Raw genomic sequence first — 55833 nt, forward strand, 5'->3', positions numbered from 1 at the left:
CTCGGCCACTGCCGCAAACGCTTCGTGCTGGGTCGTTCCCAGGGTTTCGTATATCCCGACGGCCAATGGCAGCGCACCGAAGCCAATGTCCTGGGCGTACACGGCCGTCCAGTCATACACATGCACCAGCTCAAGCGCCGCACCACATACACTGGCCAGCTTCGCCGCGGCGTCGATAATCTGGTCGTTGAACACGTGGTCCTGATCCTCGCTGCGTAACACATCGATGATGGCCAGCACGTTGCGCGGCCTAGGGTTGAGGGCGTTGGTCACCAGGTGCACCGGCACCGGGCAATCGCGCAACAACTGCCAGTCCAGCGGGGTAAAAAAGACCCGCTTCAACGCCGACTCTTCCTGCGCATCCTTGATGATCAACGCCAAGGGCATCTCGTTGACGAAGTGCATGATCTCCTCGTAGGGATGCTGCACCCAGACCACCTCGCTGGTGACCTCGACCCCGTGTTTAATCATCAATCCGGCTTGCTCGACGAGCCATTGCCGATGGGTTTGCAAATACCCGTCCCGGGCCACGTTGACCTGTTCGGGGGCAAACAGACCGGCCACCGCCAGGACCTGCAAATAATCGAACGCCACAATGTGCAACGGCATCTGCATGGCGAGCGCCAGCGCAGCTGCCCGGTCGAATGCCGGGGTGCGGGTCATGACTGAAGGAGCAATCAACAGTAAACGCTGTGTCTGCGACATGGTGCACCTCGGTACGCGGTCATCTTCATGGAAGGGACAGACCTGCAGATTGTGGCTTCCGGCCCCCCAGCGGCTTGATCTTTATCAATGACCCGGCGCGAAGCACCTTAATGCAGCAACATGCCCGCCCACATAGCCAGCGTCAGCAACACCTGGCCGGGAATCACGTATGCGGCGAATCGCCGCCCGCCGCTGACCCAGGCCACCAGGCATTTGCTCAAGGAGTTGCTGCTGACCGCGATCAGCGCAGGGCCAGCAATGGCGTCGAACGGCAACTGGCCCGATTTGGCCAGGGCGGCAATGGACGCCGTCGAGGCGTGCGCATCGGCGAATCCGGTCAAGGTGGCCGTCAGCATTACCCCCACCTCGCCGAAATGGCTGAGCATCACCGACGACACAAAGGTGATCCCGGTCATCATCAGCGTGACCATCAGGGCCAGCTTGAGGTTGAACGCGCCACCGACCTTGAACGGCTGGTTAGCGCCGCTCGCAGACCTTGGAAACATCAGGCAAACCCCATACAACGCAACGGCGGCGGCCCCGCACAACAGCGGCCCCCACATAGGTCGCAACAGACCGGTGTCGACCGCCCCCAGAATCAGGCCGACCTGCGTGACAGTGGCCAAATTGGACAGAATCGCTGCCGCGCTCAGGACTTTGACGTTGTCCGGTTCCTTGCTGACCAGATGCCCCATGGCCGCAATGGTCACGGTGCTGGACGCAAACCCGGAGGCAATCGCACTGACCGCATAGCCGTAGTGCGTACCCAGCGCCCGGACGGCGATATGCCCCACCGCGCCCACCGCCATCAGCAACACGGTCAGGGTGCAAATGGTGCGCGGATTGATGGCGGCGTAAGGACCGATGAAACGGTCTGGCACCAGCGGCAACAGCACCAGCGCAGCAATCAACAGCACCAGGCCGTCGCGCATTTCCGCTTCGGTCAATTGGCTGCGGGCAAAGTGGTGCAACTTTTGACGGTAGGCCAGCAGCCCCGCGATCACCACGCCAATGGCAATCGCCAGCTCCGGCGCGGTGCCACATAACGCGCCCAGTACCAGCACCGCAAGCAATGCCACTTCACTGGTCACGCCAGGATCATTACTCGGACTGCGCCAGTACGCCACGGTGATCAGCAATGCCAGACAGATCGCCATGATTCCCAGCAGCAAGCCACCTCCGACCTGCATCGCCCCATAGCCCAACAGCGCCGTAATGGCGAAAGTGCGCAATCCGGCACAGGCCCGGCTATCCCCTCGTCCCTTGCGTCGTTCACGTTCAAGACCGATGAGCATGCCGATCCCCAGCGCAGCCGCCGCACCGGTCATGCCGAGGGTTTCATTCATTGGACTCTCGATCCGGGGTGAGCCCCGGCCCACCTACGCTCAGTTCACGCCAGATTGCGCCGTACTGATCAAGCATAGATTGATCATGATCAACCCCGCCGAGTATCGACCTTGCGACCTTGCGACCACACGTCCGACCTTCCCGCTTCACAGGCGCCGGCTTGACAAAGATCAAGCTGCAATTCCCGGTCAACGGCAGTATCGGCATCAGGTACACGCGCCAACCAACCTTCGCGGCCTGTTCCGGCCAGCGTCTGAGTGATGACCCTAGGGAGAATTGTCATGTCCGAGCAATCACGTTTCATGCTGGTCGTCTCGCCCCTGATGGAAAACAGCCCCGCGTTCGACCGGGCCGCCGCACTGGCCAAGGCTGAAGACGCAGCGCTGCACATCGTCGCCTTCGATTACCTGGAAGGCTTGGCGACCGCCGGCCTGGTCAACGATCAAGCGCTGGAGCAGATGCGCCTGGGGTACATCGAGCGCCACCGTCAATGGCTGGAAGAACAGGCCCGCCCCCTGCGCCATATTGGCGTGACCGTCACCACAGAAGTGGTCTGGGTCGAAAAACCGCTGCAGGAAATCCTGATCCATCTCAAGGAACAGCCCATGGCCCTGCTGATCAAGGCACTGGAACATGAATCGCTGCTGTCACGGATGATGTTTACGCCCCTGGATATCCATTTGCTGCGCGAATGCCCGGTGCCGCTGCACTTTGTCAGTCATATGCAGCACGCCTTGCCGCGCAGGATCGTCGCGGCGGTCGACCCTTTCCATCGTGACGGTCAGTACGAAGGCTTCAACGACCGGATCCTGCATGAAGCGGTGAAGCTGGCAACGGCGTGCAACGCCCGGCTCGACGTGGTTTACGCCTATGACTTGTCTTCGATCGGCGCCGATGAATTCGGCTTCGACAATGCCTCCGGATTCTTCTCCTCGACCACTGCCAAGACCCTGTTCGACGCCCAGGGCGAAGCCTTCAACGACCTGGCCGAGCGCAACGGTATCCCACCCGGGCAACGGCACATGGTCATGGGCAACCCGGCCAAGGTCCTGGCCAGTTATGCCGATGCCTACAACACCGACGTGATCGTCATGGGGCGGGTTGGCCATCGCGGCATAGGCCGGCTGATTGGCAGCACGGTAGAACACTTGCTGTACAAAATGCCATGCAGCGTCTGGGTGGTTTCGCCCGAAGTGCTCAGCGACTGAAACCCTGCGAACCAGGGCTGCCGTGTCCAACGGCAGCCCATTTGTGTCAATCGCCCCAGGCCACTTTGTATTCCATTGGTCGAAACATCCTTGCTCTGTAGATTCAATGTAGATAGTTTTGAGTCTATGGAATCAGAGTGAGGTATCACACATGGCAGTCCCATTCCGGGAACAGGCACTCACCAAAACCCAATGCGTGACAGGCCTGCGTGCAGCCGTCGGCATCCTCGAAAAATGGCGCGCCTCCAGCGAGCAGGCCTGTCGCATCCTGCGCATTTCCCGCAGCACTTATACCCGCGCCCGGCAGCGCGATCCCTCGTGGTCCGTGGCGCTGGATTCAGACCAGATGCAACGCATCAGTTTCGTGCTCAACATCCACGCCGCACTGCGCCTGGTCTTCGATAACCCGGATAACGTCTACGGCTTCGCGTCGATGGCCAACCACAACGAGTTTTTCAATGGCCGCAGTCCGCTGGAGATCATGGCTCAGGGCGACATGATTTCCTTGTATGAAACCTTCAAGCGCATCGACGTGCTGCGCGGTGCGCAATGGTAACGGTGAACGAACTGGCAGAATTGGCCGGCGAGCAGCTGCAGGCTTATCGATTGGTCAATTCGAAGTTTCCACCGATCGCGATGTTCGATGACGTGGCGGATGCGGACGAGTTTGAGGTGCTGTATCAGATTCAAGCGTTGACGAATCCAAGGCTGAAAAATGAAGTGGGTCATCTTGAGTTGATTGCCCGGGATCAGATCCCGTTCGGCATTCCTGGCTGTTCTTACGCGACAGCGCCTTTTACCCACATCAACCCGGCGGGTTCGCGGTTCAGCGATGGCAGTTTTGGGGTGTTGTACCTGGCGGACTCCATGGAAACGGCGTTGGCCGAGGTGCGGCATCACCAGAGCCTGTACTGGTCGAATGTGCCGAGCCTCAACTATGAGCGGTTTGTGTTCCGGGGGCTGTCCTGCTCTTTCGTGGATGCAGCGATGAGAGATGCTGCGTCCATTGCGCTGACCGATCCTGTTTATGACCCTGACGATTACACCGAGTCGCGGCGCTTGGGGAGGTCCGTCAAAGAGGCGCGCTGTCCGGGCATTCGTTACCACTCCGTGCGTTTACAGGGCAGTTATTGCTGGGCACTGATGACGCCGAGACCGGTTCTATCAATCATTCAAACAGCGCATTACGAGATGGTCTGGAATGGTCAGATGACCAGTGTCAGCAAGATTAGCGAAGCCTGAGGCGTCTAAACCGGGGCTTTCGCACTCATTACCGGCGTCGATAGTCACCATCGACTCAATGAAGTTCTCATAAAAAATCCGCGGCGTAAGATCGGCTCCATACCAAACAACTACACCCCGGAGCACACCATCATGAAACGCCAAATCCTTCTCAGCATCGCTTTCTCGGTTTTCGCAGTTAACGCTTTCGCCGCTTCTTCTGCTCACCCGGTTGTCGCTGAAGGCGGCTCGGATCGTCTGATTGAAAGTCGTGTTGCCGAAGGTGGCTCCGACCGTCTGATTGAAAACCGCGTTGCTGAAGGTGGTTCTGACCGCCTGATTGAAAGCCGCGTCGCTGAAGGTGGCTCCGACCGTCTGATCGAAAACCGGGTTGCTGAAGGTGGGTCGGATCGTCTGATTGAAAACCGCGTTGCTGAAGGTGGTTCGGATCGTCTGATCGAAAGCCGGGTTGCTGAAGGTGGCTCGGATCGTCTGATCGAAAACCGGGTTGCTGAAGGTGGTTCGGACCGCCTGATCGAAAGCCGCGCTGTATAAATGAATGGTTTCACCGAAGTCCTCGACGAAAAGCCCGGCCTCATCAGCCGGGCTTTTTTACGCTCTGGAGCCAGCACTTACCCTGGTGAGGTTTGGCTTCGCGCTGGTGTGTCTCAATACTGCGCTCGTAGCGTTGGGCGCCGGATTGCTCAGTGGATGGGCATTCCAATGAGCAGCGTGCGGATTAGCCTGATTACGCTCTGGACAGGCAGATTGCGCAGCAATCAACCGCTGCATTAATCCACAATGAACAACTTGGCACCCGTGGTGCTGAAAGATCGATGCCCTTCTGCGTTGTTGCCCACCTGATAGCTCATCCCTGCGGTGAGCGTGAACTGGCGACCGTCCTCCAACTCAGTGTGCAACTCACCTTCCAGGCACAACAGGACATGACCTCTCCAGCACCAGTGATCAGCCAGGTAGCCGGGGCTGTATTCGACCATCCGCACACGGGTCGAGCCAAACTGGCAGGTTCGCCAATGGGCGGTACCCGTCTCACCCGCATATTGGACAGGTTCGACAGTCGACCAGTCGGTCGTACCAAAGGGAATAGCCGTCAGATCCATGGTTACCTCATCGATGAAAGAGTGTCTGTAGACCGTACCCATCCAGTGGTACTTTCGATAGACACAGATACCTCGCATTCATGAGATACAGACGTCCGCTTTAGCATGATCGCCAGAGCGGTATCCCGGTTTTGTCATCCCCAAACGGAACGTCGGCGCCTTTTAAAGCGCCGATCTCTCCCGCTACACCGGTTTGTTCAGTGCAGCATCGATCATCAGACGCACGCCCCGCAGCACTTGGGCCGACACTTCAGGCCGCGCCTTCGACGTAGCACGCGCAACCGAGAGGGCGCCCACCATCGCGGCGACGATGCCCATGGCGGTGGCCAGCGCGTCGACGTCAGGATTGTTGGCGGCGACCCTGCGCTCAAATGCCCGCACCAGCACCATGTAGCCCTCGGTGAACTTCGCGCTGATCGCAACATCCTGACGGCCGATTTCGCTGGCAGACGCGGCCATTGCGCAGCTCTCGGCGTAGTTGTCCAGGCTGTCCACAGCCAGATAGTCGGACAGGAAACGCTCCAGGTCCGGCTCGCCATCGATGGTGCCGGTATAGAGCTTGGCATTGCCCTGCTCCAGGCTCCACGCCAGTGCCTCAGCGGCCAGCGCTTCCTTGGATGGGAAATGCGCGTACAGCGCGCCGTGGGTCAAGCCGGCCGACTTGCTGATTTCGGCAACGCCCACACCATCGATCCCTTTCTCGCGAAACAGACGGCTGGCGGTCTCCACCAGCGCGGCGCGATTGGCTTCTGATTTTTCTTTCGAGATTTTCATAATGAGGCTCCTCTGCGCTCATCCTTGCACACTATGATTGCGATCACAATTAACCAATTACCCTTGCCTGACTGAAATATATTACGGACAGAATATTTTTGTTGACTTTAATAAATGCGACCACCATTATTAATTCAATGATTGCGAGCGCAATCTTACAGGGCGATGACCCCTCATCCAACCGGAGTACATCTCATGAAAATAAAAAATTCCGTAGCCTTCGTGACCGGCGCCAACCGTGGTCTGGGCCTCGCGTTCGCAAAAGAGCTCGTGGCGCGCGGCGCGAGCAAGGTCTACGCCGGGGTGCGCAATCCAGAAGGTGTGAACATTCCAGGGGTGATTGCCATTCGCCTTGACGTCAGCGACCCGGCATCGGTAGCCGCTGCGGTGGCCCAAGCGAGCGACGTGACGCTACTGGTCAACAACGCAGGCATCGCCCGCCTGCTGCCTTCGATGCTTGATCCTGGCCTGGTGGAAGCCGCTCGCGAAATCTTCGAAACCAATTACTACGGCGTCATGCATGTCAGCCTGGCCTTCGCCCCTGTGCTTAAAGCCAATGGCGGCGGCGCGATCGTCAACGTGCTGTCGGATGCGACCTGGGTCGCGGCGCCTTTTCTGTCCGCTTACGCGGCATCGAAAGCGGCTGCATGGAGCTTCACCAACTCGCTGCGCATTGAACTCCAAGGCCAGGGCACCAGCGTGCAAGGCCTGCACGTGGGCTTTATCGACACCGACCTGACCCACGGTTTTGACGTACCGAAAGTCCAGCCATCCGACGTCGTGATCCAGTCGCTGGACGGCGTGGAAGCTGGCCTGAAAGAAGTGCTCGCAGACACAGGCACACGCGCCATAAAGGCCAGCCTGTCGACTGATCAAGCGGCTTACCTGAATCCCGAAACCGTCGCGTAAGGAGCCCACCATGCACCTCTTTCAGCGACTGACCCTCGGGGCTGTCTTTGCCTTCTCGACCAGCGGCGCCATCGCAGCGCCGGCGGCCACACATAACAGCGCACCCAATCAATTCGTCGAAGCTGACGGCGTGCGGTATGCCTATCGCCAGTTCGGCGCGCAGACGGGCGTGCCTGTCATCTTGCTCCAGCACTTTCGCGGCAACATGGATTACTGGGACCCGGCTTTGACCGATGGCCTGGCACAGCAACGGCCGGTCTACCTGTTCGACAATGCCGGCGTGGGCCTCAGCAGCGGCGAAACGCCCGACTCGTTCGAAGCCATGGCCGATCACGTCGCTGCCTTTGCTCGCGCACGCGGGTTGACGCAGGTCGACGTGCTTGGCTTCTCAATCGGCGGCATGGTGGCGCAGGAAGTTGCGTTGCGTCATCCGCAACTGGTGCGTCGGCTGATCCTGGCGGGAACGTCGCCGCGTGGCGGGGTCTCGGGACATGATCCCCGGGTTCCCGGGATTGCGTTGCGCGAATCGATTGCCACTCAGGAAGAGACCGCTTACCTGTTTTTCGATCCCTCGCCGGCAAGCCAGCAGGCCGCCGGGGAGTTCTGGGAAAGGCGTCACCAGCGCACGGAAGGCCTCGACAAGCTCAGTTCGATGAAGGTCATCGCGGCCCAAGGCGCGGCGCTGGGCAAGTGGAGCGTTCCCGGTGACGGCACTTTTTCGCAATTGAGCCAGATCACCCAACCGACCCTGGTGGTCAACGGCAGCAAGGACGTGATGGTGCCCACCGAGAACTCCTACACGCTGCAACAGCATATTCCGAACGCTAAGTTGCTGATCTATCCAAGTTCGGGGCACGGCGCATTGTTCCAGTACGCCAACGATTTCGTGCAGCAAGCCAATGCCTTCCTGGACCAGGCCGAATCCCATCGCTTTCGAAAACCCTTGAACGACACGCCGTCGCGCTAAGGAAATCCAATGTAGTCCCTTGTTTTATTGCCCCTAATCCCCCCTGGAGTTACGACCATGTCAGCACTATCGTCTGCGGCGTTCCGTCGCTGCTTGTTAGCTGTTTCAGCAACCGCTGGTGCCGTGGCACTGGTCGCCCTCGTCTCGCCCTCTTACGCCCGGGCCGCTACACCGCCTGTGGCCGCCGCCACCGTTGAGAAGGACAGCGCCATTCGTCCTTTCAAGGTCAACATTCCTGAAGACGCGGTGGCCGATCTGCGCAAACGTGTACTGGCGACCCGTTGGCCCGACCGCGAAACGGTCAATGACCAATCTCAGGGCGTGCAGCTTGAGAAACTGCAGGCACTCGTGGGCTATTGGGGGACGCAATACGACTGGCGAAAAGTTGAAGCCCAACTCAATGCCTTGCCGATGTTCGTGACCAACATCGACGGCCTCGACATCCAGTTCATCCACGTCAAATCGAAACATCCCAACGCCCTGCCGCTGCTGCTCACCCACGGCTGGCCCGGTTCGATTCTGGAACTGACCAAAGCCATCGGCCCGTTGACCGACCCGACGGCCTACGGCGGTCGCGCCGAAGATGCCTTTGACGTGATCATTCCTTCGATGCCCGGCTATGGCTTCTCGCAGAGACCTACCGATGGCGGCTGGGGTCCCGACCGTATCGGCGTGGCGTGGGACGTGTTGGTCAAGCGCCTGGGCTACAAGCGTTACGTGTCGCAAGGTGGCGACTGGGGATCGGTGATCGCCGACGCCATGGGGCGCCAGGCACCGCCCGGCTTGCTGGGGATCCACGTGAACATGCCGGCCACCGTGCCTGCCGATGTCGCCAAGGCAATCAACGACGGCACCTCGCCTCCCACCGGTCTGTCGGCCAAGGAGACCGCGGCCTATGAGTCGCTGAAAACCTTCTTCGGCAAAAATGCGGCTTACGGCGCCATGATGAGCACCCGGCCACAAACAGTTGGTTACGGCTTGTCGGATTCACCCGCAGGCCTGGCCGCATGGATGTTCGATAAATTCAACCAGTGGACCTACAGCGGCGGCGATGCGGAAAAATCCCTGACCAAGGACGAGATCCTCGACGGTATTTCGCTGTATTGGCTGACCAACAGCGCGATATCCTCCGCTCGCCTGTATTGGGAAAACAACACCAACAACTTCAACGCCGTTGAACAGAAGACCCGGGATATCAAGATCCCTGTCGCGGTGACCGTGTTCCCTGGCGAAATCTACAAGGCGCCGAAAACCTGGACCGAACGCGCCTATCCCAACCTGATCTATTTCAACGAAGTGGATAAGGGCGGCCATTTTGCGGCCTGGGAACAGCCTGAACTGTTCGCCAAAGAACTGCGCGCCGCCTTCCGCTCCTTGCGCTAGAAACTACGCTGCACCGGCCTGCCTATCGTCCTGATGGGCAGGCCGCACTATCGATTGGCATCTTAAAAGACATGGATCAGGCCTAATCGGTGTCATTCAGAAGAAGGCCGCGAGCTCGTAGCTTTGCGCTTGCGTCGAGCCTCTTCATCCTCCGCCAGAGCCTGACGAACCAGCGCCCGAGCCGCCCAGGCGGCGGCGTCGAGTGATTCTTCGACACTCGCGCCACTGATATCGCGCACGGCGATCAACGCCTCTGTACCGATGACGATCGACAGCGCCTGCTTCAGCCGTTTGCGCGCCCGGGGTGAGAGCACGTCCTTCATCGAGTCGACAATCGGCTCGATGTAGCGCTGTTCGCGGTACACGCCCATGTCAATTTGTTGGGATGGGTGTCGATGGCCCTGTTCGGGATCATCGGCACTGCACACCCGTCCATCATCGAGGGACGCATGGCCGCCACGCAGTTCTGGATGTACAACGTTGGCGTCCCGGTGATGCTCGGCGCACTGACGCTGCGGCTCAAGGGTTTCCCGTCAGTCGAGCCGTTGATTGGCGTCGCCTCAATTCTCATTGGCTGCAGCGTGCTGCTTTTTGTCTGGCTGGTGTTCTCGCGCATCGGTGTGAGGCAGCACCCGAATCGCGCCTGTCTTGACGCACAAAACACGTAGCCGCTCTGGGCAGCGTCGGTGCGCGGTGAATCCGCCCCGGATCGATGGCTGCCCTGAGCTATTGGCAACTGTTCAGGTCTGCACGTCGGGCATCAACTGACCCACAGCGAACTCATGACCCGCACCGGTGTTTGGAAACCGGGAAACTTTCGCACTCAGGATCCACCACTGTGTATCATCGGCGCAGGCCGATGCTGCCCGCCGCTCGCTTCCGAAAGGAAAGGTGAAAGCATTTCTTCTCCCCCCAAATCCTGTCGCAACTCTTGAGAGTCGAGGTTTGGCAACGCGAGCACCAGAATACCTCGGCTACAGGAGGAACGATGTTTTCAATCGAACAAGCCAAGCAGATGGCCAAGAGGCTACGTGCCTCGCTTGAAGCGCGCAATCAAGAGGCGTCTCACTCAACGGCGCTTGAATTGGTAGCGCATCAATTGGGTTTCAAGGACTGGAACACCGCGTCTGCGATGCTCCCCCATGAACCGACCCAACCCCTCATTGCATTCGAAAAAGCCGTCCCGATATTGCGGATGTTCGACGAAACCAAGGCGCGCGAGTTTTACCTTGATTTTCTAGGGTTCAGCGTCGAATTCGAACACCGATTCGAAGCAGATCTGCCGCTATACCTGGGAATCAGCCGAAACGGCCTGCAACTCCATCTTTCCGAACATCATGGCGATGCCAGCCCGGGATCGACAGTCTTTGTCCCGATGCAAAATATCGAACTGCTGCGCGACGAATTGCAGGGCAAACGCTACGGATACGGACGGCCAGATATCGTTCAGCAAGGTTGGGGGCAAGTGCTGGAAGTCTATGACCCATTCGGCAATCGAATTCGGTTCTGCCAAAGCTAATCTTGCCTGGCGGGCTGGGGTGACCCAGCCTGCTTCAAGGTCAGTCGATCTGGGTACTTGTCCTATGCTCTATCTAACCCATAACGCCAGACACTGACATGCCCGCCCCCGAATCCACCCTCCTCGACAGCTGGCACCACAACGCCCATTCCTGGATCGAAGCCATCCGCAGCGGCGCCATCGAAAGTCGCCTCACGGTCACCGACCAGGCGATCCTGCTGGCGGTGCTAGGTCGCCAACCGGAACGCGTGCTCGACCTGGGCTGCGGCGAAGGCTGGCTGTTGCGCGCATTGGCTCAACGGGGCATTGAGGCGATCGGTGTGGATGGCGATGGGACGCTGGTCGAGGCGGCGCGGGCGGCAGGCGCTTCATCGGTGCAGGTGGCGAGCTATGAAGCGTTGGTGGAAGCGAAGGTGGACATCGGCCGCGACTACGATCTGATCTGCGCCAACTTCGCGTTGCTGCACCAGGACATCATCCCGTTGCTCGCCGCCATGAACGCCCTGCTCGCCCCAGGCGGCGCGCTGGTGATTCAGACGCTGCATCCGTGGGCCGTGGCGGCGGGTGACTATCAGGACGGTTGGCGAGAAGAGACCTTTGCCGGATTCAAGGGCCAGTGGCGACCGATGCCGTGGTATTTCCGCACTCTGTCCAGTTGGCTGAATGCGCTGGACATGGCCGGTTTTCGTCTGGCCAGCCTGCAAGAACCGCAGCACCCGCAAAGTTCGGTGCCGCAGTCGTTGCTGTTGGTGGCCGAGCCGCGCCAGTGAGTGCGGGTCGGGGCGCTGTTCAGACAGTCGACTGAACAACCGCCGCCTGCCGCCCCTTGAACGCCAGCCCGAAGCAGAAAAATATCGCCAAGGCGAACCCGGCCGGGAACAACCAGATGCTCTTCCAGTCATGGCTGCCCGTCAGCGCAAAGTGGTCGGTAACCTGCCCCGCGACCCAGAATCCGATCAGCATGCCCAAGCCGTAGGTCGCCAGGGTAATCAGGCCTTGGGCCGAACTTCTGAAGCGTTCCGGTGCTTTGGCGTCGGTGTAGATCTGGCCGGACACAAAGAAGAAGTCGTAGCAGATGCCGTGCAGGGCAATACCGGTAAACAGCATGAACGCCAGGTCGCCGTTGTTACCGTAGGCGAACAACAAGTAGCGCAAAGCCCACGCCAGCATGCCCACCAAGAGCGCAAGCTTGATCCCGAAGCGGTGAATGAACAGCGGCAGAAGCAGCATGAACAGCACTTCGGAAACCTGCCCGATGGCCATTTTTGCCGTTGGGTTGGTCACGCCGATTTCCGCCAGGAACGGATTGGCATTCTGGTAATAAAACGCCAGCGGAATGCAGATCAGAATGGAGGCGATAAAGAACACCAGGTAGCTGCGGTCCTTCAGCAAGCTCAGGGCATCGAGCCCGAGCATTTGCTTGAGGCCGCTGCGGCCCTCTTCGGGTTTCAGTGGCGCGGTGCGCGGCAAGGTGAAGCTGTAGAGGCCGAGCACCAGAGAGGCAATCGCCGACATCAGAAAGGTGTTTCGCAGCCCGCCTGAGGAAATCATCGCCTGGGAATCCCAGGCAAACACAAAACTGATGACCACACCGGCCACGATCCAGCCGATGGTGCCCCACACGCGGATGCGGGAGAACTCGAGAGCCGGGTCACGCATCTGCCGGAACGCCACTGAATTCACCAGTGCCAGGGTCGGCATGTAGATCATCATGTAGGCCAGCACGTACGGGTAAAACGTGCTGAAGTCCGGCGCGCGATACAGCTGATACAGCAACACGGCGCCCACCAGGTGCAGCACCGCGAGAATGCGTTCGGCATTGAAGAATCGGTCGGCGATCAAGCCGATCACAAAGGGCGCGAGGATCGCGCCCCAGGACTGGGTCGAGAACGCCATGCCGATCTGGCCGCCGCTGGCGCCGAGGTTACTGGCGAGGAAGGTACCGAGGGTGACGAACCATCCGCCCCAGATAAAGAATTGCAGGAACATCATGGCGCTCAATCGCGCGGTCATCGTGGACATAACAGTCACCGTCTTATTGTTTTTTTTGTTGGAGAGAGGAGCAAACAACGTTGTGATCAGGCGTCGGGCAACCCCAGCAGTCGTCGATTGAAAGCTTCGTCCGACTGCACGCTGGCGAAATCATCGAAAGCCTTCTGCGTCTTGGTGATCATGTGCTGCTCGATGAACGCCGCCCCTTGCGCAGCGCCCTGGGCGGAATCCTTGAGGCAACACTCCCACTCGAGCACGGCCCAGCCGCTGAAGTCGTATTGAGTCAATTTGCTGAAGATCGACTTGAAATCGATCTGGCCATCGCCCAGCGAGCGGAAACGCCCCGGCCGCTCGACCCAGCCCTGATAACCGCCGTAGACGCCCGAACGGGCATCGGGCCGGAACTCGGCATCCTTGACGTGGAACATGCGGATGCGCGCGTGGTAGCGATCGATGAAACCCAGGTAGTCCATTTGCTGCAGCAGCAGATGGCTGGGGTCATACAAAATTGCGGCCCGTGGATGGTGATCAACCGCCTCCAGAAAACGCTCGAACGAGGCGCCGTCGTGCAGGTCCTCGCCGGGGTGGATTTCGTAGCACAGGTCGACACCGGCCTCCTCGAAGCAATCAAGAATCGGCAACCAGCGTTTCGCCAGTTCGGCAAAACCTTGTTCGACCAACCCGCTTGGGCGTTGCGGCCATGGGTAGACATAGGGCCACAGCAGCGCGCCGGAAAAAGTCGCATGGGCCTTCAACCCCAAGCGCTGACTGGCGCGGGCAGCGAGCTTCAACTGCTCGATCGCCCACTCGGTGCGCGCCTGGGGCTGGCCGCGTAAATGCGCCGGGGCAAAGTCGTCAAACAAGGTGTCGAACGCCGGATGCACCGCCACCAATTGGCCTTGCAGGTGCGTCGACAACTCGCTGATCTCGACGCCTGCTTTAGCGCAGACGGCTTTCAATTCGTCGCAGTAATCCTGGCTGTCGGCGGCGCGAGCCAAGTCGATGTACTGCGTGCCCAGGGTCGGCAATTGAATGGCTTTGTAGCCTTGGGACGCCGCCCACTGGGCGATATTGGCCAGTGTATCGAACGGCGCTTCGGCGGACATGAACTGCGCGAGGAAGATCCCCGGGCCGCGCAGGCCTGCTTGAGATGAAGGGTTCACGGTTGAGTGCTCCGGGTTCATTGAGGGCAGACCAGTTCGGTCCATTTCGTGTCGCCACGATGATTGGCAATCACCGCTTCGATGAAGGCCATGCCACGCAGCCCGACATCGATGCCCGGTACGCCGGGGGCTTCGTTGCCGTTGACGTTGCTGCGGATCGCGTTGGCGAAATCGCCGTAGAGGTTGGCCATGGCTTCCAGATAGCCCTCGGGATGCCCCGCCGGCAAACGCATGCGCCGGGTCGCGGCGTCGCACAACCAGGATTGGCCGACACCGGAGCGCAGCACGCGCATGGGTTGATCAAGGGAACGATGGATCAGGCTCGCCGGTTCTTCCTGACGCCATTCCAGGCCGCCCTTATCGCCGTAGATGCGGATCTTAAACGGGTTCTCTTCGCCCGCGCAGACCTGGCTGGCAATCAACACGCCACTCGCGCCGTCGGCCATCTTGAACAGCATCGCGGCGTCATCGTCCAGTTGCCGACTGGCGATATGGGTATTCAACATTGCGCACAGGTGCTGGATGGGTTGGTCCGCGACGAATTCGGCCAATGAAAAGGCATGGGTGCCGATATCGCCGATGCAGCCGCCCAGGCCGGACTGCTCAGGCAGATCGCGCCAGCCAGCCTGCTTGTTGCCCTGCCCCGCCACATCCTCGCTCAACCAGCCTTGGGGGTACTCGACAATCACTTTGCGCACGGTGCCGATCACGCCGTCGCGAACCATTTGCCGCGCCTGCCAGACCATCGGATAGCCCAGGTACGTGTGGGCCAGGCCATAGAGGCGATCACTGCGCTCAAGCACAGCCTTGAGCGGCAGCAACTCCGCCAGATTCAACGCCGCCGGTTTCTCGCTGAACACATGAAAGCCCGCGCTCAGCGCCTGGCTGGCAATCGGGGCGTGCAGGTGATTGGGGGTGACAATGATCAGCAGCTCCATGCGCTGGTCGGTGGGCAGCGCGCGCTCGGCCTCCAGCATCTGCTGCCAATCGCTGTAGCAGCGCGATGCGGACAAGCCCAGCGCGGCACCGGTGTCCTGATTGTTGCGGGCATCGCGGCTGAACGCGCCACACACCAGTTCAAAACGACCATCGAGCCCGGCAGCCTGGCGGTGGGCCTGCCCGATGAAGGCACCCTCCCCGCCACCGACAAAGCCCATTCTTATTTTTGCCACTGGAACAGTCATCGCAATTCTTCTCTGTTTGAGGCGGCTTCAGACGGCTTTAAAGGGATGAAACCTCAAGCCGATGTAACCGGTTACATCATGGCGGAAATTTAGGCTCTGTTTGACGAGGTGTCAAACCCCGAATGAATCGCCAGGAAAATTTCAGGGTGGCCTCGACCTGCGCTAAGCTCGCCGCTGCACAGTTCGTTAACGAGGTGGTCTTGTCCAATATCCGCGAAGTAGCCAGGCTGGCCGGTGTTTCCGTCGCCACGGTGTCCAGGACGCTGAAGTCGCCTGAGCGCGTGCTCCCCGACACGCGCGACAAGGTCAACGCCGCCGTGGAAAAAGCCGGTTATCGACCAAACCTCATGGCGGTGCAATTTCGTTCGCGCAGAACCGGCAACCTGGTGATTCTGGTGCCGACTGTCGCCAACACCTTTTTCGCCAAGGTGATCAGCGGCGCGCAACAGGCCGCCCAGCTCGCCGGTTATCGGCTGTTGCTGTGCGACACCCAGGGTCGGGAAGAGATCGAACGGGAATTTGCCGAATTGGTGTACGCCCATCAAGCCGATGGCGTGATCCAGCTGCGCGCCTACGATCCTTTCGAAGCGCCCTTCCCCAGCGCCGAATTGCCGCCAATCGTCAATGCCTGCGAGGTGATTCAGGGCGGTCGTCATCCCACCATCAGCCTCGACAACCGCGCAGCCGCCAAGGCCATGACCGAGCATTTGATCGAACTCGGCCACCGCCGCATCGGCCTGATCAAAGGCCCGAAAAGCAGCCCGCTGACCCGTGATCGCGTGGCCGGTTATCAAGACGCCTTGCATCAGGCCGGCATCGCGTCGGACCCCGCGCTGATCTGCCATGGCGATTTCAGTCTCAAGGCCGGCGATGACGGTGCCGCCGCGATGCTGGATTTGCCCGACCGCCCCACGGCGCTGTTTTGCGAAAACGATGAAATGGCCATCGGTGCGTTGAAACGCATCAAGCAACAGGGCCTGCGAGTGCCCGAGGACATTTCATTGGTGGGTTTCGACGACATCCCCTTCGCTGCGTACTGCGATCCGCCCCTGACGACCATCTCGCAACCCGCCGAAATCTTTGGCCAGAAAGCCGTGGAGATGTTGATAGCGCTGATCGAGAAGAAACCGATCGCACAACGGCATGTGGTGTTGCCGTTTGAATTGACGTTGCGCAACAGCACGGCGGTGGTCAGGGAGCGCTGACACTCGCAGGGTCAGAGCACCGCCGCATGCTCAAAAAAATGGAAACCTCACGCATTCGGTGGAACCTAGCCGGAGCGCCAGCCTCGGATATATAAATCTGCGTGGGTGAACACATGGCCACCGAGGCGACGTTACTGCGCCAACGCAAAGTGCTCGCCGAGTTTGGCGAACTGGCGTTGGTCTCAGACAATCTTGAGCACATTCTCGACGAAGCCTGTCGTTTGGTCGGGGAAGCGCTTGAAACTCATCTGTCCAAGTTCATGTTGCTGCAAGAAGACGGCGTCACGTTCGTGGTGCGAAACGGCGTTGGCTGGACCCCGGACGTGGTCGCAAAGGTACGGGTTCAAGCCTGCGAAGGAAGCCCGGAGCGGTTTTCACTGGACACGGACGCCCCGGTTATTTCGACGGATATTTCGACAGAAACTCGCTTCCGCTATCACGATTTTCAAAAGGAAAACGGGGTAAAAGCCTTCGTCAACGTTCTAGTGTACGGGGCCACGGAGAACCGTCCTTTCGGCATCTTCGAGGTCGACAGTCGAAGCCCTCGCCAGTTTACGGACAGCGACATCGATTTTCTTCGTGTCTACAGCAACCTGCTCGGCGCGGTGTTAAAGCGCTCCAACACCATGCAGGCCATGCGTTCAACGGAAGAACGATTGCGTGAAAGCGAAAGGCACTACCGGATCGCGGCGGAACTCAATCCGCTCTGGCCCTGGACGGCGGACAAGGGCGGCACACTGACCTCCATTGATCAGCGCTGGTACGAATACACCGGGATGACCTCGGCAGAGACATTAGGGCATCAGTGGGCCAAAGCGGCTCACCCTGAGGACCGGGAATCTCTGGAAAACCTCTGGAGTCGATCCCTGACCACCCTGGAGCCGTTCGACACGCAAGTGCGGCTGCAAAAAAACACCGGGGAATATCGCTGGTTCAGAACCCGGGCACTGCGCAGCTTCGACGCTGCCGGACAAAATGAACAGTGGTATGGAACCATCGAGGATATCGACACCCGGGTGCAATTGGAGGGCGCGCTTCGAGACTGGAACGACTTGCTTGAGGACCGAATTGCCCAGCGGACGGCTCAGCTTGAGGCCGAACAGCAAGAACGCGCAATGACCGAATCCAAGCTTCGGCAAAGTCAGAAAATGGAAGCGGTTGGCCAACTGACTGGCGGCATCGCCCATGACTTCAATAACTTGCTGGCGGGCATTATCGGCAGCCTGGAGCTGTTGCAACGACGTATCGATGCGGGTCGCTTCGATGAGCTGACGCGTTATGCCTGCGTGGCGATGACCTCAGCCTCCAGAGCCGCTGCACTAACGCAACGTCTGTTGGCGTTTTCGAGACAGCAATCACTCCAGCCTGAACTGCTCGAACCCCGGACAGTGGTGGCGGGACTCGATGAAATGATTCGGCGCTCAGTCGGCCCCAGCATCATCGTCGAATGCTCCTTTCGCGCAAACGATCGCATCCGCTGTGACCTCAACCAACTGGAAAACGCACTGCTTAACCTCGCGATCAATGCCCGGGATGCCATGCCCAATGGCGGCACCCTGAATCTGGGGGTCGATCGATGCGTCATCGATCAGGCATCGTCTACCGAGAAAATGGTGCCGTCAGGCGCCTATGTCACGATATCGGTGACGGACTCAGGCACGGGCATCAGCGCGGAGAATTTATCGCGCATTTTTGACCCGTTCTTCACCACCAAGAAAATCGGCGAAGGCACGGGCCTGGGCCTCTCGATGATTTACGGCTTCACCCAGCAATCCGGTGGGCAGGTCAGGGTTCACAGCAGCCTGGGTGTGGGCACGACAGTGACGATGTTCTTTCCAGTGGACAATTCGCAAACTGCCCACAACGCAGCCGCCCCGGATGGGACTCAAGCAACGGAGCCGTTCGGCCATAACGAAACCATCCTGCTGGTGGACGATGAAACGGCCATTCGGCAAATGGCCTCGGAATTCTTGTCCGACATGGGCTATCGGGTCATTGAAGCGGTCGACAGCGTCTCAGCCTTCAGACAAGCGGAAAAGCTGGACCACATCGATCTGCTGCTCACGGACATCGGCTTGCCCGGACTGATGAACGGGGTCGCCCTGGCGGCGGAGTTCAAGGCGAAGTACCCGAAACTCAAGGTGCTGTTCATCACCGGATTTGCCGGTGGTTCGAACCTGGTTTCCGTTGATTCGACGACCCGGTTACTGACCAAGCCGTTCAGCCTGAACGACCTCGGCGAGCGTGTGCGCTCGCTGGTCAGCGCCGGTTCATGAAGGGCCGGGCTCATTCAGCATGCGCTTTGGAGTGTCGCGCAAAGGCGATCTTGATGCCCACCAGAACGGGCGCGGCGACGGGCCGGATTGCCCGAGTGACCGCGGCCCTCTTGCAGCGTTAAAATCCGCCAGGTTAGGTTCCCCCGTTTGAGGAAAACCCCGTTATGTCCAGTCTCGACACCTCCCTGCAAGACAGCGCCGCGCCTGAAGGCGTTTGTTATGGCTGCGGCAGCAGCAATCCGCACGGGCTCCACATCAAGAGTTTCTGGGATGAGGACGGCGTGCATGTCTTGGCTGAGCACGTGCCTGATCCCATGTATTGCGGCTGGCCGGATCTGGTGTACGGCGGGTTGATTGCGATGCTGGTCGACTGCCATTCAAACTGGACAGCGATGGCTTATCACTACCGGACGGAAAACCGCGAAGTGGCCAGCCTCCCTCGCATCAATTGCGTCACCGGCAACCTCGGCATCAAGTTCATCAAACCGACACCGATGGGCGTACCGCTGACCCTGCGTGCCCGGGTGGAAGGCGATGTCGGGCGCAAAACCCGTGTGATCTGCGAGGTCTACGCCGGGGACGTGCTCACGGCGGTTGGCGACTCGGTGTTTGTGCGCGTGGATACCGGGCAATTGGCGGCTGCGGCGCACAGTCGGTAGTTGGTTTCTACGCACTAGAGACAGTTCCGTCGCGGACCTCGTCAGAAAATCGGAATCATTGAGCATCCCGTCGCAATCACGAAAGTCGCCCTGATGCTGACGATAAAAGTTATGCGCGGCGCTTCGAATGTGGGCTTTAATGTCCGTGCCTATGGGCAACCACATTAGCTTCGACGCCCTCCGAAAGTGAATGCGCCGAACGGCGGATTCAGGTTGCCACGCATTTGTCTAATCAAGGAAGAAACGACATTGAAAATAGCTTTTGCCGCCCTGCTGTTGACCTCGTTGACGACCATCGCACTCGCTGAAGAGAACCCTGTCGGCTTCCACTCCTCCACACTGGCAGATTCGCAGAATAACCGCGCACTGGAGATGGTCGTCTGGTACCCCAGTGCAACGACCGCCGCTACGCAAATGATTGGCGATGATGTGGTGTTCGTCGGGGCTTCTGCCGTTCGTGACGCACCGCCCGCTCCTGGCAAGCATCCACTGTTGGTGCTCTCCCACGGGTACAGGGGTAACTGGAGCAACCAGGTCTGGCTTGCCAGTGCTCTGGCTCAAAGGGGTTACATCGTCGCCGCCATCAATCACCCTGGCACCACCACTCATGACCGGAGCCCTCAAGCAGCGGCACAGTTATGGCAGCGGCCCGTTGATTTGACTCGAGCCATTGATAGCGTCACGACTCAACCTGAGAAATTCGGCTTGGTCGCCGATGGCCGAATTGCAGTGGTGGGCCATTCACTCGGTGGCTGGACCGCCCTTGAGATCGCCGGATCTCGCTTCGATCCAGACCGCTTTGCCAACGACTGCAAAGCTCACCCACAGTTAGCAAGCTGCACCGTCTATGGAAAGATGAACCCCGCAGGCACCTCAAAATCAAAGGCCGCGTTAACCGCCGATTGGCGCGATAAACGCGTCACCGCTGTGGTTACATTGGACTTGGGCCTTTCACGGGGCATGACCGACGAAAGCCTGGCCGCGCTGTCGGTACCAGTGCTGGTGATCGCTGCCGGCGTACCGTCGCGCGACCTTCCCGCAGAACTGGAGTCTGCCAACCTGGCCAAACGCCTGCCTGCGGCGTCAAGCCGTTACGTCGAAATCAGCGACGCAAGCCACTTCAGCTTCTTGTCGGTGTGCAAACCTGGCGCAGAGGTACTGCTCGAAGAAGATGTACCCGGCGATGGCATCATTTGCCGGGATGGCGACGACGCTCGCCCACGTGGGGTGATCCAACAGCAAGTTACATCGCTGATCGACGAGTTTCTTCAGTCCTCAATCTACAAAATAGGGGCTAAATGCAAACGGTGTGATCAAGTGACCAAAAAAGCATCAATGAATCAAGGGTAATGTCACTATAAACTCGCTTCCCTCCCCTTCTCCCGTACTTGTGCCGGTCACCGTACCACCGTGGGCTTCGATCAACTCACGCACCACGGTCAGACCAATGCCCAGGCCTGCCCCATTGAAACCAACCGCGTGAACATCCTGTACAAAGGGTTCAAAGATGAACGGCAGCGCCTTGGAAGTTATACCGATGCCAGTATCGCGGATGCGAATTTCGAGCAGGTCGGCTTCGGCGGTAACTGTAAAGATGACTGCGCCATCCGCCGGCGTGTACTTGGCTGCGTTGCCCAGCAGATTGCCAAGAATTTGAGTGAGGCGTGCCCGATCGCCGTTCACCATCAGTGCGCACTCCGGCAGTTCCGAGCTGAAATGCAAGTTGTGAGCGACCATGACCGGGATACAGTTGTCTATGGCCTCATGGATGATCTGAGCCATATCGACAATGTGGCAATCAAGGCGAAACTTGCCGGTGCTGGCGCGGGCGATGTCGAGCAAGTCTTCCACCAAACGGGACATTTGCTTCACCTGACCTTCGATCAACATCTGCATGCGGGGCAACTCTTCGCTTGGCACACGCACTAGCCTGCCTGCAATCATGCTGATGGGGGTCAGAGGATTTCGCAGTTCGTGGGCCACCATGTTGAGGAAGTTGCGTTGCTGCTCCAGCGCATGTTCCGCTGCAACCTGCAGGTCTTGTGCGCTAAGCGCAGCTATCACCAATTGTTCGTTGGCTTCGCGCATCTCCAGGTACATTTGCTGCTCTGATTGAGCGAATTTCGGACTTTCAGCATCCGACTGCGCCGACAGAATTGCCAGCACCAACTGCTGGTTGGCTTCGATCAGTTGCTCGACCTGCTGGCTATCGACGAGATGGGTACTGGCTTGGTTGAGTTCCTTATGCACTGCCGCGAGCACCGCCCGCGCCGCGACCGTTTTGCGGCCGAGCAGGAACAGTTCGCGTGCTGCAGTGGCTAGCGCGTGCTCATTGTTGCCGTCGGCTTCACTCATGATATTTTGCTCATCCTTCGACTGTGCCCAAACGCTGCTGGGTAGGTCGTCCCCCAAGCAATCCTTCTTTATCCGGCAACATTTCCCCGATCTGCAAACCGTCATTGTCGATGCGATACAGCCGCAGTTCATCGGAGTGAGCGCTGGCCCGAACCTTGACCACGGCCATGATGCGTAACAAGCGACTCTGCACTTCAATATAGCGTTGGACGATGATTGCGTCGGTGAGAAATGCCGTGCCGTAAGGACTGAAGCGCAGGTCGGTGTAGCGGTCTTCCAGCTCTGAGGTCAACAACACGCTGACGCCCACGCTGGTCAGCGCCGTGACCATGCGCGACAACGATTCGCGAAAATCTTCGCGGAAGGTCGGCGCCAGCGCCAGTTCGAAGCCGGACAGCGAATCGATGACCACGCGAGTGGCGTTCAGACGGCTGATCTCACTCAACAGCAGCTGGACGATTTCGTCGATGGACAAATCCGGTGCACGGCTGTCCACCAGAGCCACCAGCCCGCTCTGAATAAGACCCGCGAGGGTGGCGTTCTGGGAGTGATTGGGTCTTTGTTCGAACACCGCGATGACGCCAGTTTCGCCATTGCGCGCGCCTTCGGCCAGGAAGGTTGACGCCAGGATGCTTTTGCCCGAACCCGACGGCCCGGCCACCAGCAAGGAGTATCCACGGGGCAAGCCACCGCCGAGCATCTCGTCGAGTTGCGGTACGCCCATTTTCAGGCGCTGAATCGGAAACTTCAGTGGCGCTTCAACCCGGTTGAGTGGGGGCGGCGCGAAGACCTTGATGCCGGAGGCGGCGATACGGAAGGTGTGCAGCCCCGGCAGCGTCGGCTGACCGCGCATCTTCATGATCTCCATCTTGCGCACCATGGAGTTGCGCTGGACGCTCTGACGCAGCCAGATCAAGCCATCAGCGACGGTGAAAATCGGATTGGTATCGGTTTCGGTGAAGTATTCGCCGATCAAGAAGGTTGTTGCCTGCCAAGTGGTCATTAACATGCCCAACTGCTGAACGAACTGCGGCAAGTTATTATTGGGGTTGTCCTGGGTCTGGCTCGCCAGCACCACCGAACGGAACGAGTCGACGAACACCAGCGACGGAGAGTACGCCTCAACCTCAGCGACGATGCGCCGTAACACTTCGTCCAAATCCCCGGCCAAGGTGTCATTGGCCAAATTGATGTAACGGATCGACTGATTGATCGCTTCGTTGTCGAAAAAGTCGAATTGCTGCTGATAACGCAGCATCTTCAACGGCGGCTCGCCGAGCACGGTGAAGAACAGTGCCGGGCGCTCGGGCGTCGCCAGGGTGAACATCATTTGATGCGCCAGGGTGGTTTTGCCACAGCCAGGCGGGCCGGCGATCAGGTTGAACGAAAACTCCGGCAATCCCCCGCCCAGCACCTCGTCCAGTCCTGGCACTCCGGTGGCCAGACGGTTGATAGTCACTTTGGTGCTCATGGCGAATTTTCCTGCGCAGATGTGTCGCTCAAAGAAGGATTCCACACGTCACGGAGCAAGCGTGCGGTGAGCGAAGGCCCGATCAGCGTAGTCAGCAGTTGGTAGAAGGTGGTGAGCAGCACTTCACCAAAAAACAAGGCATCTTCTTCGCTTTCTGAAACGAGTTCAGAATTTAGAACATTCAGATCCAGCGCGGTTTGCACACGATCAGATATATGAGCCACACCCGGGTGTTGGGAGGCGCACAGATGAAGGCTGCGCCGGTAAAGCGCGGCAACCCCTTGCTGGCCAATAATGGGGGTGAGGGCTGCATCCATACTCTGCAAGGTTGAGACAATCGCTTGGGCGATCCTTGCAGTATCAGCATTAGGGCCAACCCGGTGCGCCAGAGAAGCTACGATCTGGCGGCTCTCTTCGTTTAGCGCGGACATGGCTAACTGATTTCTGATGGACAGAGCCCGATGGTACACCCTATAACGAATCAGAGAGACTCAATTGACTAGAGACTATCGTTACTGTCATTTCCAATGATTTATCAGCCGTATGGGATGCCATCAGGTTTACGAGGACGAATTGCTATCGCGGCACAACCACCAGAAGCCTTGCTACTACGAGACGAGTTGGGCGCACGACTGCTGATCAGACCTTCGCCTGCTTCAACCATTGATTGACCCACTCGCAGTCAAACGCCGTCGGATCGAACCCATCATCCTCATACAACTCCGACATTGCCTCGTGCTCAGGGTGATTCGGATCCGCCACTATCACAAAACCCCTTGCACATTTACGCAGCACTGATACCGAATGCACTCTTAGTACTTGCACTCGCTAAGTGATCATTGGAAATGCGCTACATGATTTAACATGGTCAGCGCATCCACTCCCCTTCAGAGCGTCCCGTCCCGCACCCACCGCCTGACCTCGGCTTGTATGGCATAAGCCGGCGCCTCCACCGCATTGAAATCTTGTGTATATCGCTGGGCAAACCCTTCAACCCCCCATTCCTGATACTGCTGCACATGCTTGAGTTCGTGGGCCCAGAGCGCGATGTTCTCTTCAGCGGTTTGCGCATCCCTGAAGAGGATGATGTCAATCAGCGTCACGGCGCCGACATCGGGGTTTTGCAGCATGGCGGTGGCGGCGTTGAATTGTCCGTTGTCGCTGACTTTGTAGCGTGCGGCATCGAGGACGCGGGGGTCGTACCAGCGCAGCAGTTTCTCCCGGATGTGCGGTGGAATGGGTTGAGTTCCGTTGACGGCCGCATCAGCACGAGCTTGGGTCAGCCACATCGCCAGGGCCGGGGACGCAATCTGGTAGATGTCATCAGGCAAAGGGCCCAGCAGCGGCCCCAGGTCTGGGAAGCAGATGCATTCGTCCAGGCACACTTGTTTCTCGCCAGCTGGGCAGGCGTTGTCCTGGGCTGGCACTTCGAGCGTCAGGTAAAGAACGAACAGCGCCACCAGGCGCGTGGTGATGGGCGGCATTGGGCGCTCCTGGGGCGGACGCTGCGCGAGATAGTTTCAGCGTAGTCCCAGCAACCCCGTCAGTGTTGCGGTCCTCCTTACCTCTGCCTGGAATCGCCGTTGGCCCGCAACGTTGAACTCACACATCATTCGCATCGTCTAGCGCATAAGGAGGGCCAACGCGTACCCCCTCACACCCTGTTCGCTTCAAGGACATTGCCATGACTGCAACCTTTATGAACAACTCGCAAGCTGCGACCGGTACCGTGCAAGCCCTGATGTTTGAACGCAATGAATGGGTTCCCAACAACCCGCGCCTGCCGGTACTCATTTACCCCAACGCGATTGCCGTTCAGGGCGACGACCCCGCGGCGCTGTTCGAGCAAACCTTCAACGCCAATGGCTGGCCACCTCATTGGCGAGACGGGGTTTACAGCTACCACCACTACCATACCGAAGGTCATGAAGTGCTTGGCATCGTCAGCGGCAAGGCCCGGTTAATGCTGGGCGGCCCGGATGGACAGGTACTTGAAGTCAACGCTGGCGACGTATTGCTACTACCGGCTGGCACCGGTCACTGCAATTTGGGTTCCAGCGCAGACTTTCTGGTCGTGGGTGCTTATCCGCCGGGTCAGCAGGCCGATATCTGCCGCGAGGCGCCCACCAAGGCTCAACTGACGAGCATCGATACGTTGCCATTTCCCGATCAGGACCCGGTGCAAGGCTCACAGGTCGCAGTGCATCAGTATTGGGCTGGGCAGCGTTGACAGGCCGGGGGCAATCACGAACGGTGCGGACCTTTGCGCTGAAGACTTTGAAGCCGTAGGGGTAAATCCGTTCCGCATGCCACAGTCTCTTAGCAGCCTGCCCTCTATGAAAGCTCAAAAGAGCTATGAAAGCTCAAAAGAGCTATGAAAGCTCAAAAGAGAGTCCACCCCGCCAGCCGCCTCAGGGACGAGCTGATTGGGCGGCAACTGGCGAAGTGAACACATAGACAATAGCTGCCCCTACTGAACCTGCCCCACTCCGTCCATCAAATATCCCTGTTCGAGCGCATCGTTTGTACGCTGTCTCTACTACGGTTATTCCACGACCGCTTTGCAACCGAGGAGTGCAGTGCATGTCCAGAATCTTCTCTCTGATGTTCGCCGTCCTGATCCTCTGCGCCAGCCAGGCGATGGCGGACACCCTCAAGATCAGCGTGATTGGCGCCGGCAAGGTCGGCGGTACGCTGGGCACGCTATGGGTAAAGGCCGGGCATTCGGTGATGTTTTCGTCACGCCACCCCGAGGAGTTGGTGGACCTGGTCAAGGCGGCCGGTCCCAATGCTCAGGCGGGCACGGTCGGCGATGCGGCGACATGGGGCGATGTGATCGTACTGAGTGTTCCCTACGGCGCAATGCCGGCGCTGTCCGAACAGCTGAAAGGCAAGCTGGACGGCAAAGTGCTGTTCAGCACCAGCAACCCCTTCAGCGGTCGAGACGGAGACATCGGGCGCAAGGCGCTGGATCTGGGCGTCGCCTCGGCAGACCAGCAATATTTGCCCGGCATGCACCTGGCGCGAGCGTTCAACGCCATTGGCTCTGCCTCAATGAAAGACCTGTCGGGCAAAGACAAGGCGCTTCCCGTTTTCGCCGACGATGCCCAGGCGCGGGATGTCGGTGCCCGGTTAGTGCGTGATGCTGGATTTGTACCGGTGTTGTTCCCGCTGGCGCGAGCCAATGAAGGTTTGCCGGGCGGCCCGCTAAGCGGCGTCTGGACTGAGGCCGATCTGAAGCAAAAGCTGGGACGTTAGCGCAATGCCGGACTGAAGCTCACTGCATGTTGAAACCGACACAGGCCCGGGCCCAACACCGTCTAATCTCAATAGAGCAGGACCCAGACACGCCTCTTGATACAGGGGAAACGGGATGATCGTTAGAAAAGCAGCACGCCAATGTTCGCCATGGCTCATCCCTTCCCTGCTCGCCATCAGCCTGGCGCTGATCGCAGGATGTTCAGGCAAAGCTTCCACTGCTCGCTATTCGGCCTCAAACGTCGGCTCGGCCTGCTATGCCAAAGCGCTCCCCACCGCCGGCGAAGGCGGCCTGGCCTGGGGCTCCACCTTGAGCATGGCGCGCCAAAAATCCCTGAATAATTGCATTCGCTATGCCGGCCGATCCGGCGGCACGCCCAATACCTGCCAAGTGGTGTTGGCGGAGTGCAGGAATTGAAACCTACGCGAACCCGAGGAACGACAGGATTACCACGACGACCACGACTAACCCGACGATGTAGATGATGTTGTTCATGAAACCCACCTCTCAACCAGAATAGGACTGCGGCACGAGGGCTTACACCTACACGGTAGTGCAGCTTTGCCCGCAATGCCATTGAGCTAGGGCCGATGTTGGGCAATCACAGCGGCCTGAAGCTTTCCACGCTGGACCTGGTCACGCAGCGAGTCACTTGGCGCTGTCTTCAACTCCAGCACCACATTGGGCCAGGCGGCGGCGAACGTCGGCAGGATGTCGCGGATGACATGGGCGGCATATTCCTGCGCTGCCGCGCTGCTGAAAAATGCCGGCATCGGTCTTCTGGCCATGGCCGGCTATCTGGCCGGCGTCATACAAGGCATCGCTCTGGGTGTGCCGGCGGGCCTTTCGGCGCTGCTCGCTAACCTGCTGCCGATGGCAAATGGTGTCAGGGATGGTGGTGTCCGGGGTTGGAATCTGGATGGTGGTGCAGTCGGAGGCTCGGCAGGTTCGGCGACAAAAATGATGGATATTTCGGGTTGGAAATGGCGCTTGCTGAAAGGCTGAAAATCGGCCAAAAGCCGACCTTGCAGGCCAGATAATCACTTTTGCGCTGCTATGCTGACAACACCTGTTTCTGTACTAGAGACGATTAACATGGCAGCACTAGGCAAACACCCCCCGTTCACGTTCAAGGCTATGGCCTGTTCAGCTGGATTTTTCCTTGCCGCTTGGGGCGCCATAAAGCTGCTCGCCCCTTACTACGACCTGCCATGGATGGCAGATACCACGAGCTGGCTGCTACGTTTGCGGGATTGGATTTTACTGGAAACGCCAATGCCGAATTGGTCGCTGCTGATAATTATCGCGATTTTAATCAGCACCCTGTCTGTAGCGATTTACTACGCCCGCCACACTGATGGAGATTACGACGAGTTACATGAAATAGAGCGAAAAGTTTACAAGATGAACAACCCTCAGTTTCCACGACTGACAGATAACCAAACGCTACTGATGGAAGCGTTGGCCTATCATGCAAACTTCAGAAAAATTGCAAACTTAAACTCAATTTGCAAACTTGTCTCACTCAGCACATTAGAAGTTGAAGCCGGGCTAAAACAACTCCAAGCCAAACGTCTCGTAAAGCAAAAAGTGACACGCGGTACGTTTGGTGCCACCACTTTTGAACTTACCTTGGCAGGTAAGGATTATTCGTTAGAGCGGTTTGAGCTGACGTAGCATCGACACACGGGACGAAGCCTAGAGGTGAGAATACCGGCAGGTACCTCAGTGGGCAGGCGCAAACTCGCCCCCTCGGGAGGGGATTTAGAGAAACGCTTTGAACGGCGCGCTATTCTTTTATCTGGGGGACACCCTCACCTTCAACACCTTTATCGTGATCGTGGTCCTGATTTCGGCTCTTGGTGTCGAAGGCCCGGCAGTGAACCAACTGTCGACAATCGTCCTGAGCGCTCGTGTGTGCCAGTCTCTGGTTCACGTATGCCATGTGCAAACCGATGCGTTCGTGGCAGTTCGTTTTGCCTTTTTCAGCGTTCAGATGGTGTGTTTTTTCGCGCTGATAGTCATGGCCGCTTACTACGGGATGTGACGAGCATCGCTCTACGATCGCACCGCACCCCAAGCCCTTTGAACTAGTCTGCGCTGTCACCCACGACGGTGGGCGTCGCAGCCGTACCCGCCAATAGGCCGCCATCGATGTTGAACTCACTGCCGGTCATGTACGTCGCTTCATCCGAGGCGAGTAGCAGTGCCAGTGCCGCAACCTCTTCGGGCATCCCGAACCGTCTAAGTGGAGTATCTCGAACCAGTGCGGCCATTCGCTCTTGACGATCGACGCCTGTGCCCAACATGGGCTCCCACATGGGCGTGAGGATGGCCGCTGGATGAATCGAGTTGCACCGAACGTTCAGACCTTGCTCGGCACAGTAGAGCGCCACTGTCTTTGTGTGGTTACGCACTGCGCCTTTGGACGAGGCATAAGCCGCGGCGCCAGGAATGCCGACCAAGCCTGATCGAGAGGAGATGTTGATAATGGACCCTGCCCCATGCTGCCGCATGGAGCGAATGGCGTACTTGCAACCGAGGAATACACCATCGAGATTGGTTTGATGCACTGCGTGCCAGTCCTCCAGACGCGCATGCTCCGGGTCGTGTCGAACGAAGCCTCGCTCAAATCCGGTGATCCCCGCGTTGTTCACCAATACATCCAGCCTGCCGCGCGCCTTCAGGATTTGCGCCGTCACTCGCTGCCAGTCTTCTTCCCGCCGCACATCAAGGTGCAGATAGCTGGCGTGATCACCGAGCGAGTCTGCAACGACTTTGCCGAGTTCGTCGTTGATATCAGTGACATAGACAAAGCAATCCTCCTGCGCGAAGAGTCGCGCAATCGCCGCACCAATCCCTTGGGCCGCCCCGGTAACGATCGCAGTCTTGGACGTGAGTTTATTAGCCATAGTAATGCGGTAACTCCCTTGGGTCGTTTTCATGTCCGGCCACCTCAGCCACTTATGCACTCAGAGCGGCGGGCGATTATGTGCGGGCCAGGAGGTTTAGAAGCCCTCCTCTTCAAGTCCTGTCGTGAATCAAGACGATCTGCACCGTTCTCAATACGTTCAGAAGCCACGGGCGTGGGATCAAAGGCAACACTGTGTCCACTCCCAACGTAAACCGCGCTGGGTTTGAATCCCCACACTATTGGAAGCCTGAATCATGCCTACCTTGAACATTGAGAACTCCAGAACGAACGGCGTCGCTCAGAAATTTTCGCTCGGGGCTAGAACCACGGCGATCGGTACCTACGGTGCTTACGCTGCACTGGCCATTATTTACTTCTGGTTTGGCGGCATGAAATTTACGCACTATGAAGCCGAGGGCCTGGTGCCGCTGGTGAGCAACAGCCCTTTCCTGGGTTGGGTCTACAACATTTTCAGTGTCGATACGTTCTCCAGTCTGCTCGGCATCCTGGAAGTCTCGATCGGTGTGCTGATTGCAGGCCGCCTTCTGTCACCCAAGCTGTCGTTGATCGGTGGTGCGTTGTCTGCCGGGCTGTTTTTCACCACCTTGAGCTTCATGTTCTCGACACCCGGTGTGATTGAACCCGGCCTCGGTTTCCCCGCCATTTCGGTTGCGCCTGGTCAGTTTCTCCTGAAAGACATCGGGTTGCTTGCCGCTTCGGTGTTCGTGGCCGGACATTCACTGACTGCGCTGGAAAACCGATAAAACGATGATGTGTCCTCCCGGAATGGCCTGAAACCGCTCGATGTTTTCAGGCCATTTTCCCTTCTCCCTCTCCTGTCGAATCCTTCATCCAGTCCCGGGGGCTGTAGCCCGTCTTGCGCCGAAATGCGCGGGCAAGCGCCGAAGGACTTTCATAACCGACCTCAGCGGCAATCAGCGTAATCGGTCGCCCTTCACGCAAACGCTTCTGCGCCAGACTGATACGCCAACTCAACAGATAATCGGCCGGTGTCTGCCCGATGACGGCCCGAAAATGCACGGCATAGGCCGCTCGCGACATGTTCGACTCGCTCGCGAGTTCGGCAATCGACCAGGGACGATGAGGGGCGTTGTGTATCTGGACCAGCGAGCGCGCCAGGCGCGAATCGGCCAGTCCGGCCATCAATCCGGTGTGCAACTGGTGGTGATCGAGCAGATGCCGAAACAACAAGATGATCAGCAGTTCGAACAAGCGATCCAATGCGGCCTCCCTGCCACAATGTCCACCCGCAGCCTCAACGAACATCCATTTCAGCGTATCGGCCAGCATCGGTAGCTCATCCAGGGGCAGCACCAACAGATCGGGTAACGAAGCCGACAACGGGTTATCGACACCGCCCTCAAACTCCATTGACGCACACAGGAGTTGAGCCCCCTCGGGTTCACCGGCGAACAGTTGATGGCGGCGCGGGCGTGGCAGAAAAATCAGACTGGGCCGGGTCAGCCGCACGTCCTTGCGATCGAGTCCCAGCAACGTGACGGCACCGGCCTGAAGCAGATGAACATGACCGCGCTGGTCAGCACCATCATATGCCGCCATGCCGCACAGCTTGCCGTTGTAGAAGAGGTTTGCGCGCACGCCGAACTGCGACAACAAGGTAGACAATCGATCCATGAGTGATCTCTGGGCGGGATGTAGACACGCGGTAGCATATCACCGAGGGTTTGCGGTCCGATTGGGCTCATTTTCCATTCGGCGGTCAACGAAAAGCCCGGCCTGACTCGTTTAATGCTGTCCACTTAAGCGCTGGCACTCACATTTGTGGCGAGGGGATTTATCCCCGTTCGGCTGCGAAGCAGTCGTAAATCCAGACAACTTGGTCTGTCTGAACGGACGCGGGGGGCCGCTTCGCAGCCCTACGGGGATAAATCCCCTCGCCACAGGTTCTTGCTCGCCTGAAGATTGTCTTAAGTGCACAGCGTTTCGGCCTGACCCTCCGGGCTCTTGTGCATCACTTGCAACACCGCTCCCCAACCCGGCAAAAACACGATGCCGTAATCTCCACATCCGCCCGGGCCATGGCCAGGTCAAGCCGGGTCTTGGCCGCCGCGGCTTCAGCGTCCCGTCCCAGGCGTTTCAGGCATTCCACATAACCGTGGAGGCTCCACACATTGTCCAGGTGCCAGGACGCGCGGCTGAGTGTGTTGTCCAGTCCGAGATCGGCCCGATAGGCCTGCAAGGCTTCTTCTACCCTGCCCTGTTCCAGAAGCAGCGCGCCGAGTGCGTGCCGGACCGGTTGCATCCAGCCCCACGGCTCGTCATAAGGCAGGTTGTCGTCCAGAGCCAGTGCCTCGCGCAGATGGGCGAATGCGCTGTCGTGGTTGCCTTTGCGGTACTCGATTTCGCCGCGCAGCATAGCGCCGGCCACCGCCAGGATATCGAGGCAGGTGTTGTTGAAGATGTAGCGGGTTGGCGGCACTCGGGTCAGTGCATTGATGAACAGCTGCTGTTCGGTTTCTGCCGCGGCGACATGCCCGCAAGCCGCGTGCGCCACGCCTCTGGCGTAATGCAGCATCGCGGTGGTCACGCAGTACAGTGCCTGGTCGTTCGGCAGCGGCGTGGCGAGTATGTCCAGCCATTTGCCGAAGCGGATCTGCACGTGGACCTTTATCGACACGAAACCTTCCAGCCAGTCGGCCATGGGCGGCTGCTCCACGCGCAGCAGTTCTTCCTTGATCGTCGCGGTCAGTTGATCGGCAGCGTCCAGGGCCGGTTGGTACTGCCCGAGGAACATCGCCGAATAAAGTTTGAAGTGGTAGTTGTGGCTTCGGTACAGGGTGTAGAAATTGATGGGCCCTTCGTGTTGCAGGTATTTGCTGTCCGCCTGGATCGCCCGGCTGTTGGTGATCATGGCCCCACGGTAATCCCCACACAGGACGTCGATGTGCGACGGCATATGGCGCAAATGCCCGGCGTCCGGCACCAGGTCGCGCAGGACATCGCCGGCGCGCAACGCCCGTTCCGGGTAAGGCGACATTTCCATCGTGTGGACGTACATGTGCAGCACGCCCGGGTGGGGCGCATCGCCGTGCTGCTCCATCCGTCGCAGCGCAGTCTCCAGCACCGCCACCGCCTCCAGCGTGTCGGCGCCCGGTGCCGGCGTGCCGGTTTTCAGGTCCCATAACTGCCAGGGCGTGCGGTCGATCAACGCTTCGGCAAACAACGCCACAACGTCGGGATCATCAGGGAAGGTTTTGTAGACATCGCGCATGGCCGCCGCATAGGCGTCGTTCCAGGCGAAGAGTTGCTCAAGGCTGGTCGCCTCATCAGCCTGGTAGCGTTTTTCCAGCGCCCGGATCAGTGCCTGCTCCACCGGTTTAGCCCCGTCAATATGTGCCAGCGCGGTGTGCGTTGCCAGTCGGGCACGGGCCACGGCCTCTTTCAACTCTTGTTCGATGAAGGCATCCCAGCGCTTGTTGTAGTTCGGGCCCGAGGCGTAAGCGATGCCCCAGTAGGCCATCGCGCAATCGCTGTCGTGTTCGATGGCCTTGTGGAAACAGCGGATGGATTCGTCGTGGTTGTAGCCGTAGCACCAGATCAGACCGCGGTCGAACCAGAGCTGGGCCTCGGGTGAGCTCGTTGTCACCGGGCGACTGTAGGTGCCCAGATCGTAATAGTCGTGCATCGGTTTACCCTCTCGACCAGAGCATGAAACCTCGCAGGAAATGCTGGCAGACGGGGACGGATGTAGCGGGCTGATTTCCTGGAGACCGTTGATAGCTGAGGAGGTAAAGCATAGCCCTGCGATCGTGGGTGAGCGGTGTAGCCGACGACAGGTTTGCGACGGCTGATATTCCGGGTTTGTGGAGTAAATGAAAACGGGCGCCAAGGAGGCGCCCGTTTTTTGTTGGTGTGTTGGGTCTTACCAACTGCCGTAAGGGATGCCGTACTTCTTGACGTAGTTTTTTGACTTTTCGGATAGCGGATAATATTTGCCCCCAGATTTCCCAAGGTGAGGCCCCAAAGGCTCAATCTCCGCTTGGGCGTGGGCAACTTTGATAGATTTCATACATTTGTCCAGTACCCACACCTGCACGATGCCTCCAGGTGCGAGCCCAAGATAAACCTTGGCTCTGTAGTTGGCCGTCTCCTCAGAACTGGATGGACAACGTTCATTCACTGAGGCATGCAAGATTTGTCGAGCCTCTTCAGGAATGTCGACCCATGCTCGATAAGTTTGCGGCTCGACTACCGACTGCCAACGAACATAAATACGTTTGGGCAAATCCGCACCGACTACACCGCGAGTGCTACTGCTGATTTTTTCGCCCCAGCCGCGAGCAAACGCAGCGTCACCTGCGGGCTCATCACTTGCTGCTGTACCGCCACCGGTACGGCGAAACAGCTTCCCGTTGATGTCTTCAACTGCCGTGTCTTCGACCCAGACCTTCATATAGGTGGGCTCGACAAAACTGAGGCTCCACCATTGATTCTTCGGGTCGTTTTTACCAGAAGGTGGTGCTGCGGCCTGGCAAGCGGAGATCAGAAGTGCGCCCAGCAAAAAAACCAATGCGCGCATCAAAATGTTCTCCAAAGGGAATCAGCTACGTGAGGATGACGCACCCGTAAGCCGTCGTCGGTGGGTGCATTTGCGTATCGGAGAGTTATGCCCTGCTCACGGCTTCCACCAATGGGGTTGTTCCAGTTGGCGGACATATGCACGTATTTGAGTTTCAATAGTTCTTCTTCATCGGGTTCTGGCTTGTACTCACCAGCGAGTACTCTGTCACAGAAAGGCTGAAGTTCAGGAGGCACGCTATAAGCGGGGTCATTCTCGTCGATCACCTCAAACTGCACACCTTTCTCCTTGGCCAATTTATGCATCAAACGCAGGTAAATTACAGCCAGTTTGCTACTGACCGTCCGCTTGAGCTGCAAGCCTGCATACACCCTCAACTTTTTCGGTCCTGACTTCTCCTGCTCCCAATCAGGCGCGACGCTTGGCGTCGGGATCACAATTTCCAGCATAAATTCGGGCCACCCCTTGGCCACCATGCTTGCTTTCTGTTGTTGGACATCCAGGTAAATGGAAGTGGAGCAGATATCCGTACCATGCGGCACCGTAAGCGCTTGCATTGGATTAACCAGCACACACTCCTCCACGACTTCGCGATAGCCACCACCTAAATCTGAATGCACGCCGGGTAAAGGTATTTCCGGATGAGCGGGAACAACTGTACTCAATGCGAAATTCGCTCGGTGTTCGTCACGTGCGACAAGTTGGACCACATCGGTAAAGTATCGGCGATCCAGATATAGTTTGATCCCAGGAGCAACCGGGCTTTGGATATTTCCAAAATTCGTCAGTCCCGCCACGGAAGGTACGGTGTCGAATAAACCGACAAAGCCCATGATGATTTCGGTGTTGAACTGATTGCCAAAGCTGGAACTGAATCCTTTGGGGTTTCTACGTAGCACTTCCCCTAACGGTCCTTGCTTGCAACGCACTATCTCATTCGCAAAGTGCCGGGCCGCCGCGGCACCCCGACTGAAGCCAAAGGTGTCGAAGGTCAGCGAGGTGATTTCGCAACCAGGACTCTTATCAATGAGTTCTTTTATCAAGTCATTCAGGTCGGAAAATGCTTGCTGGACTTTGGCCGCTACACCGGTGTCACCACGTCCGGTGGCTGCATTCATTAACTTATCTTCTGCTCCTCCGGTCGTACCAATGCCCTCAACGTAGAGGCTGCGTAAGGAGAGTCTGACGGTACCTTCACCCTCGACGTCTTTCGCTGCGGGGTAGAGATCAAACAACTTGGAAACGTTACTCACATCATTCCCATAACTCCCCTCGGGATCCGCCATATACGGCTTGCAGCTCGCGTCGACGTCTTCCGGGCGAATCGGATGATGGGCACCACACAATAATCCCGAAGCCGAGTTACCCGCATTGTTCAGCGTCCCGTCAAAGAACACCCCAATGCGCAGCGCAACCCTGACTTTTTCTTTCGCAGGCGCCGGTGCCTTGCCGTGTTTCTCGTATTCCGCCCAGCGTTGGGCATGGATGTCGACGGGTTTGGCTTCGTCGTATCGATAGTTTTTCGGGGGGTTGGGGACGTATCCACTCATTCCTTGATCACCTGGCTCCTTGGTACAGCGGGCGCTGAGGGTGCCACTGTGGATCCAGTCAAGCAATGCGTAGCCAGAGGCCATCACCCACTGGAACTGAGTGTTGTCCATACATTGCCGTCGTCGATAGTCACCATCAATTCAATGAAGTTCTCATAAAAAATCCGCGGCGTAAGATCGCCTCCATACCAAACAACTACACCCCGGAGCACACCATCATGAAACGCCAAATCCTTCTCAGCATCGCTTTCTCGGTTTTCGCAGTTAACGCTTTCGCCGCTTCTTCTGCTCACCCGGTTGTCGCTGAAGGCGGCTCGGATCGTCTGATTGAAAGTCGTGTGGCTGAAGGTGGTTCGGATCGTTTGATCGAAAACCGCGTCGCTGAAGGTGGTTCTGACCGCCTGATCGAAAACCGTGTGGCCGAAGGTGGTTCCGACCGTCTGATCGAAAACCGCGTTGCCGAAGGTGGTTCTGATCGACTGATCGAAAACCGCGTCGCTGAAGGTGGTTCTGACCGACTGATTGAAAGCCGCGCCGCATAAATGATTGGTTTCACCGCAGTACTCAACGAAAAGCCCGGCCTAATCAGCCGGGCTTTTTCGCGCACCACGCTATTTCAACTATCCACGCACATGGATAGTCATGACAGCTTTAGCGGCTATTGATCCTCTTTTCAGTCTATTAGCATCAACAGCGGGTAGAAGCCTCTACCTGCCATGAACTTGAACAGAGGATCAAAATGAACAAGCCCGAGTTTTTTGTTACGCCCGGCTACGGGGAAACCCTGCTCAATGCATTGCATTACTCTCAAGCGCTAAAAATCGGCAATCGAGTTGAGACTTCCGGCCAGGGCGGTTGGGATGACGATCTGCAGATCCCCGAATCGATCGAGGACGAGATTGTTCAGGCGTTTCAAAACCTGGAGCGAACCCTGGCGACGGCAGGTGCCGGTTGGGAGCATGTGGTCCACGTCAATTCTTACCATGTCGCAGGTTTCCCTCCGATAGTTAACGAGACGATGGCCAGGCTATATCGGCATTACATGCCCAACCACGCTCCCATCTGGACGCAACTCGGAGTCGCGTCACTTGGACTGCCAACGATGCGCATTGAAATCCGCGTTACCGCCATTGTTCCTTGAGTTTCAATGAGCGGGCGACGCCTCTCGGAATGTCTGAATCACCCAATCGATAAAAACCTTCAGCCGGGCATTTTGATGTCGATTGGGTGGATAGAGGACATGAAACGGCATGGCGGGTCGAGACCAGTCTTCCAAAACGGCCACTAACTCGCCGGCGTCCAGACAAGGCTGAACGATGCGCCTGAAGTGCTGCCCGATACCGAGTCCCGCGAGCATCATTTCTTTAAGGCCATTACCGTCATTCGTCGAAAATTCGCAGTCACCGACTTCATATCGATGAGTGCCGTTCTCGAAAATCAAGGGTTCCGGTTTCCCCGTCGTGGCAAAGAAGTAGCCTGCCTGAACATGGTTAGTCTGGAGATCATTCGGGGTAGAAGGCATCCCCATGCGTTCGAGGTAAGCGGGGGCCGCGCAGGTGACGTAGTGAAGGTCGACAAGCTTGCGACCGATCATTGTCATGTCATCCAGTTCACCCGCACGAATCACGCAATCCACGCCCTCGCCGACGATATTCACTGGTCGGTCGCTGATGCCTAAAGCGACGGTGATATCGGGATACTCGCGATGAAAATCAGGCAACGCGGGTATCAGCAGGCAATTGGCGAATGAGGCTGGCGCATCAATCCTCAGATGCCCGCCAGGCTTGAGTTTTTTACCACGGACGGCGGTGTCCACGGAATCTAGTTCTGCAATCAGGCGCATTGCATGACTGTAGTATTCCAGCCCGTCCGATGTGGCGGCGACTGCGCGGGTAGTTCGGTGCATCAGCTTGATGCCAAGGTGCTTTTCGAGGTCGGTGATCAACTTGCTGACCTTCGAACGTGGAAGCGCCAGTTGGTCGGCAGCCCGGCTGAAAGATCCTGTTTCCACAACACGTACAAAAGCACGCATTGCTAAAAGTTGATTCACTGTGGTCTACCCGCTTGATGATGAACATCCAGCCTTACTGTCCATGAATCTGCACATTGATGACTGAAATCAGTAGGTTTGTTCTGCGTTTGAGTCTAACTCAGCAGGGGCTCCAAGCGTTGTATGCTTGGCGTCCGCTTGTGATACACATCACCTGATTGAAAATAACGAGCTCTAATGAGGTTTTGCTTATGCCCTGCTCCCCACGCATCCCGCAGCTGCTGACTTGCGCCCTGATCGGTTTACTCGCTGGCGGCGCACAGGCGAGCACGCCCTCCCCGGCACCCGCCAGTTTGCAACCGCTGCTGGTGACGATGAACGAGCGTCTGAACATTGCTGATCTGGTGGCGCTGACCAAGTGGGACAGCGGCAAGGCGATTCAGGACAGTGTCCGCGAAGCACAAGTCATCTCCAATGCCAGGAAGTTGGCCGTTAAACGAAAACTGGACCCGGAACAGGTCGCCGAGTTGATCGCTGCACAGATTGAAGCCAACAAGCTTGTGCAATACGGGCTGCTCGCGAACTGGCGAGCAGCCGGCAAGGCGCCTGACACACCGCGGCCGGACCTCACCAAGCAGATCAGGCCACAGCTGGATGAGCTGCAAAGTCGCCTGCTGCAGCAATACGCCGAGTTTGAGCCCTATCGCAAAGATCCGAACTGCCCGGACTGGCTGGGCGAGGCGCGAGCCGGTTTGATCAAAGATCAACTGCATGGTCAGGCTCTTATACGCGCTACCGGGGAGCTGTGTGTCGCGGATCAATGACAGGGAATCGCCGTTTTGTGCAGCCATTGACTGCATCAATAGTCACCATTAACTCAATGAAGTTCTCTTAAAAACTCCGGGGCGTAACATCAGCGCCATACCACACAACTACACCCCGGAGCACAAAATCATGAAACGCCAATTCCTTCTCAGCATCGCTTTCTCGGTTTTTGCAGTTAACGCTTTTGCCGCTACTTCTGCGCACCCGGTTGTCGCTGAAGGCGGCTCCGACCGTCTGATCGAAAACCGCGTTGCTGAAGGTGGTTCCGACCGCTTGATCGAGAACCGCGTCGCTGAAGGTGGTTCGGATCGTCTGATCGAAAACCGTGTTGCCGAAGGTGGCTCCGACCGTCTGATCGAAAATCGCGTTGCCGAAGGTGGCTCCGACCGTTTGATCGAAAACCGCGTCGCTGAAGGTGGCTCTGACCGTTTGATCGAAAACCGCGTCGCTGAAGGTGGTTCTGACCGTCTGCTCGAAAACCGCGTCGCCTGAATGAATGGCTTTACAGCGGTACCCAACAAAAAGCCCGGCCTAACCAGCCGGGCTTTTTCGTGAGCTACTTTTAGTACATTCGCATAGCCTCCAGTCGATCTTCGCGGCACTATTCAAGTCTTGCGGCAAGCCATCAGGCGACACTGCATGTGCCACACCGGAGCGTTTTACAGAACAACAAAAATACAGGAGTTGAAAATGTCTGAACTGAACCTGCATCCCAACGCCGCAAAATCCCTGAGCCAATGGCACGACATGATCCTCAAGGGCGACTTGAGCGCCCTGCCCGAATTGTTGGACCCACAAGCGATATTCCGCTCGCCCATGGCTCACAAGCCTTACCCGGGAGCGCCCGTGGTTTCGATGATTCTTAACACGGTCGTCAAGGTGTTTGAGGATTTCACCTACCACCGCGAACTGTCGACCGCCGACGGCCTGAGCGTCGTTCTGGAATTCAGCGCCAAAGTCAGCGGCAAAGAGCTGAAGGGCATCGACATGATCCGGTTCAATGAACAGGGGAAAATCGTCGAGTTCGAGGTAATGGTCCGCCCATTCAGTGCCTTGCAAGCGTTGGGAGAGCAAATGGGACAACGCCTTGGCGCTTATCTGGCGGCCAGTAAAGCCTGATTGCGTTGCATCGTTCGCAGGGAGGTGCTGCGGCCTGGCACCTCGCTTGCGGGTACCGATCGCGATCAAGGCGCGGCAACCCGGAAGAACTGATTGTCGGGCCGCGCCCTTGGTTCCAGATCCCGGACTATCCTTTCATGCGGTCGCCGCACTTCCCTTGCTCCGCGGCGACGTCTGAGCAGTCCCCTTGTGTCTCCTGATCTGGAGGTCTCCCATGAGCGATAGCACCGAAGTCACGTCCTTCACCGGCTGGGCCGCAATGGTCGCCGGCGCGCCACTGGAGCGTTACAGCTACGACCCCGGTCAATTGGGGGATGAGGAGGTGGAAGTTGCGGTGGAATATTGCGGCGTCTGCCACTCCGACCAGTCGCTGATCGATAACGAATGGGGCGTCAGCAGCTACCCTTTTATCCCTGGCCACGAGGTGGTCGGCAGCATTGTGCGAGTGGGTGCGCAGGTCCGCGGTCTCCAGGTGGGGCAACGGGTGGGCATCGGCTGGTACAAGGGCAGTTGCATGCATTGCTCATCATGCATCGGCGGCGCCCACCATCTGTGCGGCACCGCCAAACCCACCATCATCGGCAGCAACGGCGGTTTTGCCGATCGCCTGCGTTCGCACTGGGCCTGGGCGCTGGCAATACCGGGCGAACTCGACCCGTCGATGGCCGGTCCGCTGTTTTGCGCCGGCTCCACGGTGTTCAATCCGCTGGTGGAATTCGGCGTCAAACCCACTGATCGGGTCGGCGTGGTGGGCATCGGCGGCCTCGGTCATCTGGCGCTTCGCTTTCTCAACGCCTGGGGCTGCGAGGTCACCGCATTTACCTCGTCGTTGAACAAGACCGACGAAGCCCGGCGCCTGGGCGCGCACAACGTCGTCGCCTCGACCGACAGCGACTCGCTGAAAGCCATTGCCGGCACCCTGGATTTCCTGCTGGTGACGGCCAACGCCAACCTCGACTGGACGGCCATGCTCGCCACCCTGCGCGGCAAGGGGCGCCTGCACTTTGTCGGCATCGTGCCCGACGCTATTCCCGTGCATGTGTTCAACCTGATCCCCCAACAAAAGACCCTGTCCGCCTCGCCGGTCGGCTCGCCGAGTACCACGGCGACCATGCTGGAATTCTGCGCACGTCATCAGATCCTGCCGCAGGTCGAGCTTTTTCCCATGAGCCGGGTCAACGAAGCGATCGATCACCTGCGCAGCGGCAAGGCGCGTTACCGCGTGGTGCTGGATGCGAGCAAATGAAGGACCAACGCTGATATGGATAACCAGGCACCCGAGCCTCAATCCGTCGATAGCCTCATCCCCAGCAGCACCCGCTAATCACCCCTTGCAGTTCTTACGCAGGAGTTGGCAATGATCCCCAGACATTCGCTTGCAACCCTGATGATCAGCGCAAGCCTGTGCGGCTGCACCATTTCAACCGACCATGGCGTGTCTGTCCCGCTGGTTGCCACCCGACAGAACACCGGGCAGATCGGCAATGTAACGCTGACAAGCTGGGACAAACAAACCGGGCTCAGCTTCTTCATCAGTGGTGCTCCAAGCGGAGCGACCCTGCCCTTGCGTCTCTACAGCTTCATTCATAAAGGCAGCTGCCAGCAACCCGGGCCAGTGGCCTTTGCAATGAACGACAAGGTCAATACCAAGCGCGAAGCGGTACGCGGCTGGTCGTTCTCAAGAAGCGCACCGATCGCCCTGCCGGATCTGCTTGCCAACGAGCATTACATCGTCGTGCGAACGGCTCCGGCGAATGGCAACGTCGATATTTTTTGCGGCGATATCAGGCCGGCTGGCGCAGTGAAGTAGCCACTGGAGAGAATGCGATAACGGGGCAAATTCATTGTTTTGAGTCAGTCGGGGACGCCTCGTCCCCTGCATTCGAAACGGCTTATTCCCTGTCTTTCGTAGTACGGATCAGGTTGTCCCGCAATTTCACAATGGCTTGCTGCATTTGCACGAATTCGTCGGGATCAAGACCGGTTTGCGGGAAGCCTTCTTCCGTAAGGCCTTCACGCAGTTTTCGTCCCTCGTTTGTGAGGCTGATGCGTACCTGGCGCTCGTCTTCCGGGTCGCGCTGGCGTAGCAAGTAACCCATCGCTTCCAGTTTCTTCAGGATTGGCGTGAGGGTGTTGGATTCGAGGAACAGCTTTTCGCCGAGGCTCCCTACAGTCTGGTTGTCTTCTTCCCACAGCACAACGAGGGTGATGTATTGCGTGTAGGTGAGCCCGAGCCGTTCGAGCATTGGCTTGTAAGCCTTGCCAAAAGCGAGGTTGGAGGAATAGACCGCAAAACACAGGAAGTCGGAAAGCTTCAAGTCGAGGGCAGCTGTCTTTTTGGTGGGTTTCATGAGCATTCTCTGTGGCCAAAGACGGATAGACTGCAAGATTCGACTATACATCGCATGCGATGGTATCGGAAGTGCTCGCTGCGTCGTCCGTCCTAAACACTGTGATGGCCGACGACTGGTTCACCGATGCCCCTGGGTTGCTCGGTTCGGATCACTTTCACGTGATCCGAACCGAGCCATTCTGATCATTGCAAGATCAGTTCTTCGATGCCTGTGGGTTTGGCACTTACCTCAGCGATTTAAATCCGGCCCGGACTTCCTGCGAGAACAGCGCCGGCTGCTCCCACGCAGCAAAGTGCCCGCCTTTGGGAAGTTCGTTGTAATGCACGAGTTTGGGATACGCCTTCTGCGACCAACTTTTCGGCGCCGTATACAGTTCATCAGGAAACACACTCACCGCGACCGGGATGTTGACGCCCTTGACGGCAAAGAATGTTGACTTGTTTTCCCAATAGAGCCGCCCCGAGGAAACGGCCGTCTGGGTCAGCCAGAACAACGTGATGTTGTCGAGGACGTCATCCGGTGTGAGGCCTTCCGGTTGCCCGTCAATGGATCGCGCAATCATCTCGTAGCTTTTAGGATCATGATCAAGCATGAAGGCCGCCAACCCAACCGGTGAATCATTGAGGCCTGTCAGCGACTGCGGCCGATCCCCCATCATGATGGCGTAACCGATGTGCTTGTACGTATTGGCGAGTTGATCGGCCGCGCGCTTCTCTTCTTCAGAAAGACCATTGGGTACAGGCTCGCCGCGAAATAACGCAGCATCCAGTTCAGGCGGGATGACGCCGGGCATGTTCGAATGAATACCGATCAAGCCAGGTGGCGCCTTTACAGCCATCAGGTCGACAACGATAGAACCCCAGTCGCCACCTTGCGCGCCATACGTTGTGTAGCCGAGACGCTTCATCAACTCGATGTAGGCATCGGCGATACGATCGGGATTCCAACCGGGCCCGGTCGGTTTCTCCGAGAAGCCGTAACCCGGCATCGATGGAATCACCAGGCTGAACGCATCGGAGGCACTGGCGCCATGCGCGGCGGGATCGGTGAGTGGCCCAATGACTTTCATCAACTCGATCACCGACCCGGGCCAGCCGTGCGCCATCAATAGGGGTAGCGCATTCTCGTGTTTCGAGCGGACATGAATGAAGTGGATATCCAGGCCATCAATATGGGTGATGAAGTTTGGAACGGCGTTTATTTTCGATTCGATTACCCGCCAGTCATATTGGGTCGCCCAGTGCCTTGCCAGTTTCTGGATCGTCGCCAGTTGTACACCTTGGGAGGAATCATTGACTGTTTCCTTGTCCGGCCATCTTGTTGCTTCTATCCGTCTACGCAACTCTGCAAGTTCAGACTCTTTGGCGCTGAAATGAAAGGGCCGTATTTCAGCGGAAACACTATCGGCTTTTGTTGGAGTATTGGTCATAGCGTCAGTCCTGGTTGATAAACCGAGTAACCCTAGCGGTGCAGCGGCACAGGCCACTGCAGCAGCGCCGCAGAAGTTACGTCTGGTCAGGGAAAGTAGTTTTAGAGTTTTTGGCATACAGGCTTCTACGTCGCGAAGTCACACGCGGGCCGTATTTTTCAAACACGGGACAATAACGACAAATAGGTATCTATCGCGGGAGCTGTAACAAACCTGAGCGGTGTTTTTTATAGCCTGGGTAACAAAGCAGGAAGTTTAATTACGCCGACTTTTTCAATGTTGCTCATCGATGACTCCTTGAGATTTTTATTGAGATTCAAATAGCAGAAAATCACGTAACTATTTGACAGGACTGATTTTATAGGCGCGATCAAGCGGTCGAGAAGAACGGAAAAAGCGATCACCTTCGGTTTTTCCGCCCACACCGCTCGTCGCCAAGGCGCAACGTCCGCTTTGACATCACCAGGTCTTTGGGAGAATATTTATACATCGTATGCGATCTAATCGATTACGATAACAAGCCATCACAACACTGCCGTTTGGAGATCCAGCCATGAACACCGGAAGCAGCCGCACCCTGTTGAGCAACACCCATCACGCTTCCCGTGGCCACAACGGCAACAACTGGATCACGGCTTCATGAAGCTGATCCAGCTACGAGCGTTCTGCTCAGTGGTCGACAGGGGCAGCTTTCGTTCCGCGGCGCGAGAACTGGACGTTGCCCAAAGCACGCTGACAGAGTCGGTTCAAAGTCTGGAAAGAGAGCTCGGGGTCACCTTGTTGATGCGCTCCAATCAAGGCATCAGCCTGACCCTGGCCGGCAAGGTTTTCCTGACCCGGGCACGCTCGATCATTCTCGATTGCGATCGCGCGGTACAAGACGTCCGCCAGTGGAATGGAACGCCTGAGGGCCAGATCGCCTTGGGTGTCACAGCGGAACCCATGGCTGCGTGCTTGATGCCGGTCTTCAGCAGTTTTACCCACCGTTTTCCTAACGTGCAGCTGCACGTCGCCAGCGGAAAGACCCGTATGCTGATCGAGATGATTCGCGCTGGCCGGCTCGACTTTGTGATGGGTCCACTGAGTCCCGACGTCTGCGATATAGACCTGAACATCGAGCGGCTCTACAGCTCGAAAACCAGCGTCATTGCGCGTAAGGGCCATCCCTTGGCGAGTGCTCGATCAGTGCGCGATTTGGCCGATTGCCAGTGGATCAGCGTCCGGCCGGCGGGAGTCGTCGGCAGCGCGGAGAACCATCTGATCGAGCGGTTCAAAGCCCACGGCTTACCGCCACCGAAGATCGCGATCACGACCGAATCGCTGCTGGAACTCCTGCACATCATTTCCGAGACGGATTACCTGACCCTGGAGCCCGGCATGCTTCCCGGCATGAAGCTGTTTTCCTCATCGCTTATAAGCATTTCGATTCCGGAGCTGTTGGCGTCGTGTGAGGTGTGTCTGATCAGCCGCCGGGTGTCACCCTTCACCCAAGTCACGCAGGAACTGACCAGCATGCTGATTTCGTACTCGCGCTTGCGTCACCGAGCCAAAGGGTGAGCCGCTTTTCTTATTTACTTTGACGCATGACGAGGATCGTCACGGCTATCAATGTACTCAAGCCCCAAGGGACCTGTTCCATAAACCTGAGAGATGTACTCCCCCGACCTGGCCCAATGAAAATGCGGAGTATTGGCCGGGAGCACCACTACACTGCCCGGGCCATAAGCGACCAGTTTGTCCGGATCAAACACAGAACCGAAGCCGATATAAAACACACCGGACACTACGGTGTAGATACGGTCTTCAGGATGGGTATGGGGCATTAATTTCGTGCCGTTCGGCACTTTGACTCGCACAACGTAGGGGCCTGGCTTGGCAGGATCACCGACCAGGACAGCCAGTTTTACTTCTTTCGGAAACGCCGCAAAACTACGCCACTCCACGTCTTCGTTATACAAAGCGCCGGTTTTACCCAGCGGTAAGGGTTGTGCTTGGACAACCGATATTGCTGCACCCACGACAAGAAGCGTTGTCAGGCAAGCAGTTTTCATCATGCTCTGAATCATGAGAGGCACCCTGAGAAAAAATGTCCTGTCTAATGTAGTTGTCGCCCCCTGTTGTGATAATGCCGCCGATGCGCATTTCAGTTGATACGCTATGTAATCAGTTCAATAACCGGGTCGAGCCATGGCCCCGGTCGCAAGAATTTGAAATGCACGGCATTGCTCGACAGAATGGCGCCCCGATTCGGCCAACGTGCCGAACGCTCGTGGTGAAAGGGGTTGCGGTTGAACGAACAGACATTGTCCATGCGTTTGGAACGCGTGGCGGCGCATGTACCCGCCGGTGCACGCCTGGCCGATATCGGCTCGGATCACGGCTACCTGCCGGTGGCGTTGATTCGCCGGGGCGCCATCGCGTCGGCCGTGGCCGGCGAAGTGGCGTTGACGCCGTTCCACTCGGCCGAACGCACCGTGCGCGAAAGCGGCCTGGACCCGCACATCACCGTGCGCCTGGCCAATGGCCTTGCGGCCATCGGGCCGGAAGACCGGATCACCGCGATCAGCATCTGCGGCATGGGCGGCGAGACGATCCGCGACATCCTCGACAGCGGCAAGGCGCATCTGAACGGCCAGGAACGCCTGATCCTGCAGCCCAACGGCGGCGAGCAGCCCCTGCGCCAATGGCTGATGGCCAACGGCTACCGCATCCTCTGCGAGGAACTGCTGCGGGAAAACCGCTTCTTCTATGAAATCATTGTCGCCGAGTGCGCCGGACCGGTGATATACACCGCCGAGGAACTGTACTTCGGCCCGCTGCAGATGCAGGCACGCAGCCCGGCGTTCCTGGTCAAGTGGCAGCGCATACTGCGCCACAAGCAGCAAACCCTGACCCACTTCGCCCGAGCGCGGCAGGCTGTGCCCGAGGAAAAGGTGCAGGACGTCGCCCGGCAGGCCCGATGGATCACCGAACTGCTGGCGTGAAAACGGGTTTAGGGATTGTACGAACAGTCGCCGAGCGTCGATCAGGCAAGGCATTATTCAAGAATTTCAAGCTGAGCGAAAAACATGAATCGTCAGAAAAAAATAAAGCAGTTGTTAAAGGCCCACGCCAAAAAGGCCAGTGCCAAATTGGCACCGCAAAGCAAGTCTAAATACATCAGTAAAGCCGACCGATTGAAACTGGCGGCTGAATCCAGTGACGGCTCAATCGTTGTCGCTGAGAGCTGATTGATGTGTCGTAAGTACCACCGGGCCGTCCCCGATCATTACAAATCTGTCGAGAACAAGACTGCAAATTTCCGACGACGGCCCAGTCGCGTTAAAGCCACAAACTTTTAGTACCGGTATTACTCATGCCAACGGCACTGTCAGGGTCATCATGTTCGCCTGTAGCAAAAGCTGCCCCCTCAATGTGATAGACCGTCGGTTCTTCCGAAAAATATTCCTGTAAGCCCATCATGAACACCCGATGGTCTTCACTCTCTTCGAAGCCTGGCGTGTGATCCTCGAGTGAAGCCCAGCGCACGATCAGGTTGAATAGCTGCGGGGTTTCGATGCCTTGCGCGAGCAAGTGGCCGCCGTAACCCTTTGCGCGGGTGAGCAAAGGAGCGACCTCGGCAAATGCACACCTGAACTGTTCAATGCGTTCTTTGTGGACGGGGAGCAAAGCGATCTCATAAATCATGGCGTTCCTCTAATATGACTTAAGCGGTTAAAAGTACGCACTTACGAGATGAGCGATGGCTCGACTGCAATCGCGATTTTTCCTTGAATGCCGTTGTTGGGACCCTCCAACCGGGCATGTGCAAGCGCAATGTCGGCAAGCGAATAGACGGCACCAACATGTGGCCGCAGCTGACCGCGCTCTATCAATGCGCTCAACTCATCCAGCTTGCCGCGGTTCTGTCTTGTGAACACGAAGTGATAACTGGCGTTCTTGCCCCAGGCCTGAACGACGTTTTGTGGCTGTGCAATGTCCACAATCGAGACAACGCGGCCAAGTTGTGCGAGCACGTCGGGGCTGCGCGACAGTGTGTTGCCGCCGATGGTGTCGAACACGACATCGACTCCGCGGCCACCCGTTTCCCGGATGATGGCGTCGACGTAATCGTCCTTTTCGTAGTCGATGATCACGTCGGCACCCAAACTTCGAGCAAACTCAACGTTTGCTTCGCGCACGGTCGTGAACACTCTTGCTCCCATGGCTTTTGCCATTTGGATCGCCACATGACCGACGCCTCCCGCGCCGCCATGTATCAGAATGCTTTCCCCCACTCTGAGCGACGCACGCACGATCAGTGCTTCCCACGCGGTACCGCCAACCAAGGTCAGGCTTGCCGCCTCAAGATGGCTTAACGAGGCAGGCTTCTTCCCGATAATGTTTTCGGCCGCAACGTGGTACTCGGCATAACTTCCTGGCCCGTCGAATATTTGTGGGGTGTACCAGACTTCATCTCCCGGAGCGAAGGACGTCACACCCGGCCCGACTGCTTCGACAACGCCCGATACGTCGTGCCCGGTAATGGCCGGCAGTTGTACCAGGTCGGGATAATCGCCACGTCGAACCTGGTAATCCAACGGATTGATGGAGGTTGCGTGTACCCGCACCAGGACTTGTCCCGCACGCGGCACTGGCTTGGGCACCTCGCGAAGTTCGAACGATTCCGGGCCGCCAAAAGATTTAAGTATCAGCGCTTTCATTTTTGATCCTCGTTTCGATAAAAAGGGATATCGGGATTTCTCGATATCTTATGGTAAAAAAATAACAGTTCTTTCTCTACGGCGAGAATCCTCACCGATGCTGCGGGTACTCGGACGTGACTCGCCCCGTGTGCTATGTCATTGCAAATCCTCATTTCGTTAAAAAGGGATATCGGGATTTTTCGATATCACGTGGCAAAAAATTACAGCTCTTTCCCTATGATCTCCGCTAGAACACGGATGGTTGCTTCATTTCGCTTGTAATAGGTCCACTGACCGATGCGCGTGACGTCGACCAAGCCCACCCGTTGCAGAGTTGCAAGATAATCAGAAACCGTTGACTGCGACAGCCCGACGCCTTCTTGAATACTGCTGACGCAGACTCCCACCGTATGAACGTCCCCTTCATCCTGCGGAGGGAAGTTCTTGGCTGGGTCCTTCAAACCTTTCAGGATTTCAAGGCGCGTACGGTTCGAGAGAGCTTTGAATATTTCGAGTAATTCCATGCCGCGATGATATCGGCATTTCCCGATATGTCAATGTGCGAATGCAGTCTGGATGACAGACGGTTGGCCGCGTTGGGTTGATGGCCGCGCCTGAAGGCCGTCAGCGTCCAGACGTTGAAAGCGAGCGCCTGCATGTTTAACGCCGTTGTTTAACGACACTCCGCGTTACCTCCCAAAGGCTACAAATCCTTGCGCCGTTGCCTACGGTTACGCCAGAATCCGCCGGCTTGTGCGTCTATGGACCGGGCTTTATCGTTTCCCTGTCGCTGAAAAACAGCGATCGGGTTTGGTAGCCCGTTGTCCGCATGACGCATAGCTTCACTTTATGCAAATGCCTTTTTGGCATTCGTTTTATGGTGGCCATGCGCAGGGCGCCCTCGGGCGCGCCGGATTTTCCATGTGGGCCGGTCTACCAACCTTCGTATGGCCGCCACCCTTCGTTTGGTAGCGAGGGTGATGGCTCCAATAATCCATATGGAGTTTCATCAATGTTCAAGATCACACCCAACCCACCGGACACCGATCCGGCCTCCCCCTACGAAACCCTCGACTCAAGAAAACTGCACGAAGCCGCCGAACGCGCGCTCGATTTCTACCTCAATCCGGCGGCGCTCATGAACACTCCACGCAAACCCAGCACCATTTTCATGATTGCACCGGATGTCGACGACGAAACCTTGCTGGTTCAAGCATGTGAGTCGATGGCGTCGGCCAGTGTCATGGCCAGCGATATCGCGGGGTTGGTGGAGGGCTCCCACCGCAACACCTTGCTGGCGCTTCAGCAGGTCATCATGCTCGGGGAATTGGCGGTGAATCGGATGCTGGATAACCTCGTTCCACCGACGTAATCACTGAACCCGGCACAGTGAAGGCATTGCACCTTCACTATGCCGGTGCTGAACGCTGTGCCGACAACCATTCACTTTCTCTCAGAGGCAGGTTCATGACTTCCAACCTGGCAGTCTCGAAACTATCAGGTCCGTGGTGTGGCGATGCTCCCACAGGACTAACGCAGCGTTGCAGGGAGGCATGGGATACACCTCTCGCAAAATTGAATGATCTTATGGTCGCCACTTTTTTGAATCAGGGCATCGCTGTGACACCCATGCTTGCCGAGGCAAAGCGACGCCTGGAAGCACAGAAACGAGATGACACCGAGTATTTCGACGGCCAGCTTCTCGAAGCTATACAACGCGTGGAATCTGGCCAGTGATTCATACCTGCGGGTTATAGCGGTTGGCATGCAGGGTTGCTTCGGGTCGATAGCGGCACTTCATGACAGGCAGTTCTCGGCCAGAAGCAGCCGGTCGCGAAGGGCTGGCCCAAAGCCAAGCAGCAAACTGGACAGGTACATTTGCCCTGATCGCCAGCTTACGTAAAGCAAGGTAGTGGAGATTATCCATTGATTTTCGCGTTAATTAGCCGCTCCCTTTACCGCCTTGCTGCCGGAAGTAAGCTCCAACCAAACATGCAGTCAGAAACAGGAGAAACTCTTAACTGGACGACATTGTAGATGAACATACCCGCGCCCTGCCCGCGTTCTTCGCTTCGTAGAGTTGCTTGTCCGCAGCTTCTATCAAAGCCTCGAATCCTAGTTCGCCAGTGGGCGTCAATGTTGCGACGCCTAGAGAGATTGTCAGCACGCGATCGACATCAGAAGCAGAATGTTCGATGCCCAATATCCGAACACGTTCCTGCATTCTTTCTGCAATCTCGACCGCACCAGAAAGAACTGTATTGGGCAGAACGCAGGCGAACTCTTCGCCACCATACCGAGCGACCAGGTCATAGGGCCGTCTAACCGTTTCAGATAACGTTTGGGCAACGGATTTCAAACAGTCATCTCCAGCCTGGTGTCCGTACCGGTCGTTGTAGCGTTTGAAATAGTCGACATCCACCAAAATGAGCGATAGCGGCTTTTGCTCTCGAAAGCACTGACGCCAATCCGCCAATATGTCCTCATTAAATTTGCGTCGATTGGCCACCCCGGTAAGACCATCTATCAACGCCATGGAACGCAGCAGATCGCTCTGTAGTTTCAGGGTTAGATGTGTTCGCACACGTGCTCTGACAATGGTGGTATTGATGGGTTTGGTGATGAAGTCCACCGCGCCAAGCTCCAGACCCAGCACCTCATCTGACTCCTGCTGCTGTGCGGTAATGAAGATGATGGGGATGCCTTGGGTCATAGGGTCAACCTTGAGTCGACGGCATACTTCATGCCCATCCATACCATTCATGACCACGTCCAGCAGAATCAAATCGGGCAGTTGGGCCTGGCATACGCTGATTGCCTGCTCACCGCTGGTGGCCATGAACACATCACAGTCCTCACGAAATAGCTCATGAAGTACCCGGATATTAGTCGGTTGGTCGTCGACAATAAGGAGTTTGGGACGGTTAAAGGAATGTGATAACCACGTTTCCATCGATTGTTCCATCAGGCAGATCTCAACAGGTCACGACCAATCGGCATCGCAGCGGAAAAGTCTAGCGACTGCACCTTGGCAACAAGTTCGTCGAACTGTGGGCGCAGGGATTGCGGCGTTTTTGACGCCAATGCGTCTGCCAGCTCTATGGCTTGAAGGTTCCCCGCTTCCAACAACAGCAAAACCTCCTCCAGGGACTCTCTCCATTGCGCCGGTGCCATGGAATCTTCGTCAGTACTGCTTTTTGCACGCGGGCCCTGACCAAAATCGACATTCATTTGCTCCAGGCTTTGTTGCAGCAACTTGCTTAATTCGTCAAACCATGTTGGGTCTACAAAGATGCTAGCTACAGACGCTGCATCTCCGTGTCTTAGTGTGTGTTCCAGGTTGCCGGCCAGGAGCGACACCGCCTTGGCACCCATAGTGCCGCTGCTACCTTTAATGGTATGGAGTACAAACGCGGCCCCTGATGCATCTTGCCGCTGGATCTGATCGCGCAACTGGACAAGCTGTTTTTCCATCTCTGGGCCAAAGGTGCGTAGCACCTTGCGGATCAAATCGAGGTCACCCCCAAAGCGGTCAATAGTTGATGCACGAGACTCTATAACGCCTTCTCCTGTATTGACTTGCCCCAAGGTTAAAGATGCCTGGCTATCTTCACGGCCTGATTGAAAGAGCAGCGTTACGACGAGTTGTTCCAGGTCTATGGGTTTGCCAACATGATCATTCATCCCCGCAGCAAGACAGGCTTCACGGTCGGTATTGGAGACATTTGCGGTCATCGCCACAATCGGCAGTGTTGCAAAGCGTGGGTTCGATCTAATGCAACGAGTCGCCTCCAAGCCATCAATATCTGGCATCTGGATATCCATTAGTACGACGTCGAAGGACACACGCTCATTCATCACCTTGCTCACACCTTCCAGCCCGCCTTCAGCCAGTGTCACCTTCGCACCTTCCCTTGTCAGTAACTCATCGGCTACCTGGCGATTGAGCATGTTGTCTTCCACCACCAATAGCCGTAGCCCGGCCAGACGCTGCGGCCTGTCAAACGTTGATCGAGGTACGAGGGACTGCGGCAAGTTTTTGCCCTCGAGCGCTCGCTGAACAGCGTCGGCTAGCTGCTTGGGAGTGACCGGTTTGGTGAGAAAACCCACGAAGGGGGCGTCTCCCGCCTGGTGGGCGTCGGCCAATACTTCGCGGCCGTAAGCAGTGATCATAATGACCATCGGAGGTGGCACACCGTTACCCTGCTGATGGATCAACTGCGCAGCGCTCAGCCCATCCATATCGGACATCCGCCAGTCCATCAGTACCACGTCGTAGGCTTCGCCTCTCGCCTTGGCGTTTTTCACCCATTCCACTGCTTGCGTGCCACCGCTCACGAGGTCGGCCTGCCACCCTAATGCATGAACGGTTCGCGACAGCAATTCACCCGACATGGCGTTGTCGTCAACGATCAGAATCCGTAAGGACACATCGACTCCAGTACAGGCAGATCTCAGCAGTGACGTCGGCGCTACATCCAGAGTTATATCGAACCAGAAACGACTCCCGACACCTTGCTTGCTCTCCACTTGAAGTTCACCACCCATCAAGGTGACCAACCTTTTGCAGATCACCAGGCCCAGACCTGTACCACCAAAACGCCGGGAAGTTGAAGCCTCGGCCTGAGTGAAACCTTCAAAAATGCGCTGAAGTTGTTCCGGGCTGATACCGATGCCAGTGTCAGAAACGGCGATGCGCAAGCTCACAGCATTTTCCGTGCGCCTCAGTTGTTCAACGCTGACCACGACTTGGCCTTCCAAGGTGAACTTGAGGGCATTACCCGCCAGGTTGATCAGTACCTGTTGCAGTCGCAGGCTATCGCCGATCAGGTCGTTGGGTAAATTGGAGTCCAGGTCGAACATGACCTCAACCTCCTTATCGCCCTGGTTACCTGTCAGCACAACGGCGAGGTCACGCATGAGCGGTTCAAGCTCGAACGGGTGCACATCGAGTTGCAGCTTGCCCGCCTCAATCTTGGAATAATCGAGAATGTCATTGAGCAAGCCCAGCAGTGATTTCGCAGCGGTCTGCGCTTTGGTCACATAATCGAGTTGGCGACCATTCAGGTCAGTGTTCTGCACCAACTGCAACATACCCAACACGGCGTTCATCGGTGTGCGTATTTCATGACTCATGTTGGCCAGGAAGGCAGACTTGGCCGCACTCCCTGCATCGGCCTGTTCCTTGGCGTGAAGCAGATGTGACTCTAGCTCGCGTTGGACAGTGATGTCCCGATTGATCCCGGTCACACGCAATGCCGCACCGTTCGGGCTGCGTTCAATCTGCGCGCCGGCCTGTATAAAGCGAATCTGACCGTCCGGGCGAACGACACGAAAAATCGTGTCATACACATCAGTCCCCTCGACGGCGGCATTCAGTTTTGCAGCCGCTGCAACGACATCCTCAGGGTGAACACGTGAGTACCAGTGCATATAGCTCAGACCCGTATTGCGCAACGTCAGTGGCTGCCCGTAGAACTCGAACATACGGTCATTCCACTGCAAGTTATTGTCCGCCAACGTCCAAGACCAGACGCCCAATTCGGCCACTTCAGCAGCCATCACCAGTTGATCGTGCACCGCCATCAGTTCGCTGCGTTGTTCCAGTGTCGTCTTCAGGCTCGCAGCCAGTTCCTTTTCAGCTGCTTTACGTTCGGTAATGTCTACCGCAATACCCAGGTAACCGCTCAATACCCCATCGGTATCGCGCATGGAGGTGACCACTAGCGTGACAGGAAACCGCGAGCCATCCTTGTGTGCGTAAGTCCACTCTCGGATTTCTGCGCCTTCAAGCTCAGGTTTATGGGTAAGCACACGGAAACCGTCGATAGTCTGAGCGTACTCCTCGCTCAGCTCAACGCCACGTGCAGCGACTTCCTCTGGGACATGGAAGAGCGCCGGGGTGTCTTTGCCTACTAACTCTTCGGCGTCATAACCCAACAAGTGCTCGGCACCTTTGTTGAACACACGGATAACGCCATCGAGATCCGTCGCAATGATCGAAACCTCAGTAGCCGAGCGTAGCACCGTGTCCAACAACAGATTGAGATGCCGCAACTCGGATGTTCGTTGCGCAACCTGCTCTTCCAGGCTGGAGTTGAGTTCAAGAATTCGAGCCTCTGCCACTTTTTTCGCCGAGATATCCCTTAACGTCTTGGACGCCCCAATGACGCGACCACCCTCGCCATAAATGGGGGAGATGCTGACGGAGACATCGATCAGTCGCCTGTCTTTGTGATGGCGTTGCGTATCAAAGCTGCCGATACGCTCACCCGCCCTGATGCGCGCAAGGATACGAGCTTCCTCTGTGACAAGCTCCAGAGGAACAATCAAATTGGCCAGTGTCTGGCCCACGGCCTCCTCGGCGGTAAAACCAAAAAGGTGCTCGGCGCCTTTGTTCCAGTTGGTGACGACGCCATCGAGGTTTTTTCCAATAATGCCATCGCCCGAGCTTTCAACGATGGAAGCCAGCCTTGCCTGCTCGACAAATATCTGCCGCCGACGTTGACGGCTGACACTCACGACACTCGCCAAGGTAGCTAGAAGAAGCGTGAGAAAACCACCGAAAAACAGCACAACTTTTGGTGAAACCTGATGCAGGCGCTGGATGAACAGCGAATTTGCGTCGAGTTCGATTTGCCACCGCCTTCCGTATACCTCGCGCTCCAGCTGATGGGTCATCAGCGTTTCACGGCGAGCCGAGTCGTCGGTGCTTTCATAAAACAGCTTCTCTTGTCCTGGGACGGTGATATCCCTTAATCGCAAATGTACCGTCTCATTTTCTATGCGCAGGCCTTTAAGTACCTCCTCGGTCTGCAACACAACATAGCTCCAGCCAAAAGCAGCTGCCTCTCGTTCAGCAGCGGTCACCGGAGTGACTTCACCGCGAAAGATGGGCATCAATACCAGGAAAGACTGCTGCGGTTTTCCCATGGCCTGTACTAACGTGATGGGCCCAGTGATCCGTGCCGCACCGCTTTGTATCGAGGATTGTGCCGCCTCTCGCCGCGATGTTTCTGACGCTATGTCCAAGCCAATGGCAGCCCGGTTACCTTCAGCCGGTTCGACATACTGAATAACGTAGCGCTCGCCTGAGTGCGCTGAGAATTGATGGATGGAGAAGTCAGCAGCGCCGTCGGCTCGAGCGTGCTTGAGAAACTCGCTTTCATCGCGCTCCGGTACACGCCTGATAAAACCAAAAGCACTGGCGCCGGGGAACTCGAAAGCGAGGTCACGGGTTCTGTGATATCGGAGAAACACTTCACTGCTAATGCCATACTCGCCCGCTGTGAGCACAGCGCCACGAGCGCCTCGCAAACCGTATTGGTAAAGATTGAGGCGCGTTAAAACCAACTCTGCGGCGTCTTCGGTTGCCGCTGCAATCGCTTCTTGCGCCTGCTCTTCGTTGTTACGTTCAAGGATCCAGCCACCCAGAAAGCTTGCCCCTAATCCCACGGCCAGAGTGATAGCTACTCCCCAGTTCAATGCAAAAAACCTATGCTTTCTCACCCGCATTGTCCCATCGCAGAAGGCCTTAAAGCCTTCAAGATTAAAGTTCGAACCCAGTTGGGGAACGCGAGATATCCAACCTGCAAGACCCCAATAAGCTAGTTCAGGCCGGCCAATCGTTTAAGCCTTTCAATGTCTGCTTCGGGTTCGCCGTTGTTCACGGCGGCGGCAAGGCGCAT

56 protein-coding genes and 5 pseudogenes (2 of these 61 cut by a window edge) are annotated in these 55833 nt (G+C 57.4%); 33 read left to right on the top strand and 28 right to left on the bottom strand.

Going from position 1 to position 55833, the window contains the following annotated elements; translation table 11 throughout:
• Window positions 1-705: the 5' portion of a universal stress protein gene (locus DJ564_RS19405; protein ID WP_109632500.1), read on the bottom strand. It extends 219 nt beyond the left edge of the window; 705 of the gene's 924 nt are visible here — the first part of the coding sequence; its start codon is at window positions 703-705; the stop codon falls past the left edge of the window.
• A gap of 107 nt (window positions 706-812) precedes the next feature.
• Complete coding sequence (locus tag DJ564_RS19410; protein ID WP_109632502.1) at window positions 813-2051, bottom strand: MgtC/SapB family protein; 1239 nt, start codon at window positions 2049-2051, stop codon at window positions 813-815.
• 282 nt (window positions 2052-2333) lie between these two features.
• Here DJ564_RS19410 and DJ564_RS19415 point away from each other — a divergent pair, with 282 nt between their 5' ends.
• From DJ564_RS19415 to DJ564_RS19430, 4 genes are all read left to right on the top strand, one after another.
• Window positions 2334-3260, top strand: a complete 927-nt coding sequence (locus DJ564_RS19415) for a universal stress protein (protein ID WP_109632504.1) — start codon at window positions 2334-2336, stop codon at window positions 3258-3260.
• Between the two features lie 151 nt (window positions 3261-3411).
• Window positions 3412-3816, top strand: coding sequence for an antitoxin Xre-like helix-turn-helix domain-containing protein (locus DJ564_RS19420; RefSeq protein ID WP_109632506.1), 405 nt, complete (start codon window positions 3412-3414; stop codon window positions 3814-3816).
• A complete protein-coding gene (locus tag DJ564_RS19425; protein WP_109632508.1) occupies window positions 3810-4502 on the top strand; it encodes an RES family NAD+ phosphorylase in 693 nt (230 codons plus the stop codon). Before DJ564_RS19420 ends, DJ564_RS19425 begins: the two co-directional genes overlap by 7 nt.
• A 132-nt stretch (window positions 4503-4634) precedes the next feature.
• Entirely contained in the window at window positions 4635-5036 is a 402-nt protein-coding gene (locus DJ564_RS19430; RefSeq protein WP_109632510.1) for a hypothetical protein, read from the top strand.
• 236 nt (window positions 5037-5272) lie between these two features.
• Here the strand turns inward: DJ564_RS19430 and DJ564_RS19435 are convergent, their stop codons facing one another.
• Together DJ564_RS19435 and DJ564_RS19440 are read right to left on the bottom strand one after the other, a co-directional pair.
• Window positions 5273-5602 (bottom strand): DHCW motif cupin fold protein, encoded by a 330-nt coding sequence (locus DJ564_RS19435; RefSeq protein ID WP_109632512.1) that lies wholly within the window; start codon window positions 5600-5602, stop codon window positions 5273-5275.
• A gap of 183 nt (window positions 5603-5785) precedes the next feature.
• A complete protein-coding gene (locus tag DJ564_RS19440) occupies window positions 5786-6376 on the bottom strand; it encodes a TetR/AcrR family transcriptional regulator (protein WP_109632514.1) in 591 nt (196 codons plus the stop codon).
• Window positions 6377-6571: 195 nt separating this feature from the next.
• Here DJ564_RS19440 and DJ564_RS19445 point away from each other — a divergent pair, with 195 nt between their 5' ends.
• Genes DJ564_RS19445 through DJ564_RS19455 form a run of 3 tightly spaced genes read left to right on the top strand, consistent with a single transcriptional unit; the run spans window position 6572 to window position 9635 of the window.
• On the top strand, window positions 6572-7285 hold the full coding sequence (locus DJ564_RS19445) for an SDR family oxidoreductase (RefSeq protein WP_109632516.1): 714 nt from the start codon (window positions 6572-6574) through the stop codon (window positions 7283-7285).
• A 10-nt stretch (window positions 7286-7295) separates the two neighbouring features.
• Window positions 7296-8252: an alpha/beta fold hydrolase gene (locus DJ564_RS19450; protein ID WP_109632517.1), complete on the top strand. Its 957-nt coding sequence runs from the start codon at window positions 7296-7298 to the stop codon at window positions 8250-8252.
• A 57-nt stretch (window positions 8253-8309) separates the two neighbouring features.
• Window positions 8310-9635 carry an epoxide hydrolase family protein gene (locus DJ564_RS19455; protein WP_109632519.1) on the top strand — a complete coding sequence of 442 codons (1326 nt, stop codon included), beginning with the start codon at window positions 8310-8312 and terminating at the stop codon, window positions 9633-9635.
• 92 nt (window positions 9636-9727) lie between these two features.
• Here the strand turns inward: DJ564_RS19455 and DJ564_RS19460 are convergent.
• Window positions 9728-9994: pseudogene (locus DJ564_RS19460) on the bottom strand (TetR/AcrR family transcriptional regulator); the annotation flags it as partial.
• Between DJ564_RS19460 and DJ564_RS19465 the strand changes: the two are divergent.
• The 3 genes and pseudogenes from DJ564_RS19465 to DJ564_RS19475 form a co-directional block, all read left to right on the top strand.
• Window positions 9977-10303, top strand: a pseudogene (locus tag DJ564_RS19465) (hypothetical protein); the annotation flags it as partial. The pseudogenes DJ564_RS19460 and DJ564_RS19465 overlap by 18 nt on opposite strands.
• 320 nt (window positions 10304-10623) lie before the next feature.
• The gene (locus DJ564_RS19470; RefSeq protein WP_109632522.1) at window positions 10624-11154 is read left to right on the top strand and encodes a glyoxalase superfamily protein; all 531 of its coding nucleotides are present in this window, start codon (window positions 10624-10626) and stop codon (window positions 11152-11154) included.
• A 98-nt stretch (window positions 11155-11252) separates the two neighbouring features.
• Window positions 11253-11924, top strand: a complete 672-nt coding sequence (locus DJ564_RS19475) for a bifunctional 2-polyprenyl-6-hydroxyphenol methylase/3-demethylubiquinol 3-O-methyltransferase UbiG (RefSeq protein WP_109632524.1) — start codon at window positions 11253-11255, stop codon at window positions 11922-11924.
• A gap of 19 nt (window positions 11925-11943) precedes the next feature.
• Here DJ564_RS19475 and DJ564_RS19480 read toward each other — a convergent pair whose 3' ends face one another.
• Genes DJ564_RS19480 through DJ564_RS19490 form a run of 3 tightly spaced genes read right to left on the bottom strand, consistent with a single transcriptional unit; the run spans window position 11944 to window position 15466 of the window.
• Complete coding sequence (locus DJ564_RS19480) at window positions 11944-13176, bottom strand: nucleoside permease (protein WP_109632526.1); 1233 nt, start codon at window positions 13174-13176, stop codon at window positions 11944-11946.
• Window positions 13177-13232: 56 nt separating this feature from the next.
• Window positions 13233-14330, bottom strand: a complete 1098-nt coding sequence (locus tag DJ564_RS19485) for a sugar phosphate isomerase/epimerase (protein ID WP_109632528.1) — start codon at window positions 14328-14330, stop codon at window positions 13233-13235.
• The gene (locus DJ564_RS19490) at window positions 14327-15466 is read right to left on the bottom strand and encodes a Gfo/Idh/MocA family protein (protein ID WP_109632529.1); all 1140 of its coding nucleotides are present in this window, start codon (window positions 15464-15466) and stop codon (window positions 14327-14329) included. The genes DJ564_RS19485 and DJ564_RS19490 overlap by 4 nt, the downstream gene beginning before the upstream one ends.
• Before the next feature lie 227 nt (window positions 15467-15693).
• Between DJ564_RS19490 and DJ564_RS19495 the strand changes: the two genes are divergently transcribed.
• The 4 genes from DJ564_RS19495 (at window position 15694) to DJ564_RS19510 (ending at window position 20983) form a co-directional block, all read left to right on the top strand.
• Window positions 15694-16698 carry a LacI family DNA-binding transcriptional regulator gene (locus DJ564_RS19495; RefSeq protein ID WP_109636111.1) on the top strand — a complete coding sequence of 335 codons (1005 nt, stop codon included), beginning with the start codon at window positions 15694-15696 and terminating at the stop codon, window positions 16696-16698.
• A gap of 113 nt (window positions 16699-16811) precedes the next feature.
• Window positions 16812-18974 (top strand): ATP-binding protein, encoded by a 2163-nt coding sequence (locus DJ564_RS19500; protein ID WP_109636112.1) that lies wholly within the window; start codon window positions 16812-16814, stop codon window positions 18972-18974.
• A 164-nt stretch (window positions 18975-19138) separates the two neighbouring features.
• Window positions 19139-19633 carry a PaaI family thioesterase gene (locus DJ564_RS19505; RefSeq protein ID WP_109632531.1) on the top strand — a complete coding sequence of 165 codons (495 nt, stop codon included), beginning with the start codon at window positions 19139-19141 and terminating at the stop codon, window positions 19631-19633.
• A 249-nt stretch (window positions 19634-19882) separates the two neighbouring features.
• Complete coding sequence (locus DJ564_RS19510) at window positions 19883-20983, top strand: alpha/beta fold hydrolase (protein WP_109632533.1); 1101 nt, start codon at window positions 19883-19885, stop codon at window positions 20981-20983.
• Here DJ564_RS19510 and DJ564_RS19515 read toward each other — a convergent pair.
• From DJ564_RS19515 to DJ564_RS19530, 4 genes are all read right to left on the bottom strand, one after another.
• Window positions 20966-21988, bottom strand: a complete 1023-nt coding sequence (locus DJ564_RS19515; protein ID WP_109632535.1) for a HAMP domain-containing sensor histidine kinase — start codon at window positions 21986-21988, stop codon at window positions 20966-20968. The two genes, DJ564_RS19510 and DJ564_RS19515, sit on opposite strands and share 18 nt — an antisense overlap.
• A gap of 10 nt (window positions 21989-21998) precedes the next feature.
• Complete coding sequence (locus DJ564_RS19520) at window positions 21999-23459, bottom strand: ATPase domain-containing protein (protein WP_109632537.1); 1461 nt, start codon at window positions 23457-23459, stop codon at window positions 21999-22001.
• Window positions 23456-23890, bottom strand: coding sequence for a hypothetical protein (locus DJ564_RS19525; protein ID WP_109632539.1), 435 nt, complete (start codon window positions 23888-23890; stop codon window positions 23456-23458). Before DJ564_RS19525 ends, DJ564_RS19520 begins: the two co-directional genes overlap by 4 nt.
• A gap of 456 nt (window positions 23891-24346) precedes the next feature.
• Entirely contained in the window at window positions 24347-24943 is a 597-nt protein-coding gene (locus tag DJ564_RS19530; protein WP_109632541.1) for a DUF4157 domain-containing protein, read from the bottom strand.
• A gap of 215 nt (window positions 24944-25158) precedes the next feature.
• Between DJ564_RS19530 and DJ564_RS19535 the strand changes: the two genes are divergently transcribed.
• From DJ564_RS19535 to DJ564_RS19550, 3 genes are all read left to right on the top strand, one after another.
• Window positions 25159-25689, top strand: a complete 531-nt coding sequence (locus DJ564_RS19535; RefSeq protein WP_109636114.1) for a cupin domain-containing protein — start codon at window positions 25159-25161, stop codon at window positions 25687-25689.
• Window positions 25690-26042: 353 nt separating this feature from the next.
• Window positions 26043-26717 carry an NADPH-dependent F420 reductase gene (locus DJ564_RS19545; protein ID WP_109632543.1) on the top strand — a complete coding sequence of 225 codons (675 nt, stop codon included), beginning with the start codon at window positions 26043-26045 and terminating at the stop codon, window positions 26715-26717.
• A 118-nt stretch (window positions 26718-26835) separates the two neighbouring features.
• The gene (locus DJ564_RS19550; protein WP_371922083.1) at window positions 26836-27135 is read left to right on the top strand and encodes a hypothetical protein; all 300 of its coding nucleotides are present in this window, start codon (window positions 26836-26838) and stop codon (window positions 27133-27135) included.
• Window positions 27136-27311: 176 nt separating this feature from the next.
• Here DJ564_RS19550 and DJ564_RS19555 read toward each other — a convergent pair.
• Window positions 27312-27458: pseudogene (locus DJ564_RS19555) on the bottom strand (LysR family transcriptional regulator); the annotation flags it as partial.
• A 7-nt stretch (window positions 27459-27465) separates the two neighbouring features.
• On the opposite strand from DJ564_RS19555, the pseudogene DJ564_RS19560 reads away from it, so the two are divergent.
• The 3 genes and pseudogenes from DJ564_RS19560 to DJ564_RS19570 all read left to right on the top strand — a co-directional run.
• Window positions 27466-27598, top strand: a pseudogene (locus tag DJ564_RS19560) (EamA/RhaT family transporter); the annotation flags it as partial.
• Window positions 27599-27813: 215 nt separating this feature from the next.
• The gene (locus tag DJ564_RS19565) at window positions 27814-28395 is read left to right on the top strand and encodes a hypothetical protein (protein WP_109632547.1); all 582 of its coding nucleotides are present in this window, start codon (window positions 27814-27816) and stop codon (window positions 28393-28395) included.
• Window positions 28396-28546: 151 nt separating this feature from the next.
• Window positions 28547-28765: pseudogene (locus DJ564_RS19570) on the top strand (MAPEG family protein); the annotation flags it as partial.
• A gap of 43 nt (window positions 28766-28808) precedes the next feature.
• Here the strand turns inward: DJ564_RS19570 and DJ564_RS19575 are convergent.
• A complete protein-coding gene (locus tag DJ564_RS19575) occupies window positions 28809-29630 on the bottom strand; it encodes an SDR family oxidoreductase (RefSeq protein WP_109636116.1) in 822 nt (273 codons plus the stop codon).
• Between the two features lie 256 nt (window positions 29631-29886).
• Here DJ564_RS19575 and DJ564_RS19580 point away from each other — a divergent pair, with 256 nt between their 5' ends.
• The gene (locus DJ564_RS19580; RefSeq protein ID WP_109632549.1) at window positions 29887-30396 is read left to right on the top strand and encodes a YkgB family protein; all 510 of its coding nucleotides are present in this window, start codon (window positions 29887-29889) and stop codon (window positions 30394-30396) included.
• 46 nt (window positions 30397-30442) lie between these two features.
• On the opposite strand, the gene DJ564_RS19585 is transcribed toward DJ564_RS19580, so the two are convergent.
• From DJ564_RS19585 to DJ564_RS19600, 4 genes are all read right to left on the bottom strand, one after another.
• The gene (locus DJ564_RS19585) at window positions 30443-31288 is read right to left on the bottom strand and encodes an AraC family transcriptional regulator (protein WP_109632550.1); all 846 of its coding nucleotides are present in this window, start codon (window positions 31286-31288) and stop codon (window positions 30443-30445) included.
• Between the two features lie 337 nt (window positions 31289-31625).
• Complete coding sequence (locus DJ564_RS19590; RefSeq protein WP_109632552.1) at window positions 31626-33299, bottom strand: tetratricopeptide repeat protein; 1674 nt, start codon at window positions 33297-33299, stop codon at window positions 31626-31628.
• 237 nt (window positions 33300-33536) lie between these two features.
• Window positions 33537-34193 (bottom strand): DUF2931 family protein, encoded by a 657-nt coding sequence (locus tag DJ564_RS19595; RefSeq protein WP_109632554.1) that lies wholly within the window; start codon window positions 34191-34193, stop codon window positions 33537-33539.
• Window positions 34193-35743 (bottom strand): DUF2235 domain-containing protein, encoded by a 1551-nt coding sequence (locus tag DJ564_RS19600; RefSeq protein ID WP_109636117.1) that lies wholly within the window; start codon window positions 35741-35743, stop codon window positions 34193-34195. The genes DJ564_RS19595 and DJ564_RS19600 overlap by 1 nt, the downstream gene beginning before the upstream one ends.
• A gap of 218 nt (window positions 35744-35961) precedes the next feature.
• Between DJ564_RS19600 and DJ564_RS19605 the strand changes: the two genes are divergently transcribed.
• Entirely contained in the window at window positions 35962-36285 is a 324-nt protein-coding gene (locus tag DJ564_RS19605; RefSeq protein ID WP_109632556.1) for a hypothetical protein, read from the top strand.
• A 197-nt stretch (window positions 36286-36482) separates the two neighbouring features.
• Window positions 36483-36884, top strand: coding sequence for a RidA family protein (locus DJ564_RS19610; protein WP_109632558.1), 402 nt, complete (start codon window positions 36483-36485; stop codon window positions 36882-36884).
• A 3-nt stretch (window positions 36885-36887) separates the two neighbouring features.
• Here DJ564_RS19610 and DJ564_RS19615 read toward each other — a convergent pair whose 3' ends face one another.
• Window positions 36888-37793, bottom strand: coding sequence for a LysR family transcriptional regulator (locus tag DJ564_RS19615; protein WP_256597434.1), 906 nt, complete (start codon window positions 37791-37793; stop codon window positions 36888-36890).
• Window positions 37794-37984: 191 nt separating this feature from the next.
• Here DJ564_RS19615 and DJ564_RS19620 point away from each other — a divergent pair, with 191 nt between their 5' ends.
• From DJ564_RS19620 to DJ564_RS19640, 5 genes are all read left to right on the top strand, one after another.
• Window positions 37985-38557, top strand: a complete 573-nt coding sequence (locus DJ564_RS19620) for a chorismate mutase (RefSeq protein WP_109632562.1) — start codon at window positions 37985-37987, stop codon at window positions 38555-38557.
• A 130-nt stretch (window positions 38558-38687) separates the two neighbouring features.
• Window positions 38688-39050, top strand: coding sequence for a hypothetical protein (locus DJ564_RS19625; RefSeq protein WP_109632563.1), 363 nt, complete (start codon window positions 38688-38690; stop codon window positions 39048-39050).
• A 198-nt stretch (window positions 39051-39248) separates the two neighbouring features.
• On the top strand, window positions 39249-39677 hold the full coding sequence (locus tag DJ564_RS19630) for a nuclear transport factor 2 family protein (protein WP_109632565.1): 429 nt from the start codon (window positions 39249-39251) through the stop codon (window positions 39675-39677).
• 214 nt (window positions 39678-39891) lie between these two features.
• Entirely contained in the window at window positions 39892-40923 is a 1032-nt protein-coding gene (locus DJ564_RS19635; RefSeq protein ID WP_109632567.1) for an NAD(P)-dependent alcohol dehydrogenase, read from the top strand.
• Between the two features lie 141 nt (window positions 40924-41064).
• Complete coding sequence (locus DJ564_RS19640; protein ID WP_371921940.1) at window positions 41065-41487, top strand: hypothetical protein; 423 nt, start codon at window positions 41065-41067, stop codon at window positions 41485-41487.
• An 82-nt stretch (window positions 41488-41569) separates the two neighbouring features.
• Here the strand turns inward: DJ564_RS19640 and DJ564_RS19645 are convergent, their stop codons facing one another.
• Both DJ564_RS19645 and DJ564_RS19650 read right to left on the bottom strand, forming a co-directional pair.
• Window positions 41570-42028 carry a MarR family winged helix-turn-helix transcriptional regulator gene (locus DJ564_RS19645; protein WP_109632571.1) on the bottom strand — a complete coding sequence of 153 codons (459 nt, stop codon included), beginning with the start codon at window positions 42026-42028 and terminating at the stop codon, window positions 41570-41572.
• Window positions 42029-42254: 226 nt separating this feature from the next.
• Window positions 42255-43460: an epoxide hydrolase family protein gene (locus DJ564_RS19650; RefSeq protein ID WP_218277760.1), complete on the bottom strand. Its 1206-nt coding sequence runs from the start codon at window positions 43458-43460 to the stop codon at window positions 42255-42257.
• A gap of 639 nt (window positions 43461-44099) precedes the next feature.
• Here DJ564_RS19650 and DJ564_RS19655 point away from each other — a divergent pair.
• Window positions 44100-45017 carry a LysR substrate-binding domain-containing protein gene (locus DJ564_RS19655; protein ID WP_109632575.1) on the top strand — a complete coding sequence of 306 codons (918 nt, stop codon included), beginning with the start codon at window positions 44100-44102 and terminating at the stop codon, window positions 45015-45017.
• 14 nt (window positions 45018-45031) lie between these two features.
• Here the strand turns inward: DJ564_RS19655 and DJ564_RS19660 are convergent, their stop codons facing one another.
• Window positions 45032-45526, bottom strand: a complete 495-nt coding sequence (locus DJ564_RS19660; RefSeq protein ID WP_109632577.1) for a cupin domain-containing protein — start codon at window positions 45524-45526, stop codon at window positions 45032-45034.
• Between the two features lie 222 nt (window positions 45527-45748).
• Between DJ564_RS19660 and DJ564_RS19665 the strand changes: the two genes are divergently transcribed.
• Window positions 45749-46444 carry a tRNA (adenine(22)-N(1))-methyltransferase TrmK gene (locus tag DJ564_RS19665; RefSeq protein WP_109632579.1) on the top strand — a complete coding sequence of 232 codons (696 nt, stop codon included), beginning with the start codon at window positions 45749-45751 and terminating at the stop codon, window positions 46442-46444.
• Between the two features lie 84 nt (window positions 46445-46528).
• A complete protein-coding gene (locus tag DJ564_RS19670; protein WP_109632581.1) occupies window positions 46529-46690 on the top strand; it encodes a DUF2986 domain-containing protein in 162 nt (53 codons plus the stop codon).
• A gap of 91 nt (window positions 46691-46781) precedes the next feature.
• On the opposite strand, the gene DJ564_RS19675 is transcribed toward DJ564_RS19670, so the two are convergent.
• The 3 genes from DJ564_RS19675 to DJ564_RS19685 form a co-directional block, all read right to left on the bottom strand.
• Window positions 46782-47147, bottom strand: a complete 366-nt coding sequence (locus DJ564_RS19675; protein ID WP_109632583.1) for an antibiotic biosynthesis monooxygenase — start codon at window positions 47145-47147, stop codon at window positions 46782-46784.
• Between the two features lie 41 nt (window positions 47148-47188).
• Window positions 47189-48163 carry a zinc-dependent alcohol dehydrogenase family protein gene (locus tag DJ564_RS19680; RefSeq protein ID WP_109632585.1) on the bottom strand — a complete coding sequence of 325 codons (975 nt, stop codon included), beginning with the start codon at window positions 48161-48163 and terminating at the stop codon, window positions 47189-47191.
• A gap of 203 nt (window positions 48164-48366) precedes the next feature.
• Window positions 48367-48669: a helix-turn-helix transcriptional regulator gene (locus DJ564_RS19685; RefSeq protein ID WP_109632588.1), complete on the bottom strand. Its 303-nt coding sequence runs from the start codon at window positions 48667-48669 to the stop codon at window positions 48367-48369.
• 488 nt (window positions 48670-49157) lie between these two features.
• Here DJ564_RS19685 and DJ564_RS19690 point away from each other — a divergent pair, with 488 nt between their 5' ends.
• Window positions 49158-49517: a DUF6124 family protein gene (locus DJ564_RS19690; RefSeq protein WP_109632589.1), complete on the top strand. Its 360-nt coding sequence runs from the start codon at window positions 49158-49160 to the stop codon at window positions 49515-49517.
• Between the two features lie 95 nt (window positions 49518-49612).
• On the top strand, window positions 49613-49882 hold the full coding sequence (locus DJ564_RS32070; protein ID WP_162556224.1) for a hypothetical protein: 270 nt from the start codon (window positions 49613-49615) through the stop codon (window positions 49880-49882).
• Between the two features lie 280 nt (window positions 49883-50162).
• On the opposite strand, the gene DJ564_RS19695 is transcribed toward DJ564_RS32070, so the two are convergent.
• From DJ564_RS19695 to DJ564_RS19705, 3 genes are all read right to left on the bottom strand, one after another.
• Window positions 50163-51098 (bottom strand): diguanylate cyclase, encoded by a 936-nt coding sequence (locus DJ564_RS19695; protein ID WP_256597436.1) that lies wholly within the window; start codon window positions 51096-51098, stop codon window positions 50163-50165.
• An 11-nt stretch (window positions 51099-51109) separates the two neighbouring features.
• Window positions 51110-55660: a CHASE domain-containing protein gene (locus DJ564_RS19700; protein WP_109632593.1), complete on the bottom strand. Its 4551-nt coding sequence runs from the start codon at window positions 55658-55660 to the stop codon at window positions 51110-51112.
• A 92-nt stretch (window positions 55661-55752) separates the two neighbouring features.
• A protein-coding gene (locus DJ564_RS19705) for a response regulator (protein ID WP_109632595.1) crosses the window boundary here: on the bottom strand, window positions 55753-55833 show its 3' portion. The gene runs 1044 nt beyond the window's last position; 81 of the gene's 1125 nt are visible here — the last part of the coding sequence; the start codon falls outside the window, past its right edge; the stop codon is at window positions 55753-55755.

Origin of the sequence: Pseudomonas sp. 31-12 (assembly GCF_003151075.1) — a bacterium.
Classification (GTDB): Bacteria; Pseudomonadota; Gammaproteobacteria; order Pseudomonadales; family Pseudomonadaceae; genus Aquipseudomonas.

Bases quoted from the DNA above. Each gene is read 5' to 3' on its own strand.
- DJ564_RS19410 (WP_109632502.1), bottom strand. From the start codon at position 2,051: ATGAATGAAACCCTCGGCATGACCGGTGCGGCGGCTGCGCTGGGGATC.
- DJ564_RS19415 (WP_109632504.1), top strand. From the start codon at position 2,334: ATGTCCGAGCAATCACGTTTCATGCTGGTCGTCTCGCCCCTGATGGAA.
- DJ564_RS19420 (WP_109632506.1), top strand. From the start codon at position 3,412: ATGGCAGTCCCATTCCGGGAACAGGCACTCACCAAAACCCAATGCGTG.
- DJ564_RS19425 (WP_109632508.1), top strand. From the start codon at position 3,810: ATGGTAACGGTGAACGAACTGGCAGAATTGGCCGGCGAGCAGCTGCAG.
- DJ564_RS19430 (WP_109632510.1), top strand. From the start codon at position 4,635: ATGAAACGCCAAATCCTTCTCAGCATCGCTTTCTCGGTTTTCGCAGTT.
- DJ564_RS19435 (WP_109632512.1), bottom strand. From the start codon at position 5,602: ATGGATCTGACGGCTATTCCCTTTGGTACGACCGACTGGTCGACTGTC.
- DJ564_RS19440 (WP_109632514.1), bottom strand. From the start codon at position 6,376: ATGAAAATCTCGAAAGAAAAATCAGAAGCCAATCGCGCCGCGCTGGTG.
- DJ564_RS19445 (WP_109632516.1), top strand. From the start codon at position 6,572: ATGAAAATAAAAAATTCCGTAGCCTTCGTGACCGGCGCCAACCGTGGT.
- DJ564_RS19450 (WP_109632517.1), top strand. From the start codon at position 7,296: ATGCACCTCTTTCAGCGACTGACCCTCGGGGCTGTCTTTGCCTTCTCG.
- DJ564_RS19455 (WP_109632519.1), top strand. From the start codon at position 8,310: ATGTCAGCACTATCGTCTGCGGCGTTCCGTCGCTGCTTGTTAGCTGTT.
- DJ564_RS19470 (WP_109632522.1), top strand. From the start codon at position 10,624: ATGTTTTCAATCGAACAAGCCAAGCAGATGGCCAAGAGGCTACGTGCC.
- DJ564_RS19475 (WP_109632524.1), top strand. From the start codon at position 11,253: ATGCCCGCCCCCGAATCCACCCTCCTCGACAGCTGGCACCACAACGCC.
- DJ564_RS19480 (WP_109632526.1), bottom strand. From the start codon at position 13,176: ATGTCCACGATGACCGCGCGATTGAGCGCCATGATGTTCCTGCAATTC.
- DJ564_RS19485 (WP_109632528.1), bottom strand. From the start codon at position 14,330: ATGAACCCGGAGCACTCAACCGTGAACCCTTCATCTCAAGCAGGCCTG.
- DJ564_RS19490 (WP_109632529.1), bottom strand. From the start codon at position 15,466: ATGGGCTTTGTCGGTGGCGGGGAGGGTGCCTTCATCGGGCAGGCCCAC.
- DJ564_RS19500 (WP_109636112.1), top strand. From the start codon at position 16,812: ATGGCCACCGAGGCGACGTTACTGCGCCAACGCAAAGTGCTCGCCGAG.
- DJ564_RS19505 (WP_109632531.1), top strand. From the start codon at position 19,139: ATGTCCAGTCTCGACACCTCCCTGCAAGACAGCGCCGCGCCTGAAGGC.
- DJ564_RS19515 (WP_109632535.1), bottom strand. From the start codon at position 21,988: ATGAGTGAAGCCGACGGCAACAATGAGCACGCGCTAGCCACTGCAGCA.
- DJ564_RS19520 (WP_109632537.1), bottom strand. From the start codon at position 23,459: ATGAGCACCAAAGTGACTATCAACCGTCTGGCCACCGGAGTGCCAGGA.
- DJ564_RS19525 (WP_109632539.1), bottom strand. From the start codon at position 23,890: ATGTCCGCGCTAAACGAAGAGAGCCGCCAGATCGTAGCTTCTCTGGCG.
- DJ564_RS19530 (WP_109632541.1), bottom strand. From the start codon at position 24,943: ATGCCGCCCATCACCACGCGCCTGGTGGCGCTGTTCGTTCTTTACCTG.
- DJ564_RS19535 (WP_109636114.1), top strand. From the start codon at position 25,159: ATGAACAACTCGCAAGCTGCGACCGGTACCGTGCAAGCCCTGATGTTT.
- DJ564_RS19545 (WP_109632543.1), top strand. From the start codon at position 26,043: ATGTCCAGAATCTTCTCTCTGATGTTCGCCGTCCTGATCCTCTGCGCC.
- DJ564_RS19565 (WP_109632547.1), top strand. From the start codon at position 27,814: ATGGCAGCACTAGGCAAACACCCCCCGTTCACGTTCAAGGCTATGGCC.
- DJ564_RS19575 (WP_109636116.1), bottom strand. From the start codon at position 29,630: ATGGCTAATAAACTCACGTCCAAGACTGCGATCGTTACCGGGGCGGCC.
- DJ564_RS19580 (WP_109632549.1), top strand. From the start codon at position 29,887: ATGCCTACCTTGAACATTGAGAACTCCAGAACGAACGGCGTCGCTCAG.
- DJ564_RS19585 (WP_109632550.1), bottom strand. From the start codon at position 31,288: ATGGATCGATTGTCTACCTTGTTGTCGCAGTTCGGCGTGCGCGCAAAC.
- DJ564_RS19590 (WP_109632552.1), bottom strand. From the start codon at position 33,299: ATGCACGACTATTACGATCTGGGCACCTACAGTCGCCCGGTGACAACG.
- DJ564_RS19595 (WP_109632554.1), bottom strand. From the start codon at position 34,193: ATGCGCGCATTGGTTTTTTTGCTGGGCGCACTTCTGATCTCCGCTTGC.
- DJ564_RS19600 (WP_109636117.1), bottom strand. From the start codon at position 35,743: ATGAGTGGATACGTCCCCAACCCCCCGAAAAACTATCGATACGACGAA.
- DJ564_RS19605 (WP_109632556.1), top strand. From the start codon at position 35,962: ATGAAACGCCAAATCCTTCTCAGCATCGCTTTCTCGGTTTTCGCAGTT.
- DJ564_RS19610 (WP_109632558.1), top strand. From the start codon at position 36,483: ATGAACAAGCCCGAGTTTTTTGTTACGCCCGGCTACGGGGAAACCCTG.
- DJ564_RS19620 (WP_109632562.1), top strand. From the start codon at position 37,985: ATGCCCTGCTCCCCACGCATCCCGCAGCTGCTGACTTGCGCCCTGATC.
- DJ564_RS19625 (WP_109632563.1), top strand. From the start codon at position 38,688: ATGAAACGCCAATTCCTTCTCAGCATCGCTTTCTCGGTTTTTGCAGTT.
- DJ564_RS19630 (WP_109632565.1), top strand. From the start codon at position 39,249: ATGTCTGAACTGAACCTGCATCCCAACGCCGCAAAATCCCTGAGCCAA.
- DJ564_RS19635 (WP_109632567.1), top strand. From the start codon at position 39,892: ATGAGCGATAGCACCGAAGTCACGTCCTTCACCGGCTGGGCCGCAATG.
- DJ564_RS19640 (WP_371921940.1), top strand. From the start codon at position 41,065: ATGATCAGCGCAAGCCTGTGCGGCTGCACCATTTCAACCGACCATGGC.
- DJ564_RS19645 (WP_109632571.1), bottom strand. From the start codon at position 42,028: ATGAAACCCACCAAAAAGACAGCTGCCCTCGACTTGAAGCTTTCCGAC.
- DJ564_RS19650 (WP_218277760.1), bottom strand. From the start codon at position 43,460: ATGACCAATACTCCAACAAAAGCCGATAGTGTTTCCGCTGAAATACGG.
- DJ564_RS19655 (WP_109632575.1), top strand. From the start codon at position 44,100: ATGAAGCTGATCCAGCTACGAGCGTTCTGCTCAGTGGTCGACAGGGGC.
- DJ564_RS19660 (WP_109632577.1), bottom strand. From the start codon at position 45,526: ATGATTCAGAGCATGATGAAAACTGCTTGCCTGACAACGCTTCTTGTC.
- DJ564_RS19670 (WP_109632581.1), top strand. From the start codon at position 46,529: ATGAATCGTCAGAAAAAAATAAAGCAGTTGTTAAAGGCCCACGCCAAA.
- DJ564_RS19675 (WP_109632583.1), bottom strand. From the start codon at position 47,147: ATGATTTATGAGATCGCTTTGCTCCCCGTCCACAAAGAACGCATTGAA.
- DJ564_RS19680 (WP_109632585.1), bottom strand. From the start codon at position 48,163: ATGAAAGCGCTGATACTTAAATCTTTTGGCGGCCCGGAATCGTTCGAA.
- DJ564_RS19685 (WP_109632588.1), bottom strand. From the start codon at position 48,669: ATGGAATTACTCGAAATATTCAAAGCTCTCTCGAACCGTACGCGCCTT.
- DJ564_RS19690 (WP_109632589.1), top strand. From the start codon at position 49,158: ATGTTCAAGATCACACCCAACCCACCGGACACCGATCCGGCCTCCCCC.
- DJ564_RS32070 (WP_162556224.1), top strand. From the start codon at position 49,613: ATGACTTCCAACCTGGCAGTCTCGAAACTATCAGGTCCGTGGTGTGGC.
- DJ564_RS19695 (WP_256597436.1), bottom strand. From the start codon at position 51,098: ATGGAAACGTGGTTATCACATTCCTTTAACCGTCCCAAACTCCTTATT.
- DJ564_RS19700 (WP_109632593.1), bottom strand. From the start codon at position 55,660: ATGCGGGTGAGAAAGCATAGGTTTTTTGCATTGAACTGGGGAGTAGCT.